Origin of the sequence: Bacteroides sp. NSJ-48 (assembly GCF_014287405.1) — a bacterium.
GTDB classification, from domain to species: Bacteria; Bacteroidota; Bacteroidia; order Bacteroidales; family Bacteroidaceae; genus Bacteroides; species Bacteroides stercoris.
Map to the genome: position 1 here is coordinate 1 of NZ_JACOOD010000002.1, position 56,138 is coordinate 56,138.

Consider the following 56,138-nt stretch of genomic DNA (forward strand, 5'->3'; position numbering starts at 1 on the left):
CACAAAAAAAATCTGCAAAAAATTGCGTTTCAGTTCTTTGAGTAGGACAAATTTTCCCGGAGTGTCCGAATAATACGACCTTTTTTCCGATAGTCTTTTTAACGAACGATTAAACCAACGATTTAACCAACAAATAAATCGGCATAACTGACAGTTATCCGGCTGATTATTTGTTGGTTCGGTGCTTTTTTACCTCTAAAGAAAGAAGCACGGCACGGACAAACGTACAGAGATTGAATAAATAGCTGATATAAATAAATTGGCATAGACAGAATTATGACAATGAAACGAATACTGTTATTATTTCTTTTATTCTGCGGCGGGTATGTTCATGCGCAAGAGTTGGACTCGGCCCGTATCCATTACCGGCAGGGCCACAGGGAAGTGGACATGCTCTTCCGGGACAACCGCGCGGAACTGGAGCGTTTTATCCGCACCCTGCGTGAAGAACACGGTGCGGACCGCCTTGAAAGCGTCGTGATACGCTCGTGGGCATCGCCCGAAGGTGTGAACCGTCTCAACGGGGTGCTGTCAGAGCGCAGGGCCGACTCCCTGAAATCCTATCTCGTGCGCCACGCCGGAATCCCCGACAGTTTGATCTGCATACATGGAGAAGGTATTGCGTGGGACATGCTGCGCCAAATGGTCGCCGCCTCGGACATATTATACAAGGAAGAGGTGCTGCATATCCTTGACCATACGCCCGTATGGGTGTTCGACAAGGCAGGTCGCGTAGTGGACGGACGCAAGAAACAGCTCATGGACCTGCGGGGCGGTATGCCGTACACCTACATGCTGGAGAATTTCTTTCCCGAACTGCGCTCCAGCCTCTCGGTGGCCTGCTACCGGAAACCCGAACCGCCCGTAAAAGTCATTTCCCAAAAAGAGACGAAAGTGAAAGAGCCGGAACCGGCCCTGCAACCCGATAGCGTGGCGGAACCGGCCTCCGAGCCGGCAACGGTGCGGAAGGAAGCGACCGTGCAACCGCATAGACCGACAGTACAGCGGTTGGCCGTTAAGACCAACCTGCTCTACGATGCGATACTGATGCCTTCGCTCGAAGTGGAGTACCGTATCGCCGACCGTTGGACGGTGAACCTCGAAGGCGACATGGCATGGTGGAATAATGACGGCAAGCACAAATGTTACCAAGTAGCTACAATCAGCCCGGAGGGACGCTGGTGGTTCGGACAGAAGCAAGGCAGCCCGTGGCACGGCCACTACCTCGGCGTGTTCGGCGGCTTCACGTGGTACGACCTTGAAAACGGCAAAGAGGGCTATCAGGGCGAGGCCGAAATGGTGGGTGTCAGCTACGGCTACATGTTCCCCATCGGACGGCGGCTCTCGCTGGAAGCCGGTATCGGTCTGGGGTACATGCACAGCAAGTACGAAGAATATCTTCCCATCGACGGGCACTACGTGTACCAGCAGACAAACCGAATGAATTACTTCGGTCCGTTGAAACTGAAGTTTGCCCTTGTGTGGCGGTTGTGGGATACCGATAAAAAGAAAGGAGGCGCACGATGAAAGCAACGCTACGATATACCCTCATGGGGCTTACGTTTGCAGGATTGACATTCCTTTCCACGAGCTGCCGGAAAGACCTGTGTTACGACCACGACGAGCATGGTCTTTCCGTGAAGGTGAATCTCTCTTCCGACTGGGAACAGGAATGGGAACGTACTTACGCCTATGACTGGGAAAAATTGTGGGAAGAGGACTGGAAGTACGACTATGAAGATTTGTGTCCTGCTCCGGCCGACGGAATACGTGTCCAAGTCTATACCAGCGACGGACAGCGTATAGAGAGCAATCTGCCCGATGAAGGAGGACGGATCGCCATGCCGGAAGGCACGCACGAACTGTTGTTCTACAACAATGATACGGAATATATCGTGTTCGATGGCGTGGCCGCTTCGGAATCCGCCACAGCCACCACACGCGGCGTGACCCGGAGTTCTTTCCATGAATTGCACGCGGGGGAACGTACCGTGAACCAGCCCGACATGCTTTACGGGGCATACATGGAAGAATACACGGCAGAAAAAACACTTGCCCCGACGGAGCTGCCGGTTACCTTGCGTCCATTGGTTTACACCTATATGATACGTTACGAGTTCGAAAGCGGACAACAATACGTGGCCTTGGCACGCGGAGCCTTGGCAGGCATGGCCGAAACGGTCTATCTGAACGATGGGCATACCGGAGAAACCGCAGCCACGGTAATGTTCGACTGTACGCTGGAAGATTACGGAGCGGAAGCGCTGGTACAGTCGTTCGGCGTACCCGACTATCCGGGTGAACATTACGGACGAAACGGTACGGACGGGCGAAGGTACAGCCTGAACTTGGAGGTGAGAATGGTGAACGGCAAGTTCAAGACCTTCGAGTTCGATGTCACAGACCAAGTGAAAGGACAACCACGGGGTGGCGTTATCGTCGTGAGCGGGCTGTCGATTTCCAACGACGAGGGGCTGGAAGGCGGAGGCAGCTTTGACGTAGATGTGGACGGCTGGGGAGAATGGGTGGACATACCGCTGCCCATTGACTGAAACGAATAAAACAACAGGTACTAAATAACCAAATTTTTAATTTAATTTTTTACATCTTATGAAGAAAAGTTTTTTTGTGCTTGGAGTGGCTGTAGCAGCACTGGCAAGCTGTACGAACGAAGAAGTTGTGGATATGCCGCAGAGCCGGGCGATCCAGTTCGGAACTTTCGTGAACCATTCAACGAGAAGTAGTGTGACTGAAACAACGGAGCAGAATCTTCAGAAGTTCTTCGTATTCGGAAACTATGATGATTCATGGACTTCCGTATATACCAATGTTCAGGTAGACGGAGGCACTGTAGGAGCGGAGGGGACGGTTTGGAATCCCACACAGACTGCTTATTGGATAAATGGCAAGAAGTACCGTTTTGGCGCTTACTCCAATGGTGGTAATAAAATTGAGAATGCAGAGTTTAATGCAACCTCTCGAGTGTTGACATTCCCAAATTACTCGGTAGACAATACGAAAGATTTGATTGTGGCTATACCCCAAGAGGTGACTGCAAAAGAAGCTAATAATGGTCCGGTAAACTTATCTTTCTACCATATGTTGTCGCAGGTGAAGTTCACGTTCAAGAACACGGACGCTTATGACTACACCATGAAAATCTCCGACATCAAGGTGAATGCAGTAAAAACAACTAATGTTACAGCGACTTATGCCGAAAGCGGGAAACCAGATATCAATTGGACTACTCAAAGTGTTTCAACAGAGGACTATGATTTCGGAGCATTAGGGGATATTGCCGAAGAATTTAAGGACGCTACCCACACTACGACCTGCTTTGTCATTCCACAAAGCAACGAAAATCTGGAAGTAACCTTTACCGCAACTTTCTATGATGCAGCAAATAAACAATTAAGTGAAAATCAGTTCAAAGGAAAATTGGCATATAAAGGCGATGTTAGCGGCACAGTACAGAACCAATGGACTGAAGGTTTCAAATATAACTATACAGTAGAAATCAACGGTAGCACGATTGATCCGGAGTTGAAGGAGCAGGTAATTGAGTTCAAAGTTATTGATGTAGATGAATGGGCTGACGCATCAAATAGTGATGTAACCCCGGAAAACGCCGGAGAGTAATCGCTTGCATCAATAGCCGAAAAGACATCACATCAGGCTATGAGGGGTTGAATGTCCCCTCATAGCCACTAACGGGAGTGTTGCTCCTTATTTACGCTACCGGTAGCGTCAGAAATAACCGGATATAAAGAAACAATGTATGATTATGAATAACAACCTATTCAAAACCTTGTTCATACCGGCTGTCGCCTGCCTGCTGGGAGCCTGTACGGAAAGCACGGGCCCGGACATGGAAACAAGCGGCAACAGCGGGGCGATCCGTTTTGCCGGTCCCGCCGTGACACGGGCCGCCATCGACGACGCGGACGGAATGTTGACCGATGGAAACTCGTTCAGCGTATGGGGGAACTACACCGACGGAACGGGCGGTACGGCCACGAGCGTGTTTAACGCCGAAAAAGTGACATACGTTTCCGGCATGTGGGGTTACGAGGGCACGAGATACTGGCTCCCCGGTAATACCTACGACTTCTACGCCCTTTATCCGTCTGTGGAAACGCTGGGCGATGCCGTGTCCTCCGCCACCTGCACGGACGGCACATTTACCGTCAAGGGCTTCGACGCCACGAAAGGACACGACCTGATGACGGCGAAAAAGACGGGTATCTCCGTCATGGCAGGCCAGACAGAGCCTCCCGGTCCGGTAGCCCTCAAATTCCAACATTTGCTGGCACGCATCACCTTTGCGGCACGCAGTGAGGGTGGCAACGCCACGGTACATTCCATCTCCCTTGAGGGGCTGGATGTCAAGGGAGATTACGACAGCGGCAAGGAACCCCTGTGGAGCAACACGGCAGAGGGAACCGTCAGCGTGGAGAAAGAGACTTCCGTAACTCCAGCCGGAAATGCGGACGTGTCGGGCGACCTGCTACTCATTCCGCAATCGCTCACGGACGGGGTGAAACTGACTGTCACCTACGATACCGATGCCGAGAGGGGAAAGACCGCTTCCTACACCTTGCCTGCCACCACCGTGAGCATGTGGGAGGCGGCGAACCATTACCGTTACTCGTTCACCCTCACCGGCGGAGGCTATATCGTGTTCGACCCGCCCACGGTCAACGCATGGAGCGACGCCATAGGCGGGAACGTAACCATCGACGTGACCCAATAACCCAATTATAAGCTATCTGTAACTTGACGATAAAATGAACATCCAAATGAAGCAACGATACATACTTCCGGCTCTCCTGCTTCTCTGCTCCGCCTGCCAGCAGGAGGAATGGGCGCAGCCCGAAGCCGACAGTCCCGACGCCATCCACTTTGCCGCCCCGGTCATTACCGTGGAGAAACTCACCCGGAGCACGTTCCACGACGCATTCCCCACCGGCGGCACGTTCGGCGTACTGGGCTACTGCGTGCCTTATCAGCGTGGCAGTAACACCGAAAAGGACTGGGCATCGGGCAGCGCGAACTGGGGTAACAAGAGCGGCAACGCCTTCCCCGACGTGTTCTTCAATCAAGCCGTCACCTACAACGGCTCGGCCTGCACTTATGACTATAATAACAGTGGCGGCCCGCGAAAATGGTACAACACGACGGAAAATCCGGCGGCGACCTCCCCCGACAGCTATCGGTACACCTTTTTCGCCTATTACCCGAAGGACGGTTTTACAGTGGAAAGTCCCGCCAGCGCCACCACACGGGGCGTGCCGAAACTGACGTTCACCATGCCGTTCGGCGAGACGGGCGATGTAGCGACTACCACGTTGAACGACATGCAGACACCCGACGCGATGGTTTCCGTCGTCTATAACCACCTGCGTACCACGGGGAACGTGGGCTTCAATTTCAGCCACATCATGACGGGCTTGGGCTTCGCCGTGAACAACTACAATTACGGAGATGAAAAGAAGGAAACTGTTACCGTCAAGCGTGTTACCTTGTCGGGCCACTTCACCCGCTCGATTACCATCGATTTCAGCAAGAATACCAACGAAGAGGGATTCTACACCTACAGCGGCACCTATCCCGGCACATACGAGATATATAACAACGAGACAGGGCTTGCAGTAGCTCCCAACAGTTCCGTCAGCCCGATAGGCGACAAGCACCTGCTTCTGTTGAGCAACGCCACGGACGGCACTTATTTCGGCAAGGACGTGGAGGTTTCCGTCGAATATACCTACAAAGGGGCGGATAAGACCGCTACAGCCGAACGTCCGACACAGTTCCAGCCCCGTGCGGGTGTCCGCTATACGGCGCAGCTCAACTTCGTGGGCGAAACCTTCGCGCTGAACTTTATTGCCGCCGATAACGAGTTCTGGGAAGACGGGGGCGACAGCGACGTCTCTATCCAATAAAACAACAACCGAAAACAGCATAAAGATGAAAAAGATACTTTATTATTTCCTGCCGGTGGCCTCCATGCTCTTGCCGGCAGCCTGCACCACGGAGGAGGACTTTGGCGGCGGTACCGTTCCGCCCGGCGACGGATTCACCATCGAGGCCGTCTGCCAGAACATGCTGCCGCAGCAAGTCGTCACCCGCTCGGCCATCGCCAAGGACGACAAGGAGAAGCGCATCAACCAGCTCTACCTGTTCTTCTTCGACGAAAACGGCGACTATCTGGAATCGAGCAACACGAAAGTATTCTCGCCGTATATGGCTCCGTCGGCGAATACGACCAATGTCAGCATTCCTACGGACGTGTTTAAAGATCCGGCACTCGCAAAAAAAACTACCATCTACGCTTTGGCCAACGTGACTCCGGAGGTGGTAACTGATGCCAACGGCGACGGTTATCCCGATAATTTCCCCCAATATAGCAAAGACGGGAAAAAGCCCAAGGAGCTGCTCGAAGCGTTCGTGTACGATCCTGCCAATTATACTCCTAACACCCGCGATGACATCACGACCCTGCCCAGCACGGGAATGCCGATGGCGGGCAAGAGCGCGACCGTGAACCTCACCGAGAAGGGAAGCCTCACGATGCAGCTCAAGGCACTGATGGCCCGCATCGACATCAACATCAGTATCGATTCCGACCACTCGGACGAGAGCGGACAACTGCCCCGCCTTTCCATTGCGGAATGGGGCGTGTACAACATGCCTACCGCCGTACCCCTGACCGAGCCTGCCGATGGCCAGACCAGCCTGACTACCGATGAGCCATACCGCAATGTAGAAAACATACAGAGCGATGCCGTCGTTTACAACCACGGCGGGGCCGCCTCCCTGACCTTCTACATGTTCGAGAACATGATTGAACCGGACGAAGATCCGGAAAACTATCAGTATCCGGCTGGAGTAGAGGACGATGTTGACAAGCAGCGGTGGAAGCCGAGACTTGTAGGCGAAAACAGTAAGGCTACCTATTTCAAGATGAGAGCCTACTACACTACCTATAACGGCGACCCCTCCCTGCCCGCAAATCAGGATAACACCACCATCGAGGCCGAATATACCTTCTATCTCGGAGGCAACCCGGTGAATGACTTCAAGGTGATACGCAACAGGCACTACGCCAACAACATCGTCATCAGCGGACTGACCCATGTGGGCAACAACCCGGACCACATCACCTTCGATGCCCGCGTCAACATCACCGAGCAGAACAACCCGTTCTACCTGTCCATGCTGCGCGAGCGTGACCACGACGCCCACTTCTGTATCACACCTTTGGACGTGTACCTCTTCGAGGAAGATGAGAATCCAAAGATGAAAGTCAGCATAGCCGACCCGGAAAGTCACACTTGGATACGCATGGAACGTGTGCCAGCCGAAAATATGGAGAATGGAACACTCTCTGCCGACATGAGTACAGATACCCATTTGGCGACCGGACAGAAATGGACTGCGGGAAACGGCAAACGCAAATACTTCACCACGGACTTGGTGACCAACACCCTTGCCCAAAACACCGAATACACCATCAGCAGGAGCCGTGACCGCATCTATTTCTACTTGGACGAAAACCTAAGCACGAAAGACCGCACCGCCACCGTCAACATCTCGTACACCGACAACAACACGCAGACGCCACGTACCCGTACCATTGAAATCGTACAGCACGGTCTGTTGCCGGTACAGTGGTATTATGAAGGCAGACTTCAAGGCACTATCTACGTGGAAGCCTATGAGGAATATATATCCCATTACGACCCCCTGAACGAGTTTGAAGGGGATTATATCTATGACGGTTTGGAATGGGGTTGTAATGGTGAATACATCGGAGGTCCGCTAAATAACGAATGGACGGAAGGAAACAAACATGGGGCGGCAGCTACCCGGCGCATTATTACCCAAGCTGGACAATCAGAAATGAACCTGAACGAAAAACCCCGCTCAGCGGCGGAATATTGCTATAACAAGAACAAGCGCAATGCCAATGGAGCCGTACAGGGCATGAGCAATTCTTCCGGTTGGTTCCTGCCCGGTATCTCCCAACTGGAAAGTATTCTTACCTCTTATTACAATACATACACGGAGTTCCAGAACAATTTCTACTGGTCATCGGCGGCAGCAAAAGATAGAACAGGAATATGGCCTGCGTATATCTATCCAGAGAGCACCAGCTATGCCCGTGCCACCAAGGCCCTGCCAGACGGTGGTTATGCAGAAAGTGATTGGGACGATATATACACGAATGATAACGGCACTACCGGTAAAGCACCCCGCATCAATAGACCTCTCCGCATCCGTGCAGCCTACGTACCGCCCAGTGGCGTAACTATCCAGTGACAACCGCCAAACTTTAATTCCGTGTCTTACTCACTGCCCGTCTGTAGGAAACCCCTCTACAGGCGGGCAGTGCTGTTTTTATTCTCCCGGTATGTCTTTGGCCTGTACAACCGACATGCACACGCACGTTTTATACGTCGGTCGGGATAGAAAAAGGTGTGACAATATCAAAAGAACCTATTCAACAAAAAGAGGTTTGTAGCCTCCCCAAAAGCCCCTCAAACCTATGGCAAAGGCATCAAGGGGCTTTTCTTCTATCAGCGAAACAGTAATAGACATTTGGGTTCGCGTTATCTGATTGTGTCGTCCGCAAAACACCTTCGGCGTCGGAACTTTATCTGTCATCCGACAGAAATACGATAATAAATATAGGATTTCTTTACCGCTTTTTATTTCTTCTTCAAGAAACGTTCCGTGAGCCATTTGCGCACCGGGAGATCATAGCACTTCAGGCAGGCATAGGCAAGCGCGAACGCCCCGACGAACGTGAGCAGCATGTAAGGAAGGCCTTCGGCAAGTGTCGCCTGACGGTTGAACGCCCATGCCGTATAAATATAGACCAGCGGATAGTGGGTGATATAGACGGGATAGGATATGTCGCCCAGAAACTTGCATACGGCAGCGGAGCGTTTGCCCGTTATCCTGCCTCCCGCTCCCATCGAGACGATAACCGGGAAAATGCAGATGATGCAGAAAGCCTCGTAAAGCCCGTTCATCCAATACCCGTCCTCCCCACCGATACGGGGCGCGGAAAGCACGGCGATTATCATCAGGCTGCACCACCCAAAAGCATTCTTGCGGGTGCGTATCAGCCAGCCAAGCCGGGACAGGAGCAGTCCGCCAAAGAAGGGGTACATCAGCCGGACCAGTCCCACGTACTGCTGTTCCCAGTTCAAAGCCCATCCGCCCACGATGTCGCCGGCAGGTGCGGTAAGGCAGCGGTGTACCGTGAAGCACGCCGCTATCGCCACGAGGACAGTCAATGCCGTCTTGCTGAACTTGCGGATGAACAAGGCGTACAATATGTTGCCGATGTATTCGTAGTAAAGCGACCATGCCGGCCCGTTCAGCGGGTGCATTTCCATCCATCCCCGGACGTCCCACTTCAGCGGCAGAGGCAGTAACGTACAACCCAGCAGCATGACCAGCAGCACCGCACCGGCGGACACGCCCTCCATTGCCGGATAACAGGGGGCATCCTGAAACCAAAAGAGCGCGGCTCCCACGATACTCCCCATGATCACCATAGGCTGTAGCCGGATAAGACGACGCTTGAAGAAGGTTCCCGTGCTCATCCGGTTCCAACGGTCATCGTATGCGTAGCCGATGACGAAACCCGAAAGCATGAAGAAGAAATCGACTGCCAGATAGCCATGATTGATAATCTGGTTCAGATGGTTGCCGCCGGAATGCGCTTCCAGCAGATGAAAGGCCACTACCATAGCAGCCGCCACACCGCGCAGTCCGTCCAGAATCTCGTAGTGCGGCTTCGAGGTCAGATAAGAGTTTTGCATGTTCATGAATTATACCGGTAAAAGACTGAATGCAAAGATAGTATATAATAAATAATTACGATGTTCGTTACCGATTAGAAAATATCAAACAGTCAGATTTCCGTTTAAAAAGAGAGCCGATCTTCACAGACAGGCTCTCCATAAACGAAAAAAAATGTTTTTATATCGTATGAACAAAAAGTATTATTTGAGATGCAGCATAACCTTTGTATGGCGGTTGGCCTCATTGGGCGCATAATCGGAAATGCCGCCTTGGTGAGTTTTGGTTATCTTGTCGCCCGACACCCCACGTTTGATTAATTCTTCAGCGATATAATCGGCTCTTGATGCACTCAAGACATTGTTTACGGATGCTGTTCCGGTCATACTGTCAGCTGCACCAATGACGCTTACCGATAACCCGTACTTCTTCGCTACTCTTGCCAACTCGTCGAGATTAAGCGTCTGGGAGGTATCCGTGAGACGCGCCGTATTGAGTTGGAAGAAGAAATACACGGGTGAGCCGATACACTCTTTTCCGTTCTGCATACGAGCCAAATATTGCATACAGAGTGTGTCTTGACCCGCACAAAGGGGAATTGTGTCGGCAGATTGTGTACCCTTCCCATCCAAGGGAGATTTCCCGTCCCACTTCCGGTTCTTAAGTCTCGCTTGAAGCGAGTTCAGACCGCTGTAATTGTTTTTGGGATAACGGTTGCCGTCGAATGCATCGTCGTCATCAAAAAGATGGCTGTACTTGTCGAGCAATCCTTCGATTTCCAGAATCTTTTTCAGCTCAGCGAGTGTCCGTCGGTCTCTGTCATGCTGCCCTGCATAAAGACGGTTCTCTTCCGACAAAGCATTTACGCGCTCGACAAGCCACTGATCGCGGCGGATATAAGGACTTGGGTCTATGGCGCGTTTCCAACCGACCCTGCCGATATGAAAAGAAAATCCGGCGGTAAGCGATAACATGTGGTCACCAAAACGGTTCTCCTTACCATACCCGTCGAAATCTTGGAAAGTGGTTGCGCCGGAGAGTTCCACGAGGGCGCTTACCCTTTTGGAAATCCGGTACTGCCCCTGTATACCATAAGAGACTGCAAACGGGTTATGCCCGTTGGTCGCATGATGCAGCAGCCCGATACCGGCAAAGGGAGCCAGATGCCAGCGTACCTGTTCCTGACGGGAATAACTGCCGCCGAGCACATTCCATAGCAGATCCGCATGGAGGTGGTGGTATTCCTGCACGGCCAGCGTACCGTCCTTGAACTGCAAGCCGCTATAATTTATGCGTGCGCCTACCCACGGGGTGAACCACTTGCCAATGGCAAGGCTATACGAGGGTTTCAACCTCCCGAACAGGTCTTCGCAGCCAAGCGGGGTGCCGAGAAAGGCCGTCGTGCCTCCGGCGATACTGACGAACCAGTTGCCGTTTCCCCGTGCCGGGACGACCACTCCGTCAAGATATGAGGGCTGTAACGGCTGCAGCAGTTCAGTGTCATCGTAACGGAACATGCAGCGTACAGTATCCTTCTCCGTGGGTTGTACATCCGCACGGGCTTGCAGCGTACAGAACGCCGCAAAGATAAAGATGATATTCTTTGTCATAATTCCAATTTTTTAATTGTAATCTATTCAGTTTTCAGGCAATCTTTGCCATTTATCGTTTGGGCTTTTTGCCGATGGCCGGACGCATCATGCGGCTCGCCATTCTCATGCAGCGGAGCGCCCATGCCCGGTTGTCCTCGTCGTCATCGCGTCCCCATTTGAGGTCACTGCCGCCACCACCTCCGCCACGTGTTTCGGCAAATGTAGTGGCATCATCGACCATGCCGAGGAACAACAGTGTGGCGCAGTGCATGACTTCCGTGCCTTGTTCTGCCACGGAGCGCACGAGGGTGCCATCGAACAGTTGCCGTTCGGAGGGCTTCATACGTGCCGACAGTTCCCGCCACTCATCGACCATGTTTTCCAGCATGGCATCCTTGAGCAGGCTGTCCACTTTGGAATGTACATCACGGGTGTATTCGTAGGCTTCTTCCTTAAGCTGTTCCGTGCGTTCCTGAATGGCATCCATATTCTCTTTGAGGTCGGAAAGCTGTCGGTCGGCAGTCTGTAACTTCTCCTGTTTGTCTGCCAGTTTCCCTTGGATAGCGACCAGTTCTTTTTCGAGTTTCTCTTTCTCGGCGGATATGGCCAAGGCATCGTCTTTTCGGGAGTTCATGTCATTTTCGAGTGCTGCCAGTTGGGCCTCCTTTTCGGATTTCTCTCGTCGCAGGTTTTCCACCATTGAAGTGAGACCCTTTACCCTGCGCTCTGCCAGCCGTATATCCGAATGAAGATCGGAAAGCACTTTTTGGTGGCGGTCAATATTCTCCTCGATAGTTGTACACTCTTCCGAGAGCATACGGCGGTATTCTTCCGTCGTCCTGTGCCGTGCGCCGGTCTCGGCGACGCTCCGGCCTCTCGCCATTCCCCATTTCGTGTTGACCTCGGCGAAAAAGTCCGTATGGAGCTGTTTCATTCTCGCACTATATTCGAACTTGTCCTTTCCGGCGAATATCTCCTTGTACGCAAACTTCCCGTCTTTGATTGGCAGAAGCGTGCAATGCACGTGCGGATTCAACTCGTCGAGGTGTACAATGAAGGCGGCAACATTCTGCTCTCCGTATCTGCCACAAACGAATGAATAGACATCCTTTGCCCAACGTTCGATGTCGCTCTTCCTTTTGATGCTGGTATTGTCCGCACCTTTTTCAAAATCCACCTTCTGCGTACCGAATGCGAGTTCGTGCATCCGCTCCCGCGAACCTCCAAAGATGATGTTTACCACCGTGCGGTATTTCGGTTCGATCAGTCCCTCGTTGGGGTCCTTTATTCCGCGACGGCCCAATATGTCCGCCATCCGTTCCGGGATATTACGGCTCGTGTCAATAGGGCGTATCTTGCCTCCGGACGCAATCTCGAAGTTCAGATGTTTGCGAGTGGGATCGTAGTTGCCCTTACTCATGGCGTACTTCTCTGCCTCTTTGCTGCGATTGCGCAGATGTTCGTTGCCTTGGGCGGCGGTGATTCCTTTCGACACTTGAACGTCAAGAACCTGTTTTGCATTTGCCATACTGCTTCCGTGTTATTTCGGACAATCCCCCGTGTCCCCAGCTTGCTGCTTGTACGGACACCCTTCCCACCGACGAATGTCGGTCGGGGTATTAGGCTCCCCCTTCCCTTTGTTCAGTGGCAGACGGGCAAGCCCGGATGCCTGCTATAACTGGAAGGATATTTGAACCTGAACCGGGGAGAATTGCCCGTGGTTATACAATCTTTGTCTGCGAATCCCTGTTCAACTTTCTTCCTGCGCCTTCGCTAAAAGCGATAGAAAGGGTTTACGAAGCGATTCGAGGCGTTCCGTCTCTTCGTCCATACCGAAATCCGTTCCATCCGGCTTTCCGTCGATAACAAGCTCTGCAAGCTCTTTCGAGGCTTCGATGAACGCCGCCCATTCCCCACCGAGATCGGACCGGAAGAACTGCACGAGCGGTGAGCCGTCGTCGAATCTCGACTTGCGCAGAACCCGCCATAGGGCGGCATGGGCGATACACTCCAAAACGGTCTCACGCAATTGTTCTTCTGATCGGAGGGTATGCACGGATGTCGTGCCGGAATGGTTGTCCGGATAGGCCCGGCTGTCCTGTCCGGTTATCTCCGCCAAGGTCTGACGCATGATTTGTCCGCATGATTTGCCGACATCGAAAGAAGTTGCTTTGCCAATCACCCAATCGTACAATATTCCTTGTATTCTTGTGGCAAAGTCCGTTTCTTTCTGCCCACTGTCCGGCATGTCAGGCGTGCCGATTCGCAGGTGCATGGTAATGATGACGCTTTTCGCCAGCCGGATACGTTCCAACTGCCCGAATGCTTCGAGCGTGTCCAGAAACGAGCGGACGGTGGCGCGGTGCCAATGCCACTCGGATGCAAGGTCGGAAACGGTCACATGGCACTGGCAGGGACCGAGGTCGTAGTCTTGTTTCCTTAAAAACGGGGAGACGAAACCTGCCAGCGATTTATCCAACAGGTCGCAGTAGGCTTCTGTTCTTGTTTTCCGCTCGCCGACTTTTTCTTTCAGATAGTCGAACACTTCCGTGTTGGCCAGTATGGTGGCGGGTGCTTCATTTCTATTTCTCATTTTCGTTCTGTTTTTGATGATTCATATCGTGCGGATTGTATGGACTGCCATTATCCGCATTATCATGGCAGTCTTGCGTGATGATACTATGATAACTGTCGGCTAATGCTCCGGGATATTCCAGCCATTCGAGGAATTTGCGCATGTCTGTCCTTTCGGACATGACCCTTGCCGACGGGTAGAACAGGGCAGCCAAAAGAATAAAGGCGATGGTTACGGACATCGTGTACAGATGCGGCACGAAGCCGATGACCAATGCCAAGAGCGCAAACCAGACGAAACGTTTCGGCCGGTCGAGCAAACAGCGCATCCATCGGTCCGCCCGCCGGAAAGAGGCCCATGCGGCACACACAATGGTGGATGGCACAACACCGAACTCGCCGGGGTGTCCGCTCGTATAGACATAATGGAAGAGGAGCAATACGATAAGCAGCACATGGGTGTACAACCTGCGGGCCTTTTCGCTCCATATCATTTTATCGTAGAATTTTGCCATGAAGTAACGTCTGCTCCTGTACAACAGTGCCGGAAGGACGACAGGCATTGCAAGAAACACAAACTGTAATATAATCCAAGTCATAACAGGTAATAGGGTTTTGAAGGTATGTGAACGGGCCGTACCACGAGTTCCAAGCGGACAATCCCGTGGGTGGCCAAGCGGATAATGTTCTCGGTGTCTTCAGCTGTCAGGGACGATGCGCCTTTCTTCATCCGGGACTTGAATATGCCGTTCTGCTTGCGGTATGTAGCCAGTGCCGCGTCCAGATCATGCTCCGGAATCGTCCACGTCATGCCCCGGTCGTATGTGCCATGCGGTTTGCAAGCACGCAGTACCAGCGTGCGGGAAACCAGGAAATCGGTCCGGTTGTTCCTCGGAATGACGTGCTCCTTGTAGAGGTTGTCATCGGCCACCTCTATCCATGTGCGGTATGTGTCGATGCAGAAAATCATCTGGCGATATATCGTGTTTCGCATAGGAACTGTTTTACATGAAATCCAACAGCACGTCTTCCAGCTCCTTCTTGTACTTGAAGCTGCCGTTTCCGGTGTGGAGTTTCAAGTCGAGAGACAGGTCGCCGTACATCAGTTCCAACGAATCGTAAACGGTCGCGATGACGCGGTTTACCTTACCGTCCGCGTCTGTCCGGGCGTTCATCTTGAACATTTGTCCGAAAGCGGGATTGGAGTAGGCACAGGTGCTATGACCGGATTTTTCCAATCCGACCGGCACATGGTGGTAGAGCGTGATCAGCTCCATGTCGTCCTCGAATATGTCCATGACCTCCTCCAAATCATAGGGGTCCCGCAACGGGAACGTGAGCAGAACGTAGTCGCCGTAAAACTGCGGCTCCTCCATTGTCGCCACATTGAGAAGCTGCGGCATTTGCAGGGGTACGAACGACATGAAGTCATCCAGAAAGTGTCGTAACATAATCATATATCGTTTATTTTATGAATAGGCTTTTACAAAGAGGCGATGAATATCTCCATGAGCATACCGGGCAGCTCGTCCAACCGGTTGTTCTCTGACGACAGGATTTTACGCAGTGTCTCGAAAGCGCCGGGTGTTTCGGTCGCAATCCGGTCGAGGGCTTTCTTATCCTCTGGGGAAAGAAGCGTCATACAGAGGCCGTCCAAGGAAGCGTAGGGCTGGAGTATCATCCAGATGTAGGCGTGCGCCTGTTCGGGTGTCGCGATTTCGCCCCGATGTATGTCGTCGAGACAGGTACGCACGTTCTGTATCAGTCGGCGGTCGGCACGCAGGGCCATGTATATCAGGGCCTCCTTGTAGGTAATCTCTTTGCGTCCGGCAGCGAGAAACACCTCGGAACAGCACTTCTCCGTGTCGCGGGTAATGTCGGCCATGTTTGCACTGCCGGAATCGTGCAGACCGGACAGAAAAGCGCGAAAAACGGCGTCTTCTTTCTCGATGAATCTCTTGAGGTCACGACTGTCGTGTATGCCGTTGTTCAGGGTTCCGGCAAGCAACTTACGATATGCCGACAGCGTTTGCTCCTTGTTGCCACGGTAGGCAGGCCGTTTATCCAGCGCTGCGAAAAACGGGCGGATCTCCTCGGCGGAACGGTGTAGTTCCACGTCTCCGGCATAGGGAGAGAACCGCTCTTTTAAGCTCAACACTTCCTTGTAGGTGCGCGGTTTCGACAGGGCCAACCGGGAAAGTTCCGAGCAAATGGAGTCGTGTAACAGACGACATTCTTCCCGTGTGCCGGAATGGGCCTGACGGGCCGTGTCCTGCCGAATGGCTGCAGCCACGGAATCTTTCAAGGTTTGCCATTCCCCGATACATACAGTCAGCTCTTCAAAGGAAAGTTCTTGGGACTTGCGTATCTCGGAGAGGTACTCTCTGTACAGACCGGCAGGCGTGTCTTGGGGTTCCGCCAGTGATTTGCCGTTCGGACTGTCGCATGACGGGAATGTGAAAACGGCAATCGAAGCGGCAGAAAGTCCAGCAATGGGAAGTATGATTTTTAAGTATGATTTTCTACTATTCATTGTTCAATTTTGAATTTTACAGCGCAAATCTAAGTATTATTTTCAAGATGGCAAGTGTTGAAATTTGTTTTATAAGCTATTTTTAACATTACACTTAATAGTTTGATTTTCAATGAAAACAAGTGAAAAAAACGGGAGATTTAAGTGCTTTATTCGATTTTCCGTTCAAAGTATGGTTTAGTTTAAAATAAAACTGTTATATTTGTACTTGTTATCATAGAAGTGTACAATGAGATGGCAAAAGTAGGTTACATATTTAAGGCGGATCGTTACGACGGGTTCGAGGCTGACAAAGAATGGATGCAGAAGTACGGCTGTGTACAAGTGATAGAGGAACCGGTCGAAAGCGAGGCGCTACGGCCTAAATGGAAACAGCTTGTGGCGAGCCTCGAAAGGGGTGACGAGGTAGTGGTGGCCAAATTCAGCAATGCCCTCCGAGGGTCGCGCGAACTGTCGGCTTTCATTGAGTTGTGCCGTATCAAGGTGGTACGCATCATATCCATCCATGACCGGATCGACTCACGGGGTAAACTGTTTCCCGAAACGACGGTTGCCGATGTGCTGGAGATGTTCGGGGCGCTTCCCGAAGAGGTGGCGATACTGCGATATTCGTCCGCACGTGTCTTGAACCTGCAACAGAACGCGAAGATTCCGAAGAAAACGATGAAGGCTATGGATAAGGCCGACAAGGAAAATACTATTGTTGACATGTATGTCAACGGCCATTCATTCGAGGACATCATGGCGGTAAGCGGGTACAGCAGTCGGAGTTCGGTATTCAGCGTGCTCCACAGGCATGGGGTAAAACTCAACAGGGGGAAATTCAGCGGCCCCTTGGGAACCCGGAAAAAGAAAAAGGACGACAGTCCGGCGGAAGAATAACCCGTAAAACGAAAAGGGCGGCGGCAACTACCGCTTATAAACGGTTTAACTGTCGGAAAACAAGATTGAAAGGGATTCGCACTCTTGGTAACAAACAGCAGATGTTTAATTTATTAATACAGGTTAAATAAAAACGTAGTATGGAAGTAATATTGATAATCGTTGTGTTCTGGGTAGTGGGTAAACTTCTGAAAGCGGTGTTCGGCGGTTTTAGCAAGAGCGACTACCGGCGTGACCAGTAACACGTATGAGGCAACGGCGGCATTGTCTTGCCGGTTCTTTCGTGTCAGGAGTCGGAATATGATTCGTATAAATCAAAAGATGAATGTAGATAAATGAAAACTTACCTTATCTTGTTTTTGGCTATCGTTTTTGAAACTGTAGCCACTTCTTTCTTGAAACAGAGCGAACAGTTTACCAAACTCGTTCCGTCCGTATTGACCGTTCTGGGGTACGCGGCGGCTTTCTATTGCTTGAGTGTCGTACTGAAGAGCATTCCGGTAGGCATAGCTTACGCCATTTGGTCGGGAGTGGGTATCATTCTTATCGCGCTTATCGGCTTTTTCGTTTTCAAACAGCACCTCGACCTGGCTGCCATCATCGGGCTGGTCCTGATTATTGCCGGAGTGGTCGTCATCAATGTCTTCTCCAACTCGGTCTCTCATTGATGGAAGTGTCCCGTCATTGTGTTCTATACCAAACGAAAAGAAAGAAATCATGTTTTTCATCAGCATGGTTTCTTTCTTTTTTCAGCATTATAGGAAGGAGTCAAATATATACATTCAACATAAGATACAAGTATGCCTTTTCGTCCTTACTGTTATGATGTTCAAGTTCGAATTGTACCTTATCTTCACGGGCCAACCAGCCAATAGCACTACCCAACTCGGCATCATCCATCCCTGTAATTTTCTTTATCTCTGAAAATTCCCATTTACGGAGATGGTCACTATTCAATAAACGCCAAACTTTACCAGCGTTCTCGCCAATGATGTATTTATCCATAAATTATAATATATTTATTGTTATATGTATATAATATGCTATGCAAATGTACAGTTTTGATAACGAATTATTGCTTACGACCCATTAATGTTTATTAATACATCATGCATTTGGCGGAATTTTTATTCCGGATAACTGCTCAGAATGCCGCTACCAATCTTTAAACTTTTTTGATAGCGGCATTTTACATGGAACCTAAATCCGAAAAAATTACCTGCAAATTATGGCACGTTGCCGGGAATATATCCAAAATGTAACGACAATCACTAAAGTCGTCAGAATTTCAGACAACGGTAAGGCGAGCCAAATTCCTTTTACTCCCATTATGGCAGGTAATGCCATGAAGCACGGAACCAGAAAAACAAGTCCGCGCAAGACAGCAAATGTGATGGCCGGCTTTACTTGTTCCATGCTCTGATAATATCCGATAATGGAGAGGTTCAAAATAAAGAAGATGAACCCCGTGCCATAATAAGGGAATCCTTCTATCGCTATGCGTGCGGCAGTATTGTCAATGCGCAAGAATAGTCCGACAAGCAATTCAGGAAACAGGATAAAGGCGGCAGTAGAAATGACTCCGCAAACTAATGCCGCAAACACGGAAACGCGTAAGGCGGAACGAACTCTTTCCGTGCTTCCTGTGCCGAAATTGTAACTGATAATAGGCTGGGCAGATTGGGCAATGGCGTTACCTATCATGAAGACGAACGGGAGATAATAACAGCTTACTCCGAAAGCACCTACTCCGTCATCTCCCAAATGGCGCATGAATACCTGGTTGCCGATGAACAGCAATATCGCCATTGTCAATTCGCCTAACAAGGCGGATGATCCTATCTTACACTGCATTCCTATATCATGGAAGAAGAATAAAATCTTTTTTCTACCCGGACGAAGAGAATGCAAACGAGTGTCACGGGCATAGAACAACAAGTAACCCATCGCCACCGCTGCCCCGGCCAAACAACTCAGGGAGGTAGCAAATGCCGCCCCCATCACTCCCCAGCCCAGCGGGAAGATGAACAGCCAGTCGAGAACGACATTCACCGCTGCGGCTATGATGCTGCACCACATGGCGAGTTTCGGAGCGCCGTCCAGGCGCATGGCAAACAAGGCGACGGCAATCCACAACTCGAACAGCAGAGACGGGGAAAACCAGACCAGATAATCGACAACCAGCGGCAGCAAATGCTCCGACGAGCCAAGCATACGGGCGGTTTCTTCGGGAAACGCCAGAATGAATCCTCCGACGGTTACGGATATGAGCGTCACGAAAAGCATGGCTTGGGTGATGGTCGCACGTGCCAAAACGGTTTTTCCTTTCGACAAGTAAATGGAAGCGATTACGGAACAACCTGCCCCCATCATCAGTCCAACACCCATGAGTGACATCAGTAGAGGGACGCAGATATTTACAGCTGCAATCCCGTCGCTGCCCACGCCGTGTCCCACGAAAATCCCGTCGATAGTCGTTACCGCCGACATACTCAACATTCCCAACAGAGTGGGGAAAAACAGTTTCTTAAACAGAACGGAAACTCTCTCATTCCCAAAATCAATCACTTTTTCTTTCATACGTCTTTGTATTTTATATTATATGGTTTACTTCCGGCAGAAAACGACGGAAGCCGGATAAGACGATGGTTTTACCCAGTCATCTTATCCGGCTTCCATAGCCCTCCGATGAGGATTATAAAATGTCCTTTGCGTTATTTCGCCGCAAAGGTGGGCCAAAGATTTGACTTATCCAAAAAAAGTTGCATTTTTGTACATTGCTATTTAATTCTTATATATGACAAAAGCAGAAATTGTTAGCCGGATTGCACAGCAGACCGGAATAGAGAAAGAGGTCGTAATGACCGTGGTCGAGGCATTCATGGAGAATGTAAAAGATGCGATGATTGCCGGGAACGAAGTGTTCCTGCGGGGTTTCGGTAGCTTCATTATCAAGCAAAGGGCAGAGAAGGTGGCCCGTAACATATCAAAGAACACAACTATTGTGATTCCGGCTCATTCCATCCCCGCCTTCAAACCGGCAAAAGTATTCCTGAATGCCGTAAAAGAGGGAAAATAAAGGACGTGTAAAAGTTTCATTTTATTTTGTAGATTTGTATCTATTAGCGATTTAAGAGGGATTAAGTTTTTAGTCTAAAAGATAATACAGAATTGTTATGATTAAAGAATTGAGAGTTGGCAATTACGTTGCTTATAAAGGTAAACCATCTTTGGTTTGTGCATTGGATTATGATCCTAAGTTGAGAAAAGAGAATATATCCGTTGTTTATAAATGGGGAGAACCTCCGTATAAAACAAATGGAGACATTCAGCCAATATTACTTACTGAAAAATTGGTTTTGCAATGCGGTTTTAATCAGCTTGACGATTATACATTTGACAATGATGAAATGGAGATTACACAAGACTGGGATGATCAAACTGTATATTACATTACCACTCATGCTAATGAATATACGGTAAGCGGACACCGCATAGAATACTTACACCAGCTCCAGAATGCGTATTTTTGTTTATCTGGTGGAAAAGAATTAGAAGTTAACCTATAAAGAAAAGAGGCTTTTAGAACTGCCTCTTTTTCTTTATATCATGCGAGGGTATTATATATTTAATCCGTCACCTCCCAGTAATAGCTTAACTCGTTCCCTTTCAGATTCTCTTTGGCGTATTGGTCGGCTTGTTCCCAAAGAGTATTGTAAAGTACCGCCATATCCGGTCTGTTTTCATAGTATTGCCATATCTTATGGTTAAGTACCAATGTCAGTTCCGTCAAGAACTTATAGTCCCCTTTCCACTCCCTGAAAGCCCGGTTGAAAGTGTCCAAAACAGCCGCCAACCCAAATCTGTCCGCTATTGAGAAGTCTTCCCAAAAGGTTGTTTGTAACTCATAACCGTTCTCTTGCATAAATTCTTTAAATGTCATACGCTCTAAATTTTAAGTTTGAACTATTTTTTGTTTTTCCCTTTGGTACAATCCTGTACCGAAAGGTTGATTATTTTTCTGCCTATAGGATTGACGGTCGGTCCAGGCAAGAAGGCTGCGAAAAATACACTCTCCAACAAAGTCGGGGAGGAAGATTTTTCGACAGCAAGCGTAAGCGGTTCTTGACAGGACAGACAAGCGGCAATCGAACTTTGCAGAAAAAATAAGCGGGCTTTCGGCATGGAGTGTTGGGAAACGGCTGTAAGGAGGATAAAACGGGGGAAGCTAAAATGTTATAAAAGGATTACTTTCCGGCTGGATAGTCACGGTACAAAGGGGAACGGACCGCGTTTCGATAAAAGGGAAAGAGCCATGAAGATATAAAGGGGGAATTCCGGCAAAAGGATTCAGGACACATCCATTGTCAATGTATCCCGAACCTGCACCGGTCATTATCTGTACCGAATGTTTAGGAAACCCATTTGTAACCTTCGTCCGTCAGTTCAAAATATTCGTCCATTCCCGGTTTCACAAAAAACATGATTTCAAAGGCTTCGTTGCTTCTACCTTCGGGTATCGTCATGTTGATTTCTCCATTGCGGGCTGTTCCTCTTCCCGTATTGAAACCTAAGTCTTCGTCCGCATAGGCGTAATGGAATTCCACATCCGGAAATATCTCGGAAAGTTTTTGGATAAGCAGTGGCACTCCATTCCATGCCGTATCGAACCAAAGTATGTTCGGCTCTTCAAAGTCTTGGTGATAGGCATTCCATTTTGTACCCCATGTGGCGGTAGACCACTCGTACCAAGTGGGATAACCGTACTTTTTCCGATTTTCCAAATACGATGCTCCAAGTTGCAGCGCTTCTTTTCTGTCCTTTTCCGCCAATCCTTCTATCCATTGAATGGTTCTCAAAGCATCATCGTCCAATAAAAAATAGAATGGCTTCAACTGCATTGCTTCAAGGTATTTCATACCCAAATCTCCACTGCTGCTTTTTTCTATCAACAGTTCTTCAGGCATAGGAATGATGTTGTTGAAGTCGATGTAACAAGGCGTATTGTCATCATCGGTTTTACCTTTTAAGAAATTCATTACTTTTTGTACTGTTTCCCGGTCTGCGTTTATTTCTAAACGGTTTGTCACATGATTAGGCATAATCTTAGTTTTTTGAAATTGTTAATACTTATTTTCCCTTTTGTCGGTTCTTTCTTCCTGAACCGCTTTGGGGTTTTACGGATGCGGTACACGGCTGTCGGGAAAACTTCATACGGTGGCTTTCCTTGGAAAATTACTCTTACCCCGGTAAGGAAGAATTTTGCAAGAAATGCACTTCAAGCCACCGGATCAAGTGCGACGGCCTACCTTTGCATCTGGTAAAACCAAACCGGTGATGGAAAGAAGAAAAGACGGGAGATATACGAAAGACCGGGGTCGGTATAAAAGGCGGATATTGCTCCGTGAGTAGTGATAAAAAGGAATGGAGCTGATTATAAAAGGAGACGGTTCTGTGTTTCGCCCATTCGATAAAGGATACCGCAACCATCTCTGGCGGATGCGTTGCGGTATTTTGTGGACAGCATTTTATGCGGCCTTGTCCGGCTTGCGCTGCCTTGTTTTCCAGCCGTACACGGCGGCTACATACGGATAGAGGGAACGTGTTCTCCGGCGGAAACCTTCTTCGTCGATTTCACGGTTGTAAATCTTATCGGCGATACGCTCCGCTTCATCACGGTCTTTGGCGATACGATACAAGGTGTAGTTCGTACCGTCATGATGGCCCATCCGTCCGCGAATGTTATAGCCGTCGCCGTACCATTCTGCATCGTCGCACTGGGATTTCAAAATATCGGCAATGGTGCTGCCCAATATTTGATAGCCTTGTCTCCGGCCGTTCCATAATCCCAAGTTGCCGAACACGACAATAATGCCGTCCACTTCTTTATTCAGGTTGCTCCGTTCGTCGTCCAGCCAGCGATATACTTCTTCTGCCCATTCTTCATCGCTGACCTCGTAACAGTCATCGTCCAATATTTCCCGTTGTGAATTTTGATAGTATTCTTTTGCCGTTTCGTCCAACAGGTCATAGCTTGACCAAATCATCTGTTTCATACGTCTTGAATTTTAAGTTTGACTTTTGTTTTTTTATCCCTGCCTTCGGAGGGTTTCCCTCGTCCGGCGGGATTTGATTTTACGTGCGGACCACAAGGCGGACAGAAGGGAAACAAGGCAAGGAGGAAGCGGATAGTCCTATGGACGATTTCATTTGTGTTGAACAAGTATTGACGAGCTTGCGAGTTGATGGTTGTTAACCTCAAATGAAGCCGCGCCTTGCCGGTTCCCGACCGCCTTAACTTTGCACGGGAAAATCAATGGACGACGGCGGACTCTTCGTGTGGAGTATGAAGGAGTATAAAAGTATAGACGTTCCGGAACGGTAACGAGCAAAACAAAAGCGGCCTTCGGGCCGCTTTGTCTCAAAAAGGCAGGAATTACTTCTTGCCCTTCTTCGGTTTCTTTGCCGGTTCCGCAGGAACTTCCTCCTCTTTATCGACAGCCGGATAAAATTTGACTGCAACCGTCACGATGCGGTTGTGCAGCACGCCGTCTTTGTCGGTCCATTCTTCGGGTTTAAAATAGCCCTCCACGGTAAGCAGCGTGCCCTTGGTGAGCTGGTCGAACGACCCGGTATTCTCGTTCTTGCGCCACGCTTCAATGTTCATGAAAGCGGATATACGCTTGGTATCTTCGCCGTTCTTCTCCTGACGGGCCACTGCCAGCGGGAAACGTGCGACACTTGTGGTGGTGAACTGACGGACTTCGGCATCTTTTGCCACGAATCCGGTTACTGCGAAATTGTTCTCGATCTTTTTCATTGCGATTGCTTTTTGAAGTTAATAAATCAGTTTTACGGTGCATAAAAGTAGGTGCAGTAAAGGGCTGCACCAAGGATAGCGCATAAATACTCTTTATTTTGGAGGCGAAGCCCCAAACCGCAAGCCCGATAAAGGAAGATTTGTGCGATACGCCATTGGTCAAGACCATCGGGTCGCGCCCGTCTGCATACTAACTTTGCAACGAAAAACGATATGGCGACTTCAAATAGAAAGCGGTCGCGAAAAAGTCGAGGCGAAACAATCCGCAGCGGACTCGGAAACATGAAAGACCTGTCCGTCCACCGACACAAGACCGCTCCCGTTCCGGCAGGTGGGCGGGAAGAACATCAGGCGAGAAAGTGTATCGGCTGTTTGGGGTTGAAGCGGCAAGAACGATATACCGTTTAACAACCATATACGCTGCATCGTGGAAAATACTATCGGACGAAGATCCGGCAAAAGGCGTGTGCGACGTATCGATATCGCTGTCTCTATCCGGCAAGAGAAATGAGGGAAAGAAGAGGTAAAGGAAAAATGGCCGAAGTCTGCCTTGAAACAAAGCGGAGAAGCCGCCTTTGCATGAGTGGCCGTTCGATATAAAAGGATATGGCGCAGCCGAAATGTATAAAGGGGTATTTCCGAAGGAAACGGTATGAGTGTCTGTTCGGAAATAAAAGAGGGTATCGCACCCGCGTATCTGTTTTAGATTTTAGCCGGTGTAACCGGGCTGAAACTGGTACTCCAGCCCGTACTACATTTACCTTTTTTCTGTTTTGGTCTGTAATTCTACCGGCTCGTCATCCCATGTCAGTTCTTTGCCGAGAAGTTTGTAAACAGTCCCTTTGGGGAGTTCTATCTCGATTGGTACATTGTACACTTCTTCCAAATACTCCCAATGCCCACACCGGCCCCGAACGGGCTTTTCGGGCATAATCCATTCTGTTCCGTCTTTATTTACTGCCAACCATGCCATAATATCACATTTTTAGTCTGTTCCTTAGTAGTAATTTTATTCTTCTTGAGCTATCATTCTCTTACTGTATTCCAAAATTTTATCCATCGTAAGCCACTCCGGTTTTTCTCCCTCCTTGAAGCTATCATGCAGTTTTATCATAAACTCAATTTGCAATTTTTCGTCGCCAGCCCATAAGGTTTTGGGGTGTCTGTTACCGTAATTGAGGTAATACTCGCAGTCTGACCGTAAGCGGTCTAACAGTTGGTATCTGAAAACCGAATCCCTGTGTATTACTTCGTCTACCGTTACTCTTCCATTTGAATTTGTTACATCGTTTGTCATAACCTATAAAATTTTGAGTTTTCTTTTTCCCTCTTGTAGCACCTGCTACTTTCGGGCCTGATTTAATTATGTCGCCTCGAAAGGTGTCATAGCTCTTTATGCAAGGTTTCACGATTAAATACTACCCGTGCGAAGCGGAGGGTGGAGATTTTGTCGTGAACCGTCAGGCTTTGACCTTGCATACAAGAACGGCATGACAAGTACCTTTGCGACACAATTTATATCAGGCAGCCCGAAAGCGATGTGCGAACACAGGGAAGAGAAGGTCTCGTGTAAAAGGTTGATGGGCGATAAAAAGGGTTTGCAGCGAAAAGAGAAATATAAACGGGTATTCCGGGGCAGTATAAAAATTGATCGTGAGGATAAAAGGGGGATTGTGCCAGCATGTCTATTGCGAGAAAGAGGAACGGGCTGAAGCTGGTAGTTCCGGTTCAGCCCGCAAAGCGCATTGGAGGTCTTTTGCCTGTTCCTGTCAGAAATGGGCTACCATAATCCGATGTTTGAAAATCCTGTTTTTATCGCTCGGTCGCCGTTGCTTTATCCAGATATGGTGTGCTCCGTATCCGAATATGAAATAGTCGTCGAGCGTGGTTTCGTTCTTCAAGCGTTCCATACTTGCCCGAAGTTCGGTTTCGTCAGTTGCAAAAAGAATCGTGTTCATGATTCGGAAATAGATTTCTTCCGCTTCATCGCTATAGCGGCAAAAGACGTGTTCGATTGTTACGTTCATGGTTCTATTGGTTTGATTGAGGTGTTTCGGGTACATTAGTCATTATTGATTCTCCGTCTTGATTGAAAATTTCTATTGTCGGGTTGCCGTCGTTTTCTTCGGGGAGCATAGATTCCGATGTATCGGTCAATGCTTGCCACTCTTCATAGCAAAGACGGTTGTCAATGATGTTCGACACGTCCTCACAGTTCCATGAGCGGACGATTGCCTCGGCTTCTTCATAACTGTCCGCTTTCACACTGAAATAATCCCGTTCCCAACTTGTAACCTTACGGTCTTGATAAAATTTGTATTCTCCCATATCCTTGTTGTTTTAACCGCTTACTTCTACAATATCCTCTATTCTGCCGTACAGTATCGAGCGTAACGCTGTTTTGTCAATCGCATAATACTCGTGAATACTTCCGTGCTGTTTGACGAAATACCGTTTGAGGATGTCGGAAAAGTCAAAGTGATAACCGCTCAAGGCAATTCCACGTTTGAAATAGATACTTTCCCATACGTTACGGGTAATCCAGTTCTTTTCTTCCCGGTTTAACTTGCCTCCGTTGTTCAGGTGTACCCGCAATTTGTAAACCTTGCTGTCCTGCAATGTCGCCAGTTCGGGAATGTCCCATTTGACGAATTTTGTTGCTATCTGTGTCATACGTTTGCTATCGTTTAATCATGGATAATCACTTCATCACGGTATTCTGAAATTTCCTTGCCGCTTTCAAGGCGGACAACTATGGTATTGCCATAGTCGCCCACGATTGTGCCTTCCATGTAACCTTTATATGGATTGAGCAACGTGCAGGACAAACCGATAATATCGCTATCTTCTTCGTATTCGTACATAGTGAATTGTGTTTAGGTTTAGGATAACTTAATGTTCCATTTACCTTGCGAGAATATCCGAAAGCTCACGTATTCGTCCTCTAACTCGTATGTCAGTATGCGGATATAGATTTTGTCTTTGGCTGCCAATAAGGCTATTAATTCGTTGATTGCTTTTTCCGGGTATTCCCAGCGGGAATCAAATTCGGCATCTACCGTGTCGCCATACCGGTTGACAAAGCCGTTGAAATTATCGTCCAGAAATGCCTCTATCTTATTGAGGTCTTGTTTGTTTTCCGTACTTGCGTGGAAAATGTTTGTTGCGTAGTTTGCCATAACTTTGAATTTTAAGTTTTCTTTTTTCCCTCTTGTAGCATCCAGCTACTTTCGGGCTTGATTTAATTATGTCGCTTCAAAAGGTGTCATGGCTCTTTATGCAAGGTTTCACGATTAAATACTACCCGTGCGGAACGGAGGGTGGAGATTTTGTCGTGAACCGTTAGGCTTTGACCTTGCATACAAGAAAGACATGACAAGTACCTTTGCGACACAATTCATATCAGGCAGCCCGAAAGCGGATGTGCGAACACAGGGAAGAGAAGATCTCGTGTAAAAGGTTGATGGTTTATAAAAAGGGGGTTGCAGCGAAAAGAAAAATATGACGTGGAATGTTTTTTTCTTTTGGCTGTACAATGGGACCGGAGTGTTTTACGAAGTTCGGGAAAAGGTTTAGTTTAGTCCATTAGCCTATATATATGCTAAATCAAAGTAAACTATATTTAGGCAGCCAAATTTGCCTGCCTATAAGTTTTTCCTTATCTTTGTATGAACTAAAGAATACTTGCTTTTTTCTTTTGGCTGCAGTGGTTCTTGGAAGCTCACATGCAACCATCGGACGAAAAAAATCTGGTGGGAAGCTGTTCAAGAAGTCCCGATTATAAGCAAGTGCAAAGAAAGAAACAGAGTGAAAACAAAAAATTGGGAAATACCTTTAATTAACGATTTTGTTTCTTGTTTGTTCCTTAATTAAAATCGTGAAATTTTCAACAATCTGATTTTCAAATCATTATATAAACTATTTTTGAGAGATTGAATTTATTTCCAATAATCATCCCATGACCTTCATCATCAGGTATAATATCACATATAGGGTAAAAAACAGCATTATCCATATTCGACTATTATTTATACAATATTCTATATATGCCACGATTTGAGATCGTAAGGGTATTTGTTTTCTTCGGCATCTTTGGACGGTTGCTTTTCCTATGGAAATATGTATATATCACAAAAAGAGCAGCAACTTCAAGTAGTATCTCAACGCAAGCTGAAATACTACCATTTAGTGCGGAAAGGACAGACAAGGCTGCAAAAAGGAGAAAACCCACCAGACAAGCAAGATATATAGTAAAATATTCACTATTCAGTCCTCTTATTTTCAGTTTATCATCCAACCCCATGTATACTTTACACGTATCCATACTATATCTGAAAGTTCATGCTTGCCAACTTATTGGCAATCGCACCAAGTAAAGTTAGAATAACGAAAATAAATGCCGTACCTTTTCCAACATTCATCCAGCCTTCTTCAGCACTTGCACCATTCTTCCCTCTTATGGAATCAAGATTGGCTATTACTAAAATTACAAAGCCGATGAAAAGCAGGAGACCCGCAACAGGAAGGATGTAATTTGTCAATATGTTATTCAGATCTGTCCGAGCATTGACAGTCTGGGCAGAAAGCATTTCCGACACCTGAAGTATCAGAACTAATAATATCAATTTCTTTTTCATAATCACCTTAAATAATCAACATGATTTTCATGAATAACCCAATCCTCCACAGAGAATGAGGTTACTTCAAGCGTTTCGCGGTTAGCATTGAGTTTAAATTTGAAAATATAGGTCTCACCTGGTTTAAAGTCCATACCAGCAAGAGAATACTGATAACTGGAAGCATTCTTCAAATGAATTGTTATTTCTGTATTTGAAGCCGGAAGATGGGGTATAATCAGTAAATTATCGGAAGCCGCATTTGCTACACCCATCATCTGTTCAGTGAAAAAACCGGTACACACATTGAATAGTCCCGTTATAGGAGAAGGCAACGATAAGGATGAAACCTCTTCATTTTCTACCGCCACCATAATCTGTGAAAGCGCATGATGAAGTTTTACAGATAGGGAAGAAGAACCAGGAGCTATATTTGCAACAGTCTTGCTATACAATAAATCGACCTGATTTACTATATTTATAACCAAAGCTTCGGGGTTATCTCCTGAGTGATAAGGATAATAAGAATACACCTTACCGGGCTTTTCCACATAAACAGGAACTGCAATTTTCCATTGTCCGCCAACCAAACTAGCCGAATTTTTATACGATATGTTATCATAAGGCTGGTTATCCTCTGAAAGAAGATACAGACCAATCGGAGAAGCAAAGTTCTCCGACTGGCTATTATCATTCTTTACCACGTGACATGAGCTGATACTCATCTTCATTTCTTCCCTTTCAGCCGGTTCATTATTGCTGTCCTTGCTGCATGACACCAGAATAAGACTGCTTAGGAAGAAAAAACATAGTAATTTTCTCATTTCAATTAGTGTTTAGTTAATATCTACTGAACTTTTCTTCATCTGAAGCAACGTTACCTGAATGGTCTTACCTGATTCATTTTGTCTGAAAGTCATCACACCGCCACGAGGCGTAGTACTGTTATTTTCCGAAACAGAAATAGAACTTCCGGATGCAGACGCCCAATTTACATTCGCAGACGAAGAATAACCAGGATATTCGGTATGGTCTAGAGTTCCGTTGATATATACTTGCTTAGTCGAGATTATTGTATAACTGTTTGACGCACCAGACGCAGATATATTCGCCCATGATTTGTTCATACTGCCATCGCCAAAAGTAAATACATAGTCATTGGTCATTACTCCGGCGGTCTGATGAACCGCTATCTTAGCTGTAAGATTGGACTCGGATTGCAGAAATACAATTTCACCGGAACGTTCAGCCCCACGATTTTCTGTAACAGTAACCTCACTGCCGGCTATATTCACCCAGTCAGGCTTACTGCTCAAACTGTACGGTTGAGAGACTGTAGAATTTGGTAATATTGCACCATTGATAGCATTGCTTTTCTCTGATGTGACAACAAAAGACTGGCCGACATCATCCAAAGCGGCAAAAGACAAAGAAACAGGAGTGACAAAAAAGTTGTAAGCCAATTCCTTAGGCATGAATTTAACCTCATTTGTTTCTCCGGAAACAAATGTACGCTGTTCTGCAAATGAAAAAGGATAGGCAGTACCTAAATCTATATATGACAACATGCAGAACTGTTCACCAGTATCGAATTTTTGTGGTGGTATCAGTCCTGTAAATGACACATATGTATCTCCCGAAACTTTTTCCAACGGAAGGTCTATACGACGATTGGCGGTAGTATTCAATACACCTGTAGCAAGATTAACCTTTGTATCGGTGTAGGTACGAATAGTCATGGCCGTTTGATCCTGATTCTCTAAAGAAGTGTACATTACATTCACCTTTGACAGCAGATGGTGAAAGTTTAGAGGTATATTCTTTTTCCCCGTGTGTTCGTCATTGATCGCAAAGAGAAAATCGTCAGTCTTACTGTCTCCAGTAATGACATGCGGCATGGAAGTTGCATCCACTACTTGAGACTTATAGGGAAAATAGACATAGAAGTCCAACTGTCTGTCAGGAGAGTTGAAAATCAAATTATCATTGTCTGATGCAATGAAAGCTTTTTTCTCACTGTCCCAAACGTATTTCTTGTTATCCGCATAATTTCCGGCTGGCTTAAGAGTCGAATTATTCGTCCTATCTACGACATAAACACCGACAGCATCACCTTCTTCAAAATCAATAAGCTCATTGGCCCTTGTACTAGGGAGCAGAGTAAATGACACATTACTGGCCGCCATACTACCACGCTCCTCTTCTTCAAGACAAGAATACGTGAGAATACCAAGCAATATGATTAACAAATATCTCATAATACTGTGTTAAAGGATAGGTACTAAAGAAATATCAGAGTCTTTATTGTCAGCCCACGGTTCAATAGTGATACCTTCATCAGATGTTCCATCGCCTGATCCATCACCACCTATATCCACGGAACTGTTTGTCACAGTCAAGGTATAGATATTTCTATATCCGGGAGACCATGTAGTTCCTACCGGAAACTCATATCTGAATTGACGATCATCGATTGTAAACACTGCTTTGATATTCTTTCCCTCAGTGGCAGTTACGGGCAGACAGATACTGCTTACATTCTGGTACTCCTCGGTAAGTAACAAAGTACTTCCCGGCATAAGAGTAAGCACACCATCCGTAGATGTACCGGTTATACTCCCAGTACTCAAATCAAGGGTTCCGGTAGTCTTGAATACATTATTGGCATCGTTATTTTCAATTGTCAAAGCCTGAAGGATACCTGTACCCTCATTATATGTGGAAGCCTTTCTCAGCTTAAAAACGACTTGTGAAAGAGCATGCTTCATCTCTATCACAACTTTCTTCTGTGTAATTGAAGCAGGTGTCTCACTATGACCATAAAGGTAGTCCGTTTGGGAAGTTGACTCTACCGGAATAGCAGAACCAACAGTTCCTGATTGTGAATAGGGGAAATAAGCAAATATTTCTGCCGGATTTTCATCCAAATAGATATTTTGAGCAAAAAAGCCCTTGCCATTATGTTTAAATAAAACATTTGTATAACGGTCTGCATTGCCTAAATATGGCTGTTCAATCGTACCGTTGCAAACAAATACACCCAATTGGTCGTTCTCCTCCCAATCGAATTTCTCTGCCCGGGTAGATGTAGACCCTTCGATACGAGCAGTAATATTCAGTTCACCATTAGATACTGCAACTGATTCACTCTCATTATTGCAAGATGTAAATGCAACTGCTAGCAGCATAAAAGCTACCAATAAAGTTTTCTTTTCCATAAATAATTAATTGTTAAAGTTGATATCGTCTTGTTCTATATCTTTCCAGGAAGAAATGTAGATATTATCCATCTGCATATTCTCTCCTATTTCAATTGTTACATCAATGACAATGCCGTCCGCATTAAAATCCTTCAGAACTGTAGACAGATCAATTTGTGAATATTGGGTGAAAGTATCACCAACACATTCAACACGTAATGTATTCTGAACTGCATTAGAAACCCCAAACACATAGGATTCCGAGGTATATTCATATTGTGTGTCGGTTTCTGTAAAGATTGGGAAAATAAGCCCGGCATACTCGGCAATAGGTTGGTTGGTATAGATTTTCCGGCCTGTGATAACTCCGGAAAGCATTGCTTCCAGAGTTTCTATCTTATGCTCTGCGGACATACCTTTCAAAGTGATGTTTATCACAATCTTCTGTACCATTGGAACAAGAGTGAAAGTACGGTAAGTCGTATCTTCCGGAAAGATAAATCCAGACTCGGATGCCATATGTACCGGCCGTAATTTATTAGCATATACAGGTATGCCATACTTCTCCGAATTAACCGTATCGGCATAAATCTCTATTTGGGTAATATCCGAAGAGTGACGCACCTTATTATTAAAGGTGCTGTATGCCAGAAAGCGGTATTCACCGGTCCTGATACGACTCAGAAAGTTACCGTCAGAAGCGAAACAGTCCGATTCGCCCAGCTTCTCTGTATATTCCTCATTGGAATAATTGTTATAATACCTCACCTGTATTTCTTCAGGTGTTGCAGGTAAAGCTCCGTTATCCGACAGTGTTGCACTCAGAAAGCCTTTAGTTCCATAGTTCTCGGAAAAGAGCCAGTCACAGGAACTAAAAAAGACAACTACTGAGAGCATACATACGGATGCAAAGATTTTCTTTGTTCTCATTGCTCAAAATTTAAATTATAGTCATTTATTAATTTGCTGATTTCAGGATCAAGCTGGCCGCGATACCATTTTCCAGGGTCACGTTCACACGAAGCCTTTAAAGCCTTGATAGCATCTGACGGACGGTTTTCTCGTGCATAAAGTATTGCCAATAGGTATAGAATATCCTCATTAGGTTGTAGAGCGGACAATATCTCAATAGCCGGACGGTCATATCCCAAGCTCATAAGGCAAACTGCTGTATTCTGATCGTTATATTCGCTCAGAACAGATAATGCAGCCTTGTATTGGCGATTCTCCAGCAGTTTAATTGCATCCATGTAAACTGTATCAACCACTGTCGTATGGATAGTGTCTTTTACCATTTCACGCCGATGAAGGTGAAACTCAAAATTAACTGCACGCAATTTTGGATAGAGTTCTTTGCGAATATAGGCATACTCCTTAAACTTACGTAAGGCTATTTCCTTTGCATCATTATTCTTGATGCCGGCTATTGAATTCAATATCTCTGAATGGTTTATAATATTTTCGTCATCCTGGATAAGAGATGCCAATTTCGCCCAGTCCTCACCAATTGTACGGTCTTGGAAAAGAGAAATTCCTTCACTGTCATCTGTCCTCGTGAGAAGATACCTTTTCAGCTCTTTCGCACGTTGCATAGCCAGATGTTTATTCATCTGCTCCGGGCCTTCAGGAGAGGAGGTTGCAATCATGTTCACGCTATCTAGTACCAATTCACCTGTATAAGTCAGTTTATACAGCGCATCCAATACCTTATCAATCTCTTCCTTGTTATTCCCTATTTGTTCATCAAAACGGGTAGAACCGGTTTTATAATTAATCAGAGCAGTAGTATTTGCCTGTGCATGTCGCGAGATGATAATCCGTTTGTATCTTGGATTGCGATCCAAAAACTGTACCATACTTGATATATAATAGGTCAGTGTATCACCTGGCGGTAGTTGATAACGGCTCTCATCCAGAGCTATTACCTCACCGTCAATGGTAACGTCTATTTTTCGAATATTCTCATTTGCTTCGACAACTTGTGAATAATAATATTCAAACTTATCTCCGTTTTGAATTACCGTATCAAGTTTGCATGGTGATTTTGGGAAACGGATATATTCTTCACGCTTTTCATCAACCAAAGCTTTTTTCCGTTCGTTCTCGGCCATCCGCTTGTAATCGAAGTAGCGTTTGGAAATCTCAATAGAATCTTCAGTCGTAATGCTTTTCTGTTCCAGCTGATAACCGGGTGAGAGAAAATTGTTCCAATAGCCTGGTACATTAGCAATATCTCTTTCTAACCAAAACGCAGGAAGTTTTTTTTTCCAGCTTGATGAATTGATAGTAGAACGGTTTCTCTCCATCAAACCGTTAAACAGCAAGTTGCGTTTATTACGTACATTACGCCAGTCTACAAAGCGGGATTGTGACAGAAGTTCTTTCTGCCAGGAATAATAAAATTGCTCCTCAATTTCAAATAATGCTTTTCGGTATCCTTTTGAGTCAAATAGGTACTGCATATATGCGCTGTCCGGAATAATCGAACTGATAAAATTCTGATACATCTGATAACCTCTTTCCTGTTGCCTGAGAAACTGTGCACCTGAGATTAATATTTTATCAAATTGGATTTTATTACCGTTTTTGTCTGCAATCGGCGTCAACTGTATTTGCCATTTATTATTAATAAGACTGGCCGGAACATCCACTTTAAAATCCAGTGTTATCTTTCCTGCACGTTCCGGAACATTCTTACTTTTGGCCACAATATTCACATCTGCTAAAGAGACACTCATAATATCCTCACCGTTCTCATCCTTTTCATATTCCGTATACTTCTCACGAAATTTCTTCTCTGTCTCCTTGCTATACACCTGTGACGTATCTATCACAGGCTTCCTTCCCTTGTTTTTTTTACGCTGTACCTGACTTAACCGCACGCGTTGATTATCTTGTTCCAACACTGATACAATAGGGGCACTGCACGAAAGTAGCAGAGATAGCGTCGCCAATAATAATGTTTTCTTTCTATTAATCATTTTATATGTCAGTCAATTACAACTTAATACTGTATGAAAGATAATGTCTAGTACAAAAACCAAAGTAAAGTAAAGTCATACAACAGACCAGTATGACTATTCCGGTTCTGGTACGTAACCACACACTTTTAAAATACTCGATTAACTCTTTCTCTTGTTCTGTCATAGTCTATCAGTCCCTTAAAAAGTCAAGAAGAATAACCATAACTCATTAGACATTACTTGCATTATCAACACGGGCACCACAAAGGACTACATCAATAGCATAAAGAACTATTCCAGGCTGAGGTTCTCCATTGTTATCTGTATATACTTTTACCTTAGTACGACCATTCACGAATACTTTCGTCCCTTTTTTTAAATAGGCAAGTATCCGGTCAGAGTAGTTGCTCCAACTAACATTAATCCATACCGATCGTTCTACAGAATTACCGTTAGAATCTTTTCCTAACTCAGAATGTGCAACACTAAATGTCACATACTTTTTGTCATTCTCCCCTGTTTGGATAGATGCATCTGCACCCAGATTACCAATTACTTGTGATAAAAACATAACTATTCATTTTTGAAGGTTAATACACTAAAATTCCTCATAGGCAGGATCTATCTCTTGGGCCCGGATAATGCTTACTGTCACGCATAAGCCTATCAACAGAAAAGCAGTTATAGTCACAACCATTTTCTATAATCTTAAAAAAATATGATTACTAATACAATGATAATCAGTACTGACAGAGTGAATAAACAGATACATCTATATCACTCATGACATCTTTTTGAATTAATACAATGTTCCGTTGCCGAATCATCTTTTATGTTTGAATCGGCACAATGGGAGCAGATTGTATGTCCATCATCGCCCCACCAGCACGTTCCATAGTCTGGATGAAAACATGGATCATTTTCCGTACATCCGCAGACACGGCATATACCTGGAGTTACAATTTCCTTTTTTGCAGTGGCTGCCCGTTCTGAGAATTGGTAGATGCTACGTACCCGGCAAATATCCATAAAGAAAACGTAGTCCGAACACCCCATATTATCAACAGAGGCATCAATCCTCTGTACCCTACCTCCTATATTGCTGGCAGAAAAGCGGATTTTTTTCAGTTTTGGATGCTGCGCATTGATTCCATCTATCTTGATGCGTATTTCCTCTTTGAGAGCATCCAGAGACACTTCATCCTTTACCAAAACACGCTCGAACTTTTGGACAAAATCAATAAGCTTCTTACAGGCCCGGTTTTTTGGCGAATAAGTATTGAAAGTTTGTACGAAGTATAGCATTGTCTTCTCCTTTCCCTATTTGTCAGAATAGATATACTAAGTTTACTGCAATCTTATGAGGTATCACGTACCATTTGTATTCATGCCCAAACTTGTATCCGCCTTTATTATGGACAAATTTGTCGTAACTTGTCCATAAGCCGGCTACGCCGACTTCCCATTCAAAATTCCAACGTGGCGCCATTGGATAAGTCCATCCAAAAGAGAGGCCGGCTCCAGCTCCGTAACCGTCATACCGGTAACTGTCCCAAATGTTACTGATGTTATACCTGCTGCCAATTACAGACAAACCGACAAAAGAGTCACGAAAACTTTCACGAAACCAATACCGGCCACAAGGCATGATTGTTAAGTTCTGGAACTTGGTATTGTTACTTCTGCTGAATACAAAAGGATTGTACTGAATAGGACAGTGAACAGAAAATTTCTTGTTCAAAGTCATAGCAAACTCGGCATTAATGTTACCGGTAGCGAGACCGATGACATTAGTACGGACCGAGTAAAACTGGCTGTAACCATTAGTGCTTACCACCAGGAACAATAACATAAAAACTAATTTCAATTTACTCATATATACTTATTGTTTAATTTCTGAAAAACTTTCCCTATGCTCACGCACCGGGAAAGGACTATCTATTAACTGGCCCATGCCATAGCTTTTAAAATGTTCACAAATAAGCATGGGATAGAAACATTTTTACACTTCCACACTTTTAAAGTATAGAAGCAAACAAACAAAACAGTTGGCTGACACTCCTGTCAGCCAAAAGACGGTAATCCACGGTTACGGGTATTATTAAATAACTTGCAGTACATAGAAATATAAGAAAGTGTATGTTCTACATGAAACAACATACAGCCTGCGTGGAAACCCTTGAAAAATTGTATTAGAACCGATGGATACTCAAAAAAAGGACTGGATAGGGCTGTATTAGTTCTAACAGAACTTTAACTGCAAAATTTCTAGAGTTAATTCCTAAAACTTTTTATTTTGATGCAGGACAAGGTGGTTCCGTATCCGATACACGTGTTACATATTGTTTAGGAGATCCGGAAATAACAGTTTTAGCTCAACCGGATGCCGGGTGGGAAATTGAATATTGGGAAGCAATGTTAAATGGAAAATGGAATATGGCTTCTGACCGGGAATATCTTATTGTAGATGATTATTTGTATAATAAATATGAAGATGGTACTACCTTTTATTTGGTTTTTCAGGTGACCAGTTTAGGAACACCAGTCAATAATATTATGATAAACAGCGTTCGACATACTGGACCAGGATTCGAATTTACGGTAGTTTCAACTTATAATACAGAAGTAGACATCGAAGCAGATTTTTCCGTAACCTACGATTTTGCCTATTTAGATACAGAAAACAACTGGCATACAGTGAAAAATGTAACAGATACCCAATATTACCACAGATTGGAGAAAGGGAAAAATAAGTGGACTGTATTTATTCCCTATTCTGAATATAGAGGAACTGGAACCGGTGCATTAGATACAGATACATATAATATAAAGTGGGAATTTTCTGGTAATAATGGCAGTGGTAATGTTGGAATAATAATGGGGGGGTATAGGTATTATTTCGTCGCGGCGTCAGGAAAACTGTGAGATTTAATTAGTTTTTTCCCTATTCCATTCAAATACAACACTCTCCTCATCTTGTCCAGAATAAGGAGAGTGTTGTTTGTTACTGTTCTTGGTGGTTCATGACGTATTCTTCATGCCAGGCAAGAAAAGCCCTGGCGCTTTCATCGCTTATTGGCCAAGTAAATCCATTCTTTCCATTCATCGGTCAGTTCCGACTGTGCTTCAACGAACTCTACTAATGTTATTTTCCCGTCTTGCTGTCAGTTTATATTAGGTAAATCCTCTCCCAATTATGTAGATAGAGAAAGATGATTTGGAGTGTGAACCTAGGAACACACTCGCCAAAACAACACAACAGGCTGCATAAAATAAATACAAATGTTTCGTTGTATGGAAACAAAAGACTATCTTTGCAATATTAAAAAACTTTATATGGAAGCAAAATCTAGATTTAATGTCATATTATCCAACGAAGCCCAAGAGTTTCTAGACGGATTGCCCAGCAAGGTACGTGAGAAAATCGTTAGCAATATTCGTAAATCTACTTTTGTACTTGATCCAGAATTATTCAAGAAATTGGATGATACGGATATTTGGGAGTTCAGAACGTTCTACAGCAAGACCAAATACAGACTTCTTGCTTTTTGGGATAAGGGCGATAAGGTAAACACTCTGGTAATTGCAACACATGGGTTTATCAAGAAAACTCAAAAGACACCGTCCAAAGAAATAACCAAAGCCGAAGAGATTAGAAAAGATTATTTTAATTCAAAAAGATAAAGCGTATGGAAGCAAAGAAATTTTATACACTCGAAGAAATCGAGGATAAATACATCGGAGAAAAAGGTACTCCCAAACGTGATGCTTACGAAGAAGAACTTAACTCTTTTTTGATAGGTGAAGCCATTAAACAGGCCCGGAAATCAAAGAACTTAACCCAAGAGGAATTAGGGAATCTGATAGGAGTGCAGCGGGCTCAAATCTCCCGAATTGAAAACGGTAAGAATTTAACCTTTTCCACCATTGCAAAAGTTTTTAAGGCTATGGGGATAAGTGCTAAACTTGAAATTGGGAGCATAGGCCAAGTCGCATTATGGTAATCTGTTGTATACAACTATTATTCTTATTGAAATGATGAATTTAAACAGCAAAAAGATGTAATGTTTAACTAGAATACAGTCTATCCGGCTAGATGATTGTATTCATAACATTACATTAAAATGAGTAGATCGAAGAAGAAGTTTCCCGCTGGAGTATGGTGTGGGTGCAAATCACAGAAGAAAGGCAAAAGAGTTGCGTCCAAACGTTTTAGAAGATATACAAAAATACTAATAGCTCAAGCTAAATACGATCTTCTGCCAAAACGTTCAATTGAAATAACTTCTCCCTGGGATTTGGGTGGGGATGGTAAAAGATTCTATGGTTATCATCCGGAATGTGAATGGTATGTCAGGATTATACGCAAATGACTAAGATAGTTGAGGAAGTCCTCCCCCCAAAAAGGGTGTTTCCCTACCCCTTCAAAAACAATAATCCCCTTACTGCCGGAGTAAGGGAATTATTGTTTGTTACTGTTCTTGGTGGTTCATGGCGTATTCTTCATGCCAGGCAAGAAAAGCCCTGGCGCTTTCATCGCTTATTGGCCGAGTATCAATCCATTCTTTCCATTCATCGGTCAGTTCCGACTGTGCTTCAACGAACTCTACTAATGTTATTTTCCCTTCTTGTTGGAGCTGTACAAGCTCTTCGTAACTATTGTTTTGCAATTCTTCAGTTTTCATAATCAAATTATTATTAGTTAAAGTACATGTTCACTTTCATCAAAGTTTTCGATTGAATAAACTACGAAGTCATCTGCCGAAAAACCTCCGGCAATATTACTTCGATGTGTTTTTGAAGTAATATATTTCTCAATACTTTTACAGATTGGATTATCTTTCTCTAATTCTTTGAAAGCAATATTTGCAAAATTATCTATGAATGGCGTTTCTAACTTTTCAAAAGCATCTCTGTTCTTTATATGCTTATACATCAACCACATAGGGAAAGTCATTTGCCAATCACTTTTTTTTATCATTATCGCTACTGCATCATATATAGCTTGTTCTTCATCAGTAAGTTTAAACCTCCTGATATTTTCAAAGCACCACACGATATACCCAATATCAGTAAGTATGATATATTTTATTTCTTGCCCTTTGTACTTACCAAAGGTCAATGTTCTTTCTTTTTTATCACTAATTTGCATTGCGGGCTAATATTACTTGATCTCTCATTTCTTATCCTTGTTTTAAGTTGTTTATCCATAAGATAATTATAATTAATCAATTACGCTAATAAACAGCTTTTCAAATTCGCTACCACCAATGATCTTGTTGAAAATTTATATAATTTAACGACTTCAGAAAGAGATTAGCTTCTTCTTGGCTCGTATTTACCTGCGCTGCCAATATTTCATCTAAATCACAACGTAGCAATACCCATTCGGAGCTACTTTCAGCTTTCCAATACAGATGGACCATTGGTGTACAATATCCTATTCCATCTGCTGTTTTAGGATATTCCCGTTTAATTGGAAATTTACATGGGATGATGCCATGCCAAAAACGCACTGTTGGCTGTAGGTCAATAGATGCGCGTCCAATTTCATCTTGCCAGGTATTATCGTTCGTTGTATTCATTCGTTTGGAACAAGGACGATAGCAATGCCCTACATAATCAAATGTACGTTCCCATACTGCCTTTATCTCACCCCGTAAAGCAATATTACCTCTATTAGAGAGGGTGTATACAATATTAAAATTGCTATCATAGGGACGTTTATGTATAACTACTCCGGTATTGGCTTCTTCCTCTACCTGTATCATTCGTAATGCCGGAAGATTTGTCTGTTCCTTAATAGTGAACATCAAATCTTGTTTGGTAACATTATCTTTTCTATCTGCTTTGATCCAAGTCGTTTCTCCTTTCTTCCGGAAGAGTACCCCCAGTTCATAAGTTCCAGCAGGAGCTGTGACATAAGAGCGCCTTCCTGTCCCTTTCATCATTTCGCCATTATTGGCTATTATAGCACATGGCTGAAATTTATCCACAATATTACCCGAATTATCTATAAGTACCATCCGGAAATCTCCTTCCCACTTGTCGGGCATATTACCCGTAGCAGGGTCAAATCCCATCCAATAACCTAAAAAACCAAACATAAAGCCTTCATTGCGGTATACATCAATTCCATATCCTTCATTTCCTGGCTCTATTGAGAAAAAATCTCTATCGGAAGTTCCCAATACTATATTATCCGTTTTACCGAAACTGCTCCAGTGTTGTACATCGATAGGATATTCTTCCAAGTCAATTGGGCTATTGTATCCGCCTTTCAACGTTAAAGTATAGGTATATGCTTTTGCTGTCTCCCATTGATGAACCGCAGGTATCTGATAGGTTCTGTCCTCGCCATCCACTCTTACCGTCAAGGATATTCCTTCAGCCGTACTTACCGGTAGAAGAATAGTTTCAACTACGATAGGATCTTTGTTATCATCCACGATAAAGTTTCCACCGGCCTGATAGCTTCCCCTTTCGCCAATAGGTGTAAGCGTACTGGTAACAAGATTATATTTAGCTTGCTTGTGAATTCCATTCCAGATAACAGATTCTATATGTCCGGCTCCCGGATAGTTATTCTTCTTGAAAGTGACACGTACCAGTGACAGGACGTGCTTCATCTTAACCTCGGCATTGGCTGCACTTGTTCCGACAATCGCAGTACCGGCAAGATAATCGGTCTGCGAAGTTACGTCAATAGGAATATTATCATGGGCATTGATATTTGACGAGTAGGGAAAATAACAATATATATTCTTCAGGGTAGAAGAAAGGGCGACAGCTCCCCCACTCCATGAAGAACCGTTAAACGTGAATTTTTTATTGAGGCATGTGTCGTTATAAAACAAACCTATCTCATCGTCTCTCTGAAACTGGGAAATCGGTGCTTTTGTTGTAACCTCGTCCATTAGCTCTATGTTGGTTGAGAGCTTTAAGAATGTTGACTCATCCGGTTTGGGTGTAGGTATCGGTTCTGGTTCAGGAAAGTCAGTGCCGTTTTCTTTATCACAAGCAACGAGCATACTTACGGCCAATAGACCAAATAATAGTAGTTTTTTCATATTGTTTTATATTGAATAATCGTAATCGTTATCTTTAGTCATTTCCTTTTTCAGGACGATTTCTGTTTCCATTCTTTTAATGGCCGTCTTGAAATAGAATTCAACTATCGGGGCAAGGTTGCGTTCATCTCGGCAGGCTTTAAGAGCACCTATATACTTATCCCTATCCTGCTTTTCAATGAGTATCATAGGGTGTCCCAGTTTGACTAAAATAAAATTCGACAATAACCGCCCAAGTCGGCCATTCCCATCGCGGAATGGATGTAGGAAAATAAAATGTTTGTGAAATTGTGCCGCAATTTCTACAGGATGTACTGGCAGCTCCTCTATTGCCTTTTGCGTAGCTTCCATTAGTTTAGGGACACGTGCTATCAATTTTTCATGATCGCCAAATATTGTATCACCGGCTCCCATGTCAGTATTTGTATATTCTCCTGGTACTGCATCCTTGTATCGGTATGTTAGTGTATGCTGCGTTAGAATCCGGTGTGTTTCTTTAACTAGTTGTTCAGTAAGCGGCCGGTCTGTCTGTTCCATTAGGAATTCATACGCATTGAAGTGATCCAATATCTCAAACGCTTCAAAAAGAGTTTTGCCCTGCGGTATCATTCCCAGACCTTCTTCTTTCAAAGCCCTGGTATCGTCTACAGAGAAGGTATTTCCTTCAATAGCACAACTATGGGCTGAAAAGAGTATTTCATTATACTCTTTCAGATCTTCCACATTGAATTTGTCAATGACTGTTGCTCTGTACTCTTTCAATAAGGTATTATACCTTTCAATCTCTCTTTCAAACATATATTCGATTTTATTAGTCTTCTATAAACTCGTCTTCATATACCCAAATATGTTTGCCGCTTCCGCAAATCTCCACTTCCCATTTAGTATCCCATTTCTCAATCAGGATGATGTTCCAGTATCCTAAATAGGGTTCAATCAATGTCGCTGTTCTCATATGCTAAAATGTCAACTCCTTAGATTCTTTATATTCCTTACAAAGTTGATGGATATTGTCTAGCAAATCATTCTTACTTTCTTTCGAGGTATTCACCCAAAAGCTAGCCCAGCTTTTATCATCCCCATATTCATCTATTTTATATTCTTCGATTGTTTTCCATGCACTAGCACTTATATCTTTTAAAACCACTGGTGTACTATTCTGACAAAATGAAACGTATTCACTAACTGCATCATAAGCAGAATCAATGCCTAAAGCTTTAAGGATACTTTCTTGTGCTGCCTTACTGGTATAACAATAAAAATTAAAAAAGTTGCCTTTACCCTTGCACCAGTTATCCAATGTCTGTTTCAAAAAGACATCAGATACATGTCCTTTCATAGCAGCACAAATAAAGGTTGTATCTATACCTTCCAACACAGAAGCAGACAACTTATCAATTGCTGCTATTTCTTGATTTCTTAAAATTTCACTCATATTCTTATTGTTTTAATACTACTCTGCAAAGATACAAAATTTAATAGATTGCTGCAATATATTACAGCGATTAAAATAAATGTTTAGCAGCATATTCACAGTTACACCGGAATAAAATCAATCATGACTCCTAAAGCATTACTTATTTTAGACAGGTTTTCTATACCTATATCAAAGGTTCCAAGTTCAATTTTTGCAATATAACCACGGTCGAATCCGGTCAATTGTGCAAGTCTTGTTTGTGACAATCCCCTCTCCTTCCGGAGTTCGGCAATTCTTTTCCCTATGCGTATCTTATGATTAATTTCTGTTGCTTCCATATTAAAGTAAGTTAGTAATTAGCTTTGCCGGCATATTCAGTTTGGAGAACGCGAACCACTTCTTCCCCAAGTCTTTCAGGGATGCACCGATGTGATATACTTCGGTATCATCAATGATAAGGAAACGGTCATGGGAAAGTTTGCACGTCCGGATATCGATAGGCGGATACTGGTCATTGAACTTATCCAGGTCTAACTGAAGCTGTGGAGTGATGCGCTGCGTATAGACAGTGGCCGTTACTTCCGGCTGCCGTTTGCTCAGCATGAGTAGTACGCTCTCATCAACATAGTTGTCGATCAGCAAAAGAGAATGTTTGGCCGACTTGATAAGATCCGAAGCGAACTTGTAGGCGTCGAAGATCTGGCCGTCGAAGAAGATACCCTCAACCGGGGGAAGAGAAGTGCGGACAAAGAAGTCAATCTTCTTTGAATGTTCAGATACAGTTTGTTCCAGTTCCGACAGCCGGCGATTTACAGAATAACCTTTAAGAAGGTATTCTTTCAATACTTTATTGGCCCAACGTCTGAAAAGAGTTGCATTTTTACTGTTTACTCGATAGCCAACTGACAAAATCATATCAAGATTATAAATATCAATAACCCGTTTAACTTTTCGAGAACCTTCTAAACGAACTATTTCCATTTTGGAAACAGTTGCTTCCTTCTCTAATTCTCCACTTCGAATGATATTACGTATATGTTTAGAAATAGCCGGAACTTCAGTTCCAAATAATTCAGCTATTTGAGCCTGAGTCAACCAGACCGTTTCATCTTCCATCCTTACTTCCAGCTTGACGGCTTCATCCGGCTGATATAATATGATTTCTCCTTGTTCCATTTACATTTATTATTCTTTTATATCTGTAATAAGGTCTTTAAATAGTTTCTGCGAATACCGAAGTCCCTCTTTGAAAGTTGCTTCATTTTGAGAAGGTGTGAGAGTGTTGTCATCAACGAAAGTCACATAAACAAATCCCAACGCATCGGCTATCTCTTTTTTAGTTTCCGGATCAGTGTGAATTTCAACACCACTTCTTACAAAGCAAAGTCCATCATGTACTTTCATTACGCGTTGAGCTGCTTCGCCATATTTTTGATAATTCCTTTTTATATCCTCATTAAGTTCAATAGGGAGAGCTATTTCATTTCTTGTAAAATAGCGACATGCTGTTTCATTAATGCTTATCTCTGTATTATTCAACTTCCGCTCTCTGTAACGAGTAAAGAAATGAGTACTATATGCATCAATTCTTCTAGTCCAAACCATTGTATCTGATTCAGTATGTTTATATGGAGAACAACCCCATTTCAGTACAAAGCGTCTGCTATCTACATTTACTATAGAAAAATTATCAAATATAGGATTTTCAGCAGCTTGCCTGTTGGCGGCATAAAAAAATAGGATGTACGAATTATGCCGGCTAGGAATTGTGTATTCAAACCATTCCCAGGCTGGAAAACTATTTGCTTTCCGAAGGCTTTTTATTGCCTTAGGAGTTAACTGCTGACGTTTATATTCTAGTTTTGCACGATCAGCGATTAATTCCTCATACATTTCATAAAACGTCATTGAAGGAATAAGCATAACAAAACTTGCATATTAATTTGACAATACTATTACACCGAACTACACTTTATTTATCCATATATTCCAAAAGGGCTATCTTATCTTCCCTACTCGCTTTTGCCCAGAACAACGACCAATTCTTATAATTCCCGTATCGATCAATATTATTGATAATAACAGTTTGCCATGCTGAAGGACTGACTTTCTTCAGTTCATCAAGGCTATGGTTATATCCGAAGAGGAAAAAAGAATGTACGATTTCAGTCTCAAAAGGATATATCTCCGAACGGTTTTTACCTTCACAAATTTGTGCTGTTATCTGGCTGTCATAGTCCGGGTATTTATCTGGTTCTACCTCTACTCCCAAAGCCTCAATCAGCCATCTTTTTATGTCATCATTACTGTTCAGATAAAAATCAAACACATCACCTTTCTTGCTTTCCCACTTGTTCAAGACATGCTTGTATAGCTCATTGTCAAGTTTTCCATAGAGTACTTTATCCATGAAGGCAGTATTGATTATTCCGTTGACTATTGCCATCGTAACAGCGTCAATAGACTGTATTGCTTTCTGTGTATTCATATATTTAATGTTAAAGTTTGACTGATAGGGAAAATAAGCAGACTTTACAATGTTAACTCATAGTCTGTTTCAATAAGGAAGAATATTTCCTTTGTGTTCTTATAAACTCTACGTTTCGCACCGAGAGCTTTTAGCTTTCGATAAGAAATTGTGGCTTTCCTATCCTCTACGGAATCCACGCCATCAATAACTGTATGGATCTTGATATTCTTTTCAGTAACTTTCCATGCCATAATATTTTCCTCTATTAGTTATTAAATTATTACTTCTATCTAAAGCCAATCGGATTACGCGGTTTCTCCTCTATTTTCTTCCAGGACTGAAGTTCGGCCAATGTTTGGCTGATTAGCTCCAGTTGCATCCGGGTATCATCATTGATATCGTTATAGTTGGCAAAAACATCTTCGATGTAGTCTTTCAACTCCTTCATCTGTTTCTCTAACTCCCCTACCCTGTCTACTGGTGGATTTGCTATCAGTTGACGGATGGCGACGAAAGCACGCATGATATTGATATTAACTTGTATTGCGATATCGCTATTCAATACTCCTGAAAGCATTGCCAAGCCGCTTTCAGTAAAGGCAAAAGGTAATTTACGGGTACCGCCCCATCTTGATATCACAAATTGTGATTTCAAGTTATCCCATTCGCTCACCGTTAACTGAAACATAAAATCATCAGGAAACCTTCTAATATTACGTTTCACCGCTTGGTTTAATACTCGTGTTTCCACTTCATACATTTCTGCCAAGTCAAAATCCAGCATTACCTTCTGTCCCCGGATCTCATATATTTTGCTTTGGATAAGTTGTAGTTCGTTCATATTGATTTGATTACCTTTTAAAGAAAATTGTTCACAATTTTGTTTAAGTTTATAATAGGAAAGGCATCCAAAGAATTATCAAATAAATCGTCTATGGTCATTGAGCACTGGTTTATAGGGCATTCGGGTAACTGAATCTCTGGTTCTTTCCGCCCTGGATAGGCCATTAATTGATAATAAAAATTGCCTTGAAAGCCAACACAATCAAATGAGTAAAATCCTTTTCGAGCCATAGTTATAAATGATTGGCAATATATATTCTGATAATAAAAATCAAAAAGTTCTCTTTTGCTTGTCATATCTGGATAAACAAAATCTCTGTCTTTTGGCATTGTCGGAATAAAAAGTTCACAGACCTTTTGAATGTATTGAACGTCTTCAAATGACATATTATAGAATTTTCTTATTATAGAATCATTAATCTTAATCTCTGATTTTTCAAAGATATCAGGCATTTTCTTTACAGTCTCATATGTCACTCTATTACGTTTTATGTTGTTTTGAATAACTTTAGGGACTTCTCCACCTGCGGAAGCTGCATGTATTTTGATTTTATCACCAAAAATAAACCAATCAAAATCTGAAGCATAAATATATAAATCAGAATAAGGCATAATTTTTTATTTAAAAGTATCAATACAATTTTTGCAAGTAGGTTGTTTTTCCATAGTACGTGGACGGATAGCTTCTGAAAAAACAATTTTATTTAATGCTATCTTTTTGCTATGCAAAATTTTATTACTAGCATCTACTTCAGCACAATTCCCTATCGGAAATGGACATTCAGGCCTTATTTTCCCAATAGATCCCAATGACGTTAATCTCTTTATTAAGAGGGGATGCAATTTGGAACGCTTGTAACCTTTATTTTCCCCTGTCTTTTTTATTTTGTTGTATTCAGCCCCTATTACGGTACTTACATTCCTATCTTGTCGGCATTTAAGGGCATATTTAATTACCTTTATAGTCAAAGACTGAGAACACCCTTTTGCAGCCAGCCTTTCATGCTTTCTTTTTTCAAAAGTTTTACTGCCCATACTTTTTCTCTACATCAATAAATGTATTTCTTTATTTTCCCTATTAGTTATTAAAGTTCCATTCCACAATCCGCTTCAATCACCCGATTGTTCACCAGGTCAAAGGTATCCTCTCCAGACAAAGATAATTCATTAATTCGCTCTATCTGCCGATTAAGGAAATAATCTGCATATCCGGAATAATTTTCTGTCTCGTAGAAAGAAATCAGGCCTTTTCTATAGCGCAATATATCCGCATCCTTTGCGGAATATACCGGGATTAAGTCAGCATTCATCATAACGATACTTTCCATCATACGTGAGGTACGCTTGTTCCCGTCTACGAAAGGCTGAAGCCTGGCTATGTTGCAATGCAGGTAGACTGCCTTTTCTAAAGGATTAACGTACAGTTCCTGGTTAAATAGTATCTCATTTAAGGCAATCCGTATCTCCCGGATTTCTTTTGGTGGAACATATTCAGTACCGGTAATCTTGACCGCACGAGAACGTAGTATACCGGACTCTTCACTGGATACCAACTCGCTGGAGATGGATCGATGCAACCGGAACAAGGTACGTTCATCTATCTGCTCCTGGTTATTCCCTTTATTGATATACTCCATTTCGGAAACAAAAGTGTTATAGAGGTTTTTCAGCATCTTGGCATCTTCATATCTCTTTTCCGATGTGATATTATCCTTCAGAAGAGCTTCTGTCTCCACATAGGTATAAGTATTACCTTCTATCTTTCCGGAGTAATAACACCACACCACTGCCAGGTCTTTTATTTCGGAAGATACCAATGAAGAAAGTTTGGCATGCTTGTTCGCCATGATGAAATCCGCCTTTTTCTTTTGTATGTCATTGAATATAGGTGTCATAATTTATTATTTATATATTGATAAATAGAGAATAACTACTATTCATAGGCCCGGAATCCAATCGGGTTACGTGGTTTTTCTTCAATCTTCTTCCTAGCCTGAAGTTCGGCCAATGTTTGGTTGATCAGCTCCAGTTGCATTCGGGTATCATCATTGATGTCGTTATAGTCGGCAAAAACATCTTCGATGTAATCTTTCAACTCCTTCATCTGCTTCTCCAACTCCCCTACTCTGTCTACTGGTGGATTTGCTATCAGTTGACGGATGGCGACGAAGGCACGCATGATATTTCTATTTATTTCAATAGCAGTATCAGAGTTGAGTACACTACTAAGCATGGCTACACCAAGTTCAGTAAAAGCAAAAGGCATGTATTTAAAATTACTTCCTCTGCCGTTCTTCAAGATCACAATTTGTGATCTTGAAAGTTCATCTTTTGTCAGTTCAAACATAAAGTCGTCACCTGAGAAACGTTTCAAGTTACGTCTTACAGACTGTTTTAAAACTCTCGTTTCTATTCCATACATTTCGGCCAAGTCAAAGTCCAGCATTACCTTCTGCCCCCGGATCTCATATATCTTGCCTTGGATGAGTTGTAATTCGTTCATTATTGTATTTTTAAACGCCAACTTCTATACTGCTTCAATTTCATATTGTTTGTCTTTAATATTAGGCAAATACTGCTTAATACCATCAGAAACATCTATGCCATATTTCCCTTTATACATAATTGGCTTCCAGTGAAAGCAGATATATCCGCAACTCGGCTTAATGTCAATTCCGAATTTACGAAGAGGCAAGCCATTAAATCCTTTGAATTTGCGTCTCCATTCTTTCATGAACTTTTCTGAAACTTTATCACATCGGTTGGGAGTGAAATATGTAATCCCATTCATATTGTAGGGAACGACATGGTTAGGGTTGCAATATTTAGGAAATCGGATGTAGTCATAACTCCATACACAAGAAAACGATGTTGCTGTCGCTCTTCTCGTAGAACTATCCATACCGTCTATCTCTATTGGAGTAACGCTGGATAACTCTTTAATCATTTGAACTATTATTTTCTTGTCATCAATCATCTGTTCATAAAACTGCTTGAATAGACTTTCAAGTTCGGTTCCTCGTATTCCTGTTATGATCATACTGGTACATTTATTCATGTCAACACATGTTGTTGAACTATTTAAGATCATTCATTTATTGACTATATTAGGAAGTCATACTTTCATTAACCTATACAGTTCTTTGTTCAAGGTGCCAACATTACACCTCAAAGACTTCCATTCTTTATTCAATCTTAATAGCTTCCATGAACTTTAATAACACAGCGACTCTTTTCGTATGAAATGAAAGTTGATCGAATAGTTTGTGTGTCTTAAGCATTTCAATAGCTGCATTTGCTGTAATAACTCCTTGTTCGTACAGCCTGATAGTGGCATATAACTGATCATTAGCAACAGGCCCCATTACCAATTCGTATACCCCTGTCGTTTTTCCTTTACGGTTGTTGACGACAAATTCCAACCACTCTTTTGTTGCACCTGCGAAATGGCGAACAGTAAATTCTCTGTCAAGGATATTATCAGGCACTTCATAAACCGAGACAATCGCCCTATTGCCTCGTTCCCTATTCTTTTTGAGTAAAGCCCATTTTTTTGCTTGCTCAAAATTGGTTGTTGTATAAAATCCTTTACCGAAGTCCGTAGCGTTTCTTCCTTTTTGTATATTAGGATGTTTCACGATAACCGTTGAACCATGATATAACTTCATCTCTTTTTATTTATGTAGGTTGTTATAGTATCTAATATATATTCAGTGTCTTGGGTATGCAACATCTCAAAATTATCATTTAGAAACTCGAAGACTCCATGAGCAGAGAATAAAAGAAGAACTTCTTCCGCACTCTTCTTTTTAGCTTCCCTGTAATTTTCTATACAGAACATTTTGAAAAGTAGAATTTTAGGGTCATCACCTTGCGCTTTTCTCTGTTCTGTTTTCTCTTTTTCTAATGCTTCATAAAGCGATAGTGTACTTGAATACCATAATTTAGTATTCAAATCCAATAAGAACTTATACAATTGGGAAGAATAAACATAATATAAGGCATCCCTTAAAGGCAATGTCTTTTTCTTCATAACCATATTAACCAATTCACGCATCACAAATGGAAGCATGGCATAACCTAATTGATTTTGATCATTCTGAAGCATCTTTTATATTTTTATGTTATCTACTTTTATAACTATTAATAGCCCCTATCCGTTCAATTCTTTCTGCTTATTTTCCAAATAACTAAGGCCTTTTTCATCTAACTCGCCGTTTTTCATGTGTTCATCCAAGAATTTACGGATAGCAATGTAGGTAACGTCTTTCATCTCAATGCCATATTCCACCTTAATGCGCCCCAGCATTTTATGTGTATTTACATCCAACCACACATTCATGGGTTTGACCCGTTCCACTTTTAGAATTTGCTTTGGACGACCCTTTGTTTTTTTAGCCTCTTTTACTTCAACGGTATCAACAACAGGCTGTTGTTCATCCTTTTCCAGCTCTGCATCTAACATTGGTTCGTTAGCCTTATTCTCTGCTTTCTTTCGACGTAGCATTTGATTCTCTTCTTTTTGGTTCTTTACCATTGAACCTATTTCGCTTAAAAAGTCTACTTTTTCATTTTTTCCTGCCATAATATCAAATGTATTAGTTTTCATTATCATTTACTGGGCGTTCCTCCGGGTTCTTTATATACCATGCTTCCAAAGCTCGATGCTGCCAATCCTCAGGTCTTTTCTCACCTGTAATTTCTTCAGCAAGACTCATGTAATCCTCAGCACCGTTACTTTCCGGATCGTGTTCGAATATGGTTTTATGCTTTAATGGGCTTTCATCAAAACGGACACTTTTACGTATTTTTGTTTTGAACACCTTTCCGGGGAATTGGCTTTCAAAATACTCTATTACACTTTTGCTAATGCGGGTATTTCGATCATATCGTATAGGTAAAAAGCCTAGTATGTCCAAGTCCTCATTAAATTCATCATCTTTGACTTCATTTATGGAATCAATCAATGTCTGCATCCCTTTCAAGGAAAAGCCACTACAATCTATGGGAACCAACACCTGATCACTGACTACCATTGCATTAAAGTTTACGATACTTTCTTTAGGAGAACAGTCAATTAAAATATAATCAAAGGCATCCTGAATCGGTTTTAATTTGCGTTTTAAAATACGTTCTCTTGCTTTCCGCGCAGCCAGCATCATATCAGCATCACGGAGTTCTCGTGAAGAAGGTATATAATATAAGCATTCCTTTCCGTCATATCTGTTGTCTATAGCTTCATATCTTACATACACCGGAACAGAACTTTCTTCGCTTTGCTGCATAAACCATTCGTTGAAGGTCTCATCTCCTGCAGCCCCATCAAAACCCAGTAGAAACGTAAGATCACACTGCGGATCTGTGTCTATCAAAAGCACTCTTTTTCCAAGAATCCAAAGTGCTGTACCCAGGCTGGCAGTTGTAGTAGTCTTTGCCACCCCGCCTTTGTAATTTAAAACGCTTAATATTGTTGCCATATATTCAGATATATAATTTCATGTAGCAAAAATACGCTTTCGTTTTTGAATAAACAATTTTAAAAATCTAAATATCCGAACATTTAGATTTTTTTATATTTAAGAATGTATATATTTAAATTCTCGAATATTTATATATGTGTATATTAAAAATTTTAGACTTTTGCATATTTAAGAGTTTAACTGTTTGTATATTTATATATTTAAGCACTTAAATATGTAGATATTTATATGTTTATGCTTCTAAATATGTAAAATATTTAATATTTATAATTTTAAACACTTAAAAATACAAATATTAATATATGTATATATTCAAATGCTTGCATTTTAAAATATTAAAATATAAAAGAGTTTAAATATGCGCAATAGAGATGAAACACTTAACACCAATATATTAAAATACACAGATTGTAAATACGTAGATGTGCAGATATTTAAAAATGTATATTTTTAAATATCTATATATGATAAGCAAATTCACCAATCTACCCCACTAATGATAGGGTATGGGAGTAGTCTTATTTTGAAATATTATCTTTCCCTACTTGTTCAGGATAACTTTATACTATTTTTGCATTCCAATAGACAGAGCAAACAACGAATGGATCTTACAACAGCGATAACTAACTTTGAGAAAGAACTTCAGGCCATAGGGTTCAATGGCACTGATGCTTTATTAATTCAAATAAATATAGGTGGAGAGAATTATATAAGGTGTAGTGGCAACTTGAACAACCTCGTCGGTTCACAGATACCGATAAGGGAAAAGCATGACAGCCTGGTTGAATTTATGAGCAAAGAAATAGCTATTGCCACAGTCAGGGAGAGTACAAGGTGTCTGCATCGGGACACTCTCTCTTTATTAGCGGACTTTTCGGCCAACATCAAACTTCAGGAAATAACAAGCGAATATCTGCAAAGACTGGAAATATATATGAGGGTAGAGTGCCAGCTTTCTATCAATACCATAGCTAGGCATATGAAAACGCTCAAACGCTATATCAATGTAGCCAGGAAGAAAGGCATCATAACAACTTACCCTTTCCTTAATTACACGATAAAGACCGAACAGTCACATCGCGACGCATTGACAGAAAAGGAATTGGAGAAACTGGAACATTACCGGGAGAAACTGAAAGAGCCTAATGAAACATTGAATGCCTTCCTTTTTAGTTGCTATACCGGGTTACGCTATTCGGATATATGCGCATTTACCAAACAGAATATACGTACTATAAATAGGAAAAAGTGGATTGTTCTCCGCATGATCAAGACCAATAAAGAAGTTCGCATTCCATTATCCACGATCTTTGAAGGAAAAGCCCTTAAGTTAACAAAATCAATAGCCCGCTCTCGAGGTCTATTGTTTCACATGGAAAGTAACCAGCAGGCGAATCGTATATTAAAAAGAATAGCAAAACAAATAGGGATAAAGAAGATTACATTCCACACAGCAAGACATACATGTGGTACTTTGCTGTTATATAGGGGTGTCAGTATAACCACAGTGCAAGCGATACTCGGCCATCAAAGTGTGAAAACGACCCAGATATATAGTGCAGTTACAGACCTTACTATGGAAAAAGAACTGAGGAAAGCAAATAGAAAAAATTATAGAGTAGGGAAGAGGGAAAAGTAAAGGATTGTTATATTTGAATGGGGGGGGTAGGGAAAACATAATTTATTTAGTTGACTAGAGAAACAGCGTGCCATATAAATAAAATATCTTTAAAAGCCTATTTTTAATATAATATATTATATTTGTAGCATTTATACAAAAAAATCAAATTAAAATGAAAGTATTAAGATTTGTCAGACTAGTTTTTATTATTGTTATTACGTCTCTAAGCCTTGCAGCCTGTAATGAAGATAGCAACTCAACTGCACCAATATTTTATATTGATTCTTCACTGGAAGAAGGACTTATATTTGGTGGAGAAGGAGGAGAGCAATTCATAAAATTTGGTTGTAGTATGGATTGGAATTTACAAATTTCATCTCCTAATAATGATATGACATGGTGTACACCCTCCATGACAAGTGGAAAAGCGGGAAACTATAACGTAAAATTTACTGTTACAAAAAATACAGACGAGAATGAACGATTCGTATATGTCAATATCTTTGCGGGAACATCAACTATAACATTTATAATTACTCAACATAAAAAAAACACTGAAGATGATGTGGAAAAACCAACTATAAGTTTATCTCAAGAGAGTTTTAATGTAGAAACGAGAGGGGGTATAATAAAAGTTGATGTGGAAAGCAATGTCCAATATATGATTCAAATGCCAGATATTGATTGGATCACGGAAATGACAGATAACACAAAAGCTTCTAATAGCCATTATTTTGCTATCAGTGAGAATCCTTTGCTTACAGATAGAAATGCAGACATACTATTCGTAACTCAAGAGCTTGATACACTTGCGACCGTTGTTATTGAACAAAGAGCGAATAACTTTATCACAGTAAATTCAACAGAAGCTGGCAGTCTGCTTGGCATCATTGGTGCAGAACACATAGAAGATGTTACAGGATTAAAAGTTATTGGTGATATAAACGGAAATGATATTGTTCTTATTAAGAGAATGACCAACTTAATAAATCTTGATTTAAGCCAGTCTCGAATCGTAGAAGGTGGTGTTTCTTATGGGAAAAAAGATATTCACTACACAATACCCATTTATATAGATGATGAAAAACACCCTCAAGTCGATGCTTATACAGAAAATGATATTATTGGAGAAAATATGTTTGAGAACTGCAATTTTAAATCAATAAAACTACCAAATTCTTCCAAAAAAATAGATGCAAGAGCATTCAAGAACTGTCTCCTATTGAAGAATGTAAATATACCTAAATCAGTGAATTATATTTCATGGTTTGCCTTCTATAACTGCAAGTCACTTGACAATGTTATTTTTGAAAATGAGGCTAAACCGGGTATTGGTTACAATGCTTTTGCTAGATGTGAATCTTTAAAAAATATTGACTTGCCTGACGGCATTTCGGAAATATTAAGGTTGGTATTTGCTGGTTGTATTTCATTAGAAGAGATAAAAATACCATCAAATGTAACAAAACTCTACCAATCACTATTCGCAGGATGCAGCTCGCTCGAACATGTCAATATGCCGAATAATATTACAGAAATAGAGTATGGCGTTTTTAGCAATTGCAAAAGTCTAAAAAAAATAGATATACCTAAGAGTATAACAGAAATACAAGGATACACGTTCAACTGATGTTCTTCATTGGAAACAGTCATAATACCAGAGAATACTTCAGCAATTAAGGAATATGCCTTTAATAAATGCACTAATTTAAAAGAAATTCACATAAAGGCCTTGCCTACAACATTAAAAAGTATACATGAAACGGCTTTCGGGGAGGAAGTTTATACAAATGCAACCCTATTTATTCCCAAAAAGACTTGGAATGATTATTTTTTAACCCCATTGGGATATTTTGATAAGTATATTGAGGAATAGAGTTTTGTACTATGTATATTATTCATGAATACGATGGATGTTATAGGAGAAATAACTTAATTATCAGAATCTTGCAATAGATAAACAGTAATCCCCCTACTTCATGATCGAAGTAGGGGGATTACTGTATTTATACCGATAGAGAAAGAAGTAATTCTAGCTACTTTTTTCTTCTTTGTCTTTTATCTTACAAACTTTATCATTGTTTTGGGTAAGGATATAATTTTAAGCGTTGTTCAGAGAAAGTGGATATTTTAGACTGTAAAGCATTGTAAAAAATGTAATAAAAATATAATATCCGTTTGTTCTTGCAAATCCATTTATTTATTATCTTTGCATTATTATGTCTTATTTTATTAATAATT

General features: G+C 43.0%; 68 protein-coding genes. 17 read left to right on the forward strand and 51 right to left on the reverse strand.

Translation table 11 applies throughout. The features are described 5' to 3' along the window. Nucleotides 1–276: 276 nt before the first annotated feature. The 6 genes from H8S52_RS00935 to H8S52_RS00960 all read left to right on the forward strand — a co-directional run bounded on the left by H8S52_RS00935 (nt 277) and on the right by H8S52_RS00960 (nt 8,322). Nucleotides 277–1,527, forward strand: a complete 1,251-nt coding sequence (locus H8S52_RS00935) for a DUF3575 domain-containing protein (protein WP_007571972.1) — start codon at nt 277–279, stop codon at nt 1,525–1,527. After that, on the forward strand, nt 1,524–2,552 hold the full coding sequence (locus H8S52_RS00940) for a DUF5119 domain-containing protein (RefSeq protein ID WP_007571970.1): 1,029 nt from the start codon (nt 1,524–1,526) through the stop codon (nt 2,550–2,552). The genes H8S52_RS00935 and H8S52_RS00940 overlap by 4 nt, the downstream gene beginning before the upstream one ends. A gap of 58 nt (nt 2,553–2,610) precedes the next feature. Beyond that, the gene (locus H8S52_RS00945; protein WP_007571968.1) at nt 2,611–3,639 is read left to right on the forward strand and encodes a fimbrillin family protein; all 1,029 of its coding nucleotides are present in this window, start codon (nt 2,611–2,613) and stop codon (nt 3,637–3,639) included. A gap of 145 nt (nt 3,640–3,784) precedes the next feature. After that, complete coding sequence (locus H8S52_RS00950) at nt 3,785–4,753, forward strand: fimbrillin family protein (RefSeq protein WP_225719302.1); 969 nt, start codon at nt 3,785–3,787, stop codon at nt 4,751–4,753. Between the two features lie 46 nt (nt 4,754–4,799). After that, the gene (locus H8S52_RS00955; RefSeq protein ID WP_225719301.1) at nt 4,800–5,942 is read left to right on the forward strand and encodes a fimbrillin family protein; all 1,143 of its coding nucleotides are present in this window, start codon (nt 4,800–4,802) and stop codon (nt 5,940–5,942) included. 25 nt (nt 5,943–5,967) lie between these two features. After that, nucleotides 5,968–8,322, forward strand: coding sequence for a DUF4906 domain-containing protein (locus tag H8S52_RS00960; protein ID WP_007571963.1), 2,355 nt, complete (start codon nt 5,968–5,970; stop codon nt 8,320–8,322). Nucleotides 8,323–8,711: 389 nt separating this feature from the next. Here H8S52_RS00960 and H8S52_RS00965 read toward each other — a convergent pair whose 3' ends face one another. From H8S52_RS00965 to H8S52_RS01000, 8 genes are all read right to left on the reverse strand, one after another. After that, on the reverse strand, nt 8,712–9,842 hold the full coding sequence (locus H8S52_RS00965; RefSeq protein WP_007571958.1) for an acyltransferase: 1,131 nt from the start codon (nt 9,840–9,842) through the stop codon (nt 8,712–8,714). A gap of 177 nt (nt 9,843–10,019) precedes the next feature. Then, on the reverse strand, nt 10,020–11,426 hold the full coding sequence (locus H8S52_RS00970) for an OmpA family protein (RefSeq protein ID WP_007571956.1): 1,407 nt from the start codon (nt 11,424–11,426) through the stop codon (nt 10,020–10,022). 52 nt (nt 11,427–11,478) lie between these two features. Next, nucleotides 11,479–12,936 carry a MobV family relaxase gene (gene mobV / locus H8S52_RS00975; protein WP_007571955.1) on the reverse strand — a complete coding sequence of 486 codons (1,458 nt, stop codon included), beginning with the start codon at nt 12,934–12,936 and terminating at the stop codon, nt 11,479–11,481. Nucleotides 12,937–13,158: 222 nt separating this feature from the next. Continuing rightward, nucleotides 13,159–14,001, reverse strand: coding sequence for a hypothetical protein (locus tag H8S52_RS00980; protein ID WP_008654966.1), 843 nt, complete (start codon nt 13,999–14,001; stop codon nt 13,159–13,161). Then, nucleotides 13,991–14,581, reverse strand: coding sequence for a hypothetical protein (locus tag H8S52_RS00985; protein WP_007571950.1), 591 nt, complete (start codon nt 14,579–14,581; stop codon nt 13,991–13,993). Before H8S52_RS00985 ends, H8S52_RS00980 begins: the two co-directional genes overlap by 11 nt. Next, complete coding sequence (locus H8S52_RS00990; protein WP_171059043.1) at nt 14,578–14,976, reverse strand: hypothetical protein; 399 nt, start codon at nt 14,974–14,976, stop codon at nt 14,578–14,580. The genes H8S52_RS00985 and H8S52_RS00990 overlap by 4 nt, the downstream gene beginning before the upstream one ends. 10 nt (nt 14,977–14,986) lie before the next feature. Further along, nucleotides 14,987–15,439 (reverse strand): hypothetical protein, encoded by a 453-nt coding sequence (locus H8S52_RS00995; RefSeq protein ID WP_007571948.1) that lies wholly within the window; start codon nt 15,437–15,439, stop codon nt 14,987–14,989. Nucleotides 15,440–15,465: 26 nt separating this feature from the next. Continuing rightward, entirely contained in the window at nt 15,466–16,515 is a 1,050-nt protein-coding gene (locus H8S52_RS01000; protein ID WP_007571947.1) for a hypothetical protein, read from the reverse strand. Nucleotides 16,516–16,749: 234 nt separating this feature from the next. On the opposite strand from H8S52_RS01000, the gene H8S52_RS01005 reads away from it, so the two are divergent. Next, complete coding sequence (locus H8S52_RS01005) at nt 16,750–17,397, forward strand: recombinase family protein (RefSeq protein WP_007571946.1); 648 nt, start codon at nt 16,750–16,752, stop codon at nt 17,395–17,397. Nucleotides 17,398–17,732: 335 nt separating this feature from the next. After that, a complete protein-coding gene (locus H8S52_RS01010) occupies nt 17,733–18,065 on the forward strand; it encodes a multidrug efflux SMR transporter (protein WP_008654963.1) in 333 nt (110 codons plus the stop codon). Nucleotides 18,066–18,165: 100 nt separating this feature from the next. Here the strand turns inward: H8S52_RS01010 and H8S52_RS01015 are convergent, their stop codons facing one another. Continuing rightward, nucleotides 18,166–18,402, reverse strand: coding sequence for a winged helix-turn-helix domain-containing protein (locus H8S52_RS01015; protein ID WP_007571944.1), 237 nt, complete (start codon nt 18,400–18,402; stop codon nt 18,166–18,168). A gap of 210 nt (nt 18,403–18,612) precedes the next feature. Beyond that, nucleotides 18,613–19,977 (reverse strand): MATE family efflux transporter, encoded by a 1,365-nt coding sequence (locus H8S52_RS01020; protein ID WP_007571943.1) that lies wholly within the window; start codon nt 19,975–19,977, stop codon nt 18,613–18,615. A gap of 217 nt (nt 19,978–20,194) precedes the next feature. On the opposite strand from H8S52_RS01020, the gene H8S52_RS01025 reads away from it, so the two are divergent. Continuing rightward, a complete protein-coding gene (locus tag H8S52_RS01025) occupies nt 20,195–20,476 on the forward strand; it encodes an HU family DNA-binding protein (RefSeq protein ID WP_007571941.1) in 282 nt (93 codons plus the stop codon). A gap of 97 nt (nt 20,477–20,573) precedes the next feature. After that, entirely contained in the window at nt 20,574–20,966 is a 393-nt protein-coding gene (locus H8S52_RS01030) for a hypothetical protein (RefSeq protein WP_007571940.1), read from the forward strand. A 59-nt stretch (nt 20,967–21,025) separates the two neighbouring features. Here the strand turns inward: H8S52_RS01030 and H8S52_RS01035 are convergent, their stop codons facing one another. The 4 genes from H8S52_RS01035 to H8S52_RS01050 all read right to left on the reverse strand — a co-directional run bounded on the left by H8S52_RS01035 (nt 21,026) and on the right by H8S52_RS01050 (nt 24,217). Further along, entirely contained in the window at nt 21,026–21,340 is a 315-nt protein-coding gene (locus H8S52_RS01035) for a hypothetical protein (RefSeq protein WP_007571936.1), read from the reverse strand. A 469-nt stretch (nt 21,341–21,809) separates the two neighbouring features. Beyond that, nucleotides 21,810–22,499 (reverse strand): hypothetical protein, encoded by a 690-nt coding sequence (locus tag H8S52_RS01040; protein ID WP_007571930.1) that lies wholly within the window; start codon nt 22,497–22,499, stop codon nt 21,810–21,812. A 426-nt stretch (nt 22,500–22,925) separates the two neighbouring features. Beyond that, nucleotides 22,926–23,453, reverse strand: a complete 528-nt coding sequence (locus tag H8S52_RS01045; protein WP_007571928.1) for a hypothetical protein — start codon at nt 23,451–23,453, stop codon at nt 22,926–22,928. Between the two features lie 380 nt (nt 23,454–23,833). Next, the gene (locus tag H8S52_RS01050; protein WP_007571923.1) at nt 23,834–24,217 is read right to left on the reverse strand and encodes a single-stranded DNA-binding protein; all 384 of its coding nucleotides are present in this window, start codon (nt 24,215–24,217) and stop codon (nt 23,834–23,836) included. Between the two features lie 213 nt (nt 24,218–24,430). Between H8S52_RS01050 and H8S52_RS01055 the strand changes: the two genes are divergently transcribed. Continuing rightward, entirely contained in the window at nt 24,431–24,625 is a 195-nt protein-coding gene (locus tag H8S52_RS01055) for a hypothetical protein (RefSeq protein ID WP_080715528.1), read from the forward strand. Between the two features lie 349 nt (nt 24,626–24,974). On the opposite strand, the gene H8S52_RS01060 is transcribed toward H8S52_RS01055, so the two are convergent. From H8S52_RS01060 to H8S52_RS01135, 16 genes are all read right to left on the reverse strand, one after another. After that, nucleotides 24,975–25,190: a hypothetical protein gene (locus H8S52_RS01060; RefSeq protein ID WP_007571920.1), complete on the reverse strand. Its 216-nt coding sequence runs from the start codon at nt 25,188–25,190 to the stop codon at nt 24,975–24,977. A 36-nt stretch (nt 25,191–25,226) separates the two neighbouring features. Continuing rightward, a complete protein-coding gene (locus tag H8S52_RS01065; protein WP_007571918.1) occupies nt 25,227–25,514 on the reverse strand; it encodes an LPD11 domain-containing protein in 288 nt (95 codons plus the stop codon). Between the two features lie 472 nt (nt 25,515–25,986). Then, nucleotides 25,987–26,244 (reverse strand): hypothetical protein, encoded by a 258-nt coding sequence (locus H8S52_RS01070; RefSeq protein ID WP_007571911.1) that lies wholly within the window; start codon nt 26,242–26,244, stop codon nt 25,987–25,989. 4 nt (nt 26,245–26,248) lie between these two features. Further along, nucleotides 26,249–26,545, reverse strand: a complete 297-nt coding sequence (locus tag H8S52_RS01075; RefSeq protein ID WP_007571910.1) for a hypothetical protein — start codon at nt 26,543–26,545, stop codon at nt 26,249–26,251. A gap of 12 nt (nt 26,546–26,557) precedes the next feature. Further along, a complete protein-coding gene (locus tag H8S52_RS01080; RefSeq protein WP_007571909.1) occupies nt 26,558–26,890 on the reverse strand; it encodes a hypothetical protein in 333 nt (110 codons plus the stop codon). A gap of 14 nt (nt 26,891–26,904) precedes the next feature. Continuing rightward, nucleotides 26,905–27,081: a hypothetical protein gene (locus H8S52_RS01085; protein ID WP_007571908.1), complete on the reverse strand. Its 177-nt coding sequence runs from the start codon at nt 27,079–27,081 to the stop codon at nt 26,905–26,907. 18 nt (nt 27,082–27,099) lie between these two features. Continuing rightward, on the reverse strand, nt 27,100–27,396 hold the full coding sequence (locus H8S52_RS01090; RefSeq protein WP_007571905.1) for a hypothetical protein: 297 nt from the start codon (nt 27,394–27,396) through the stop codon (nt 27,100–27,102). Nucleotides 27,397–28,542: 1,146 nt separating this feature from the next. Further along, nucleotides 28,543–28,854 (reverse strand): hypothetical protein, encoded by a 312-nt coding sequence (locus H8S52_RS01095; protein WP_186909190.1) that lies wholly within the window; start codon nt 28,852–28,854, stop codon nt 28,543–28,545. A gap of 2 nt (nt 28,855–28,856) precedes the next feature. Beyond that, nucleotides 28,857–29,657, reverse strand: coding sequence for a fimbrillin family protein (locus tag H8S52_RS01100; protein WP_186909191.1), 801 nt, complete (start codon nt 29,655–29,657; stop codon nt 28,857–28,859). A 12-nt stretch (nt 29,658–29,669) separates the two neighbouring features. Beyond that, on the reverse strand, nt 29,670–31,091 hold the full coding sequence (locus tag H8S52_RS01105; RefSeq protein WP_186909192.1) for a fimbrillin family protein: 1,422 nt from the start codon (nt 31,089–31,091) through the stop codon (nt 29,670–29,672). A 9-nt stretch (nt 31,092–31,100) separates the two neighbouring features. Continuing rightward, nucleotides 31,101–32,051, reverse strand: coding sequence for a fimbrillin family protein (locus H8S52_RS01110; RefSeq protein ID WP_186909193.1), 951 nt, complete (start codon nt 32,049–32,051; stop codon nt 31,101–31,103). Nucleotides 32,052–32,057: 6 nt separating this feature from the next. Further along, the gene (locus tag H8S52_RS01115) at nt 32,058–32,963 is read right to left on the reverse strand and encodes a hypothetical protein (RefSeq protein WP_117742251.1); all 906 of its coding nucleotides are present in this window, start codon (nt 32,961–32,963) and stop codon (nt 32,058–32,060) included. Beyond that, a complete protein-coding gene (locus H8S52_RS01120; protein WP_186909194.1) occupies nt 32,960–35,014 on the reverse strand; it encodes a M48 family metallopeptidase in 2,055 nt (684 codons plus the stop codon). Before H8S52_RS01120 ends, H8S52_RS01115 begins: the two co-directional genes overlap by 4 nt. Nucleotides 35,015–35,225: 211 nt before the next feature. After that, nucleotides 35,226–35,567, reverse strand: coding sequence for a single-stranded DNA-binding protein (locus H8S52_RS01125; RefSeq protein WP_186909195.1), 342 nt, complete (start codon nt 35,565–35,567; stop codon nt 35,226–35,228). A gap of 206 nt (nt 35,568–35,773) precedes the next feature. After that, on the reverse strand, nt 35,774–36,301 hold the full coding sequence (locus H8S52_RS19855) for a hypothetical protein (protein ID WP_255469946.1): 528 nt from the start codon (nt 36,299–36,301) through the stop codon (nt 35,774–35,776). A 22-nt stretch (nt 36,302–36,323) separates the two neighbouring features. Next, nucleotides 36,324–36,872, reverse strand: a complete 549-nt coding sequence (locus H8S52_RS01135) for a DUF3575 domain-containing protein (protein WP_117742248.1) — start codon at nt 36,870–36,872, stop codon at nt 36,324–36,326. A 560-nt stretch (nt 36,873–37,432) separates the two neighbouring features. On the opposite strand from H8S52_RS01135, the gene H8S52_RS01140 reads away from it, so the two are divergent. From H8S52_RS01140 to H8S52_RS01150, 3 genes are all read left to right on the forward strand, one after another. Continuing rightward, a complete protein-coding gene (locus H8S52_RS01140; protein WP_186909196.1) occupies nt 37,433–37,921 on the forward strand; it encodes a hypothetical protein in 489 nt (162 codons plus the stop codon). A 411-nt stretch (nt 37,922–38,332) separates the two neighbouring features. Next, on the forward strand, nt 38,333–38,680 hold the full coding sequence (locus H8S52_RS01145; RefSeq protein ID WP_117742287.1) for a type II toxin-antitoxin system RelE/ParE family toxin: 348 nt from the start codon (nt 38,333–38,335) through the stop codon (nt 38,678–38,680). 5 nt (nt 38,681–38,685) lie between these two features. Next, complete coding sequence (locus H8S52_RS01150) at nt 38,686–39,000, forward strand: helix-turn-helix domain-containing protein (RefSeq protein ID WP_117742229.1); 315 nt, start codon at nt 38,686–38,688, stop codon at nt 38,998–39,000. 468 nt (nt 39,001–39,468) lie between these two features. Here H8S52_RS01150 and H8S52_RS01155 read toward each other — a convergent pair whose 3' ends face one another. The 21 genes from H8S52_RS01155 to H8S52_RS01260 form a co-directional block, all read right to left on the reverse strand. Further along, nucleotides 39,469–39,681 (reverse strand): hypothetical protein, encoded by a 213-nt coding sequence (locus tag H8S52_RS01155; protein WP_186909197.1) that lies wholly within the window; start codon nt 39,679–39,681, stop codon nt 39,469–39,471. A 17-nt stretch (nt 39,682–39,698) separates the two neighbouring features. Beyond that, nucleotides 39,699–40,148 (reverse strand): hypothetical protein, encoded by a 450-nt coding sequence (locus tag H8S52_RS01160; RefSeq protein WP_117952236.1) that lies wholly within the window; start codon nt 40,146–40,148, stop codon nt 39,699–39,701. A 109-nt stretch (nt 40,149–40,257) separates the two neighbouring features. After that, entirely contained in the window at nt 40,258–42,066 is a 1,809-nt protein-coding gene (locus H8S52_RS01165; protein ID WP_186909198.1) for a fimbrillin family protein, read from the reverse strand. Between the two features lie 6 nt (nt 42,067–42,072). After that, entirely contained in the window at nt 42,073–42,864 is a 792-nt protein-coding gene (locus H8S52_RS01170; protein WP_117742233.1) for a Fic family protein, read from the reverse strand. A 13-nt stretch (nt 42,865–42,877) separates the two neighbouring features. Then, complete coding sequence (locus tag H8S52_RS01175) at nt 42,878–43,021, reverse strand: hypothetical protein (RefSeq protein WP_186909199.1); 144 nt, start codon at nt 43,019–43,021, stop codon at nt 42,878–42,880. Between the two features lie 3 nt (nt 43,022–43,024). Beyond that, nucleotides 43,025–43,501 (reverse strand): hypothetical protein, encoded by a 477-nt coding sequence (locus tag H8S52_RS01180; RefSeq protein WP_117742234.1) that lies wholly within the window; start codon nt 43,499–43,501, stop codon nt 43,025–43,027. Between the two features lie 101 nt (nt 43,502–43,602). Beyond that, nucleotides 43,603–43,821: a helix-turn-helix domain-containing protein gene (locus tag H8S52_RS01185; protein ID WP_117742235.1), complete on the reverse strand. Its 219-nt coding sequence runs from the start codon at nt 43,819–43,821 to the stop codon at nt 43,603–43,605. 1 nt (nt 43,822) lies between these two features. Continuing rightward, nucleotides 43,823–44,659, reverse strand: a complete 837-nt coding sequence (rhuM, locus tag H8S52_RS01190) for a virulence RhuM family protein (protein ID WP_117742236.1) — start codon at nt 44,657–44,659, stop codon at nt 43,823–43,825. A gap of 9 nt (nt 44,660–44,668) precedes the next feature. Beyond that, the gene (locus H8S52_RS19860) at nt 44,669–45,406 is read right to left on the reverse strand and encodes a hypothetical protein (protein ID WP_255469948.1); all 738 of its coding nucleotides are present in this window, start codon (nt 45,404–45,406) and stop codon (nt 44,669–44,671) included. Nucleotides 45,407–45,455: 49 nt separating this feature from the next. Then, nucleotides 45,456–45,971 (reverse strand): hypothetical protein, encoded by a 516-nt coding sequence (locus tag H8S52_RS01205; protein WP_186909200.1) that lies wholly within the window; start codon nt 45,969–45,971, stop codon nt 45,456–45,458. 44 nt (nt 45,972–46,015) lie between these two features. Then, nucleotides 46,016–46,204, reverse strand: coding sequence for a hypothetical protein (locus H8S52_RS01210; RefSeq protein WP_117742238.1), 189 nt, complete (start codon nt 46,202–46,204; stop codon nt 46,016–46,018). 35 nt (nt 46,205–46,239) lie between these two features. Continuing rightward, nucleotides 46,240–46,794: an ORF6N domain-containing protein gene (locus H8S52_RS01215; RefSeq protein WP_186909201.1), complete on the reverse strand. Its 555-nt coding sequence runs from the start codon at nt 46,792–46,794 to the stop codon at nt 46,240–46,242. Between the two features lie 17 nt (nt 46,795–46,811). After that, nucleotides 46,812–47,408 carry a hypothetical protein gene (locus H8S52_RS01220; protein ID WP_186909202.1) on the reverse strand — a complete coding sequence of 199 codons (597 nt, stop codon included), beginning with the start codon at nt 47,406–47,408 and terminating at the stop codon, nt 46,812–46,814. Nucleotides 47,409–47,414: 6 nt separating this feature from the next. Then, nucleotides 47,415–47,831 carry a hypothetical protein gene (locus tag H8S52_RS01225; RefSeq protein WP_186909203.1) on the reverse strand — a complete coding sequence of 139 codons (417 nt, stop codon included), beginning with the start codon at nt 47,829–47,831 and terminating at the stop codon, nt 47,415–47,417. Between the two features lie 50 nt (nt 47,832–47,881). After that, nucleotides 47,882–48,691: a Fic family protein gene (locus tag H8S52_RS01230; RefSeq protein WP_186909204.1), complete on the reverse strand. Its 810-nt coding sequence runs from the start codon at nt 48,689–48,691 to the stop codon at nt 47,882–47,884. A 38-nt stretch (nt 48,692–48,729) separates the two neighbouring features. Further along, entirely contained in the window at nt 48,730–49,299 is a 570-nt protein-coding gene (locus H8S52_RS01235) for an ORF6N domain-containing protein (RefSeq protein ID WP_186909205.1), read from the reverse strand. A 24-nt stretch (nt 49,300–49,323) separates the two neighbouring features. Next, nucleotides 49,324–49,836 carry a hypothetical protein gene (locus tag H8S52_RS01240; RefSeq protein WP_186909206.1) on the reverse strand — a complete coding sequence of 171 codons (513 nt, stop codon included), beginning with the start codon at nt 49,834–49,836 and terminating at the stop codon, nt 49,324–49,326. A gap of 145 nt (nt 49,837–49,981) precedes the next feature. Then, a complete protein-coding gene (locus tag H8S52_RS01245) occupies nt 49,982–50,464 on the reverse strand; it encodes a DUF3990 domain-containing protein (RefSeq protein WP_117742242.1) in 483 nt (160 codons plus the stop codon). Further along, nucleotides 50,461–50,904, reverse strand: coding sequence for a DUF3791 domain-containing protein (locus H8S52_RS01250; protein ID WP_186909207.1), 444 nt, complete (start codon nt 50,902–50,904; stop codon nt 50,461–50,463). The genes H8S52_RS01245 and H8S52_RS01250 overlap by 4 nt, the downstream gene beginning before the upstream one ends. Before the next feature lie 45 nt (nt 50,905–50,949). After that, entirely contained in the window at nt 50,950–51,405 is a 456-nt protein-coding gene (locus H8S52_RS01255) for a hypothetical protein (protein ID WP_186909208.1), read from the reverse strand. Then, complete coding sequence (locus H8S52_RS01260; protein ID WP_117742245.1) at nt 51,395–52,273, reverse strand: ParA family protein; 879 nt, start codon at nt 52,271–52,273, stop codon at nt 51,395–51,397. Before H8S52_RS01260 ends, H8S52_RS01255 begins: the two co-directional genes overlap by 11 nt. Before the next feature lie 604 nt (nt 52,274–52,877). On the opposite strand from H8S52_RS01260, the gene H8S52_RS01265 reads away from it, so the two are divergent. The 3 genes from H8S52_RS01265 (at nt 52,878) to H8S52_RS01275 (ending at nt 55,773) form a co-directional block, all read left to right on the forward strand. Further along, nucleotides 52,878–53,915 (forward strand): site-specific integrase, encoded by a 1,038-nt coding sequence (locus H8S52_RS01265; RefSeq protein ID WP_186909209.1) that lies wholly within the window; start codon nt 52,878–52,880, stop codon nt 53,913–53,915. A gap of 154 nt (nt 53,916–54,069) precedes the next feature. After that, nucleotides 54,070–55,527, forward strand: a complete 1,458-nt coding sequence (locus H8S52_RS01270) for a leucine-rich repeat protein (RefSeq protein WP_186909210.1) — start codon at nt 54,070–54,072, stop codon at nt 55,525–55,527. Between the two features lie 9 nt (nt 55,528–55,536). Next, the gene (locus H8S52_RS01275; RefSeq protein WP_186909211.1) at nt 55,537–55,773 is read left to right on the forward strand and encodes a leucine-rich repeat protein; all 237 of its coding nucleotides are present in this window, start codon (nt 55,537–55,539) and stop codon (nt 55,771–55,773) included. The last annotated feature ends 365 nt before the right edge of the window (nt 55,774–56,138 follow it).

Bases quoted from the DNA above. Each gene is read 5' to 3' on its own strand.
- H8S52_RS00935 (WP_007571972.1), top strand. From the start codon at position 277: ATGACAATGAAACGAATACTGTTATTATTTCTTTTATTCTGCGGCGGG.
- H8S52_RS00940 (WP_007571970.1), top strand. From the start codon at position 1,524: ATGAAAGCAACGCTACGATATACCCTCATGGGGCTTACGTTTGCAGGA.
- H8S52_RS00945 (WP_007571968.1), top strand. From the start codon at position 2,611: ATGAAGAAAAGTTTTTTTGTGCTTGGAGTGGCTGTAGCAGCACTGGCA.
- H8S52_RS00950 (WP_225719302.1), top strand. From the start codon at position 3,785: ATGAATAACAACCTATTCAAAACCTTGTTCATACCGGCTGTCGCCTGC.
- H8S52_RS00955 (WP_225719301.1), top strand. From the start codon at position 4,800: ATGAAGCAACGATACATACTTCCGGCTCTCCTGCTTCTCTGCTCCGCC.
- H8S52_RS00960 (WP_007571963.1), top strand. From the start codon at position 5,968: ATGAAAAAGATACTTTATTATTTCCTGCCGGTGGCCTCCATGCTCTTG.
- H8S52_RS00965 (WP_007571958.1), bottom strand. From the start codon at position 9,842: ATGAACATGCAAAACTCTTATCTGACCTCGAAGCCGCACTACGAGATT.
- H8S52_RS00970 (WP_007571956.1), bottom strand. From the start codon at position 11,426: ATGACAAAGAATATCATCTTTATCTTTGCGGCGTTCTGTACGCTGCAA.
- mobV (WP_007571955.1), bottom strand. From the start codon at position 12,936: ATGGCAAATGCAAAACAGGTTCTTGACGTTCAAGTGTCGAAAGGAATC.
- H8S52_RS00980 (WP_008654966.1), bottom strand. From the start codon at position 14,001: ATGAGAAATAGAAATGAAGCACCCGCCACCATACTGGCCAACACGGAA.
- H8S52_RS00985 (WP_007571950.1), bottom strand. From the start codon at position 14,581: ATGACTTGGATTATATTACAGTTTGTGTTTCTTGCAATGCCTGTCGTC.
- H8S52_RS00990 (WP_171059043.1), bottom strand. From the start codon at position 14,976: ATGCGAAACACGATATATCGCCAGATGATTTTCTGCATCGACACATAC.
- H8S52_RS00995 (WP_007571948.1), bottom strand. From the start codon at position 15,439: ATGATTATGTTACGACACTTTCTGGATGACTTCATGTCGTTCGTACCC.
- H8S52_RS01000 (WP_007571947.1), bottom strand. From the start codon at position 16,515: ATGAATAGTAGAAAATCATACTTAAAAATCATACTTCCCATTGCTGGA.
- H8S52_RS01005 (WP_007571946.1), top strand. From the start codon at position 16,750: ATGGCAAAAGTAGGTTACATATTTAAGGCGGATCGTTACGACGGGTTC.
- H8S52_RS01010 (WP_008654963.1), top strand. From the start codon at position 17,733: ATGAAAACTTACCTTATCTTGTTTTTGGCTATCGTTTTTGAAACTGTA.
- H8S52_RS01015 (WP_007571944.1), bottom strand. From the start codon at position 18,402: ATGGATAAATACATCATTGGCGAGAACGCTGGTAAAGTTTGGCGTTTA.
- H8S52_RS01020 (WP_007571943.1), bottom strand. From the start codon at position 19,977: ATGAAAGAAAAAGTGATTGATTTTGGGAATGAGAGAGTTTCCGTTCTG.
- H8S52_RS01025 (WP_007571941.1), top strand. From the start codon at position 20,195: ATGACAAAAGCAGAAATTGTTAGCCGGATTGCACAGCAGACCGGAATA.
- H8S52_RS01030 (WP_007571940.1), top strand. From the start codon at position 20,574: ATGATTAAAGAATTGAGAGTTGGCAATTACGTTGCTTATAAAGGTAAA.
- H8S52_RS01035 (WP_007571936.1), bottom strand. From the start codon at position 21,340: ATGACATTTAAAGAATTTATGCAAGAGAACGGTTATGAGTTACAAACA.
- H8S52_RS01040 (WP_007571930.1), bottom strand. From the start codon at position 22,499: ATGCCTAATCATGTGACAAACCGTTTAGAAATAAACGCAGACCGGGAA.
- H8S52_RS01045 (WP_007571928.1), bottom strand. From the start codon at position 23,453: ATGAAACAGATGATTTGGTCAAGCTATGACCTGTTGGACGAAACGGCA.
- H8S52_RS01050 (WP_007571923.1), bottom strand. From the start codon at position 24,217: ATGAAAAAGATCGAGAACAATTTCGCAGTAACCGGATTCGTGGCAAAA.
- H8S52_RS01055 (WP_080715528.1), top strand. From the start codon at position 24,431: ATGGCGACTTCAAATAGAAAGCGGTCGCGAAAAAGTCGAGGCGAAACA.
- H8S52_RS01060 (WP_007571920.1), bottom strand. From the start codon at position 25,190: ATGGCATGGTTGGCAGTAAATAAAGACGGAACAGAATGGATTATGCCC.
- H8S52_RS01065 (WP_007571918.1), bottom strand. From the start codon at position 25,514: ATGACAAACGATGTAACAAATTCAAATGGAAGAGTAACGGTAGACGAA.
- H8S52_RS01070 (WP_007571911.1), bottom strand. From the start codon at position 26,244: ATGAACGTAACAATCGAACACGTCTTTTGCCGCTATAGCGATGAAGCG.
- H8S52_RS01075 (WP_007571910.1), bottom strand. From the start codon at position 26,545: ATGGGAGAATACAAATTTTATCAAGACCGTAAGGTTACAAGTTGGGAA.
- H8S52_RS01080 (WP_007571909.1), bottom strand. From the start codon at position 26,890: ATGACACAGATAGCAACAAAATTCGTCAAATGGGACATTCCCGAACTG.
- H8S52_RS01085 (WP_007571908.1), bottom strand. From the start codon at position 27,081: ATGTACGAATACGAAGAAGATAGCGATATTATCGGTTTGTCCTGCACG.
- H8S52_RS01090 (WP_007571905.1), bottom strand. From the start codon at position 27,396: ATGGCAAACTACGCAACAAACATTTTCCACGCAAGTACGGAAAACAAA.
- H8S52_RS01095 (WP_186909190.1), bottom strand. From the start codon at position 28,854: ATGAAAAAGAAATTGATATTATTAGTTCTGATACTTCAGGTGTCGGAA.
- H8S52_RS01100 (WP_186909191.1), bottom strand. From the start codon at position 29,657: ATGAGAAAATTACTATGTTTTTTCTTCCTAAGCAGTCTTATTCTGGTG.
- H8S52_RS01105 (WP_186909192.1), bottom strand. From the start codon at position 31,091: ATGAGATATTTGTTAATCATATTGCTTGGTATTCTCACGTATTCTTGT.
- H8S52_RS01110 (WP_186909193.1), bottom strand. From the start codon at position 32,051: ATGGAAAAGAAAACTTTATTGGTAGCTTTTATGCTGCTAGCAGTTGCA.
- H8S52_RS01115 (WP_117742251.1), bottom strand. From the start codon at position 32,963: ATGAGAACAAAGAAAATCTTTGCATCCGTATGTATGCTCTCAGTAGTT.
- H8S52_RS01120 (WP_186909194.1), bottom strand. From the start codon at position 35,014: ATGATTAATAGAAAGAAAACATTATTATTGGCGACGCTATCTCTGCTA.
- H8S52_RS01125 (WP_186909195.1), bottom strand. From the start codon at position 35,567: ATGTTTTTATCACAAGTAATTGGTAATCTGGGTGCAGATGCATCTATC.
- H8S52_RS19855 (WP_255469946.1), bottom strand. From the start codon at position 36,301: ATGCTATACTTCGTACAAACTTTCAATACTTATTCGCCAAAAAACCGG.
- H8S52_RS01135 (WP_117742248.1), bottom strand. From the start codon at position 36,872: ATGAGTAAATTGAAATTAGTTTTTATGTTATTGTTCCTGGTGGTAAGC.
- H8S52_RS01140 (WP_186909196.1), top strand. From the start codon at position 37,433: ATGGCTTCTGACCGGGAATATCTTATTGTAGATGATTATTTGTATAAT.
- H8S52_RS01145 (WP_117742287.1), top strand. From the start codon at position 38,333: ATGGAAGCAAAATCTAGATTTAATGTCATATTATCCAACGAAGCCCAA.
- H8S52_RS01150 (WP_117742229.1), top strand. From the start codon at position 38,686: ATGGAAGCAAAGAAATTTTATACACTCGAAGAAATCGAGGATAAATAC.
- H8S52_RS01155 (WP_186909197.1), bottom strand. From the start codon at position 39,681: ATGAAAACTGAAGAATTGCAAAACAATAGTTACGAAGAGCTTGTACAG.
- H8S52_RS01160 (WP_117952236.1), bottom strand. From the start codon at position 40,148: ATGCAAATTAGTGATAAAAAAGAAAGAACATTGACCTTTGGTAAGTAC.
- H8S52_RS01165 (WP_186909198.1), bottom strand. From the start codon at position 42,066: ATGAAAAAACTACTATTATTTGGTCTATTGGCCGTAAGTATGCTCGTT.
- H8S52_RS01170 (WP_117742233.1), bottom strand. From the start codon at position 42,864: ATGTTTGAAAGAGAGATTGAAAGGTATAATACCTTATTGAAAGAGTAC.
- H8S52_RS01175 (WP_186909199.1), bottom strand. From the start codon at position 43,021: ATGAGAACAGCGACATTGATTGAACCCTATTTAGGATACTGGAACATC.
- H8S52_RS01180 (WP_117742234.1), bottom strand. From the start codon at position 43,501: ATGAGTGAAATTTTAAGAAATCAAGAAATAGCAGCAATTGATAAGTTG.
- H8S52_RS01185 (WP_117742235.1), bottom strand. From the start codon at position 43,821: ATGGAAGCAACAGAAATTAATCATAAGATACGCATAGGGAAAAGAATT.
- rhuM (WP_117742236.1), bottom strand. From the start codon at position 44,659: ATGGAACAAGGAGAAATCATATTATATCAGCCGGATGAAGCCGTCAAG.
- H8S52_RS19860 (WP_255469948.1), bottom strand. From the start codon at position 45,406: ATGCTTATTCCTTCAATGACGTTTTATGAAATGTATGAGGAATTAATC.
- H8S52_RS01205 (WP_186909200.1), bottom strand. From the start codon at position 45,971: ATGAATACACAGAAAGCAATACAGTCTATTGACGCTGTTACGATGGCA.
- H8S52_RS01210 (WP_117742238.1), bottom strand. From the start codon at position 46,204: ATGGCATGGAAAGTTACTGAAAAGAATATCAAGATCCATACAGTTATT.
- H8S52_RS01215 (WP_186909201.1), bottom strand. From the start codon at position 46,794: ATGAACGAACTACAACTTATCCAAAGCAAAATATATGAGATCCGGGGA.
- H8S52_RS01220 (WP_186909202.1), bottom strand. From the start codon at position 47,408: ATGCCTTATTCTGATTTATATATTTATGCTTCAGATTTTGATTGGTTT.
- H8S52_RS01225 (WP_186909203.1), bottom strand. From the start codon at position 47,831: ATGGGCAGTAAAACTTTTGAAAAAAGAAAGCATGAAAGGCTGGCTGCA.
- H8S52_RS01230 (WP_186909204.1), bottom strand. From the start codon at position 48,691: ATGACACCTATATTCAATGACATACAAAAGAAAAAGGCGGATTTCATC.
- H8S52_RS01235 (WP_186909205.1), bottom strand. From the start codon at position 49,299: ATGAACGAATTACAACTCATCCAAGGCAAGATATATGAGATCCGGGGG.
- H8S52_RS01240 (WP_186909206.1), bottom strand. From the start codon at position 49,836: ATGATCATAACAGGAATACGAGGAACCGAACTTGAAAGTCTATTCAAG.
- H8S52_RS01245 (WP_117742242.1), bottom strand. From the start codon at position 50,464: ATGAAGTTATATCATGGTTCAACGGTTATCGTGAAACATCCTAATATA.
- H8S52_RS01250 (WP_186909207.1), bottom strand. From the start codon at position 50,904: ATGCTTCAGAATGATCAAAATCAATTAGGTTATGCCATGCTTCCATTT.
- H8S52_RS01255 (WP_186909208.1), bottom strand. From the start codon at position 51,405: ATGAAAACTAATACATTTGATATTATGGCAGGAAAAAATGAAAAAGTA.
- H8S52_RS01260 (WP_117742245.1), bottom strand. From the start codon at position 52,273: ATGGCAACAATATTAAGCGTTTTAAATTACAAAGGCGGGGTGGCAAAG.
- H8S52_RS01265 (WP_186909209.1), top strand. From the start codon at position 52,878: ATGGATCTTACAACAGCGATAACTAACTTTGAGAAAGAACTTCAGGCC.
- H8S52_RS01270 (WP_186909210.1), top strand. From the start codon at position 54,070: ATGAAAGTATTAAGATTTGTCAGACTAGTTTTTATTATTGTTATTACG.